This is a genomic window from Cronobacter malonaticus LMG 23826, from assembly GCF_001277215.2.
Lineage (GTDB): Bacteria > Pseudomonadota > Gammaproteobacteria > Enterobacterales > Enterobacteriaceae > Cronobacter > Cronobacter malonaticus.
Map to the genome: position 1 here is coordinate 1,372,999 of NZ_CP013940.1, position 57,671 is coordinate 1,430,669.

At 53.2% G+C, this 57,671-nt stretch carries 54 protein-coding genes, 1 tRNA gene, 2 pseudogenes and 1 other annotated feature (1 of these 58 running past the window's edge); of the genes and pseudogenes, 38 read left to right on the forward strand and 19 right to left on the reverse strand.

Annotated features, from left to right (window positions below; translation table 11 throughout):
* From wzc to wzzB, 29 genes are all read left to right on the forward strand, one after another.
* Positions 1 to 358: the 3' end of a tyrosine-protein kinase Wzc gene (wzc, locus tag AFK66_RS06370; protein WP_007776353.1), read on the forward strand. It extends 1,805 nt beyond the left edge of the window; only the last 358 of its 2,163 coding nucleotides appear in the window; the start codon falls outside the window, past its left edge; it ends in the stop codon at positions 356 to 358.
* 189 nt (positions 359 to 547) lie between these two features.
* A complete protein-coding gene (wcaA, locus tag AFK66_RS06375; protein WP_007776351.1) occupies positions 548 to 1,393 on the forward strand; it encodes a colanic acid biosynthesis glycosyltransferase WcaA in 846 nt (281 codons plus the stop codon).
* A 2-nt stretch (positions 1,394 to 1,395) separates the two neighbouring features.
* The gene (gene wcaB / locus AFK66_RS06380) at positions 1,396 to 1,884 is read left to right on the forward strand and encodes a colanic acid biosynthesis acetyltransferase WcaB (protein ID WP_029464221.1); all 489 of its coding nucleotides are present in this window, start codon (positions 1,396 to 1,398) and stop codon (positions 1,882 to 1,884) included.
* A complete protein-coding gene (wcaC, locus tag AFK66_RS06385; RefSeq protein WP_023898431.1) occupies positions 1,881 to 3,098 on the forward strand; it encodes a colanic acid biosynthesis glycosyltransferase WcaC in 1,218 nt (405 codons plus the stop codon). The genes wcaB and wcaC overlap by 4 nt, the downstream gene beginning before the upstream one ends.
* Positions 3,073 to 4,293, forward strand: coding sequence for a colanic acid polymerase WcaD (gene wcaD, locus AFK66_RS06390; RefSeq protein ID WP_007776346.1), 1,221 nt, complete (start codon positions 3,073 to 3,075; stop codon positions 4,291 to 4,293). The genes wcaC and wcaD overlap by 26 nt, the downstream gene beginning before the upstream one ends.
* A 14-nt stretch (positions 4,294 to 4,307) precedes the next feature.
* Positions 4,308 to 5,060, forward strand: a complete 753-nt coding sequence (gene wcaE / locus AFK66_RS06395; protein ID WP_007699457.1) for a colanic acid biosynthesis glycosyltransferase WcaE — start codon at positions 4,308 to 4,310, stop codon at positions 5,058 to 5,060.
* Between the two features lie 22 nt (positions 5,061 to 5,082).
* Positions 5,083 to 5,631 carry a colanic acid biosynthesis acetyltransferase WcaF gene (gene wcaF / locus AFK66_RS06400; RefSeq protein WP_007776345.1) on the forward strand — a complete coding sequence of 183 codons (549 nt, stop codon included), beginning with the start codon at positions 5,083 to 5,085 and terminating at the stop codon, positions 5,629 to 5,631.
* 133 nt (positions 5,632 to 5,764) lie between these two features.
* A complete protein-coding gene (gmd, locus tag AFK66_RS06405; protein ID WP_004386768.1) occupies positions 5,765 to 6,886 on the forward strand; it encodes a GDP-mannose 4,6-dehydratase in 1,122 nt (373 codons plus the stop codon).
* Between the two features lie 2 nt (positions 6,887 to 6,888).
* Entirely contained in the window at positions 6,889 to 7,854 is a 966-nt protein-coding gene (gene fcl, locus AFK66_RS06410; protein WP_004386769.1) for a GDP-L-fucose synthase, read from the forward strand.
* 2 nt (positions 7,855 to 7,856) lie between these two features.
* Positions 7,857 to 8,336 carry a GDP-mannose mannosyl hydrolase gene (locus tag AFK66_RS06415; protein WP_007699452.1) on the forward strand — a complete coding sequence of 160 codons (480 nt, stop codon included), beginning with the start codon at positions 7,857 to 7,859 and terminating at the stop codon, positions 8,334 to 8,336.
* On the forward strand, positions 8,333 to 9,556 hold the full coding sequence (gene wcaI / locus AFK66_RS06420; protein ID WP_023898433.1) for a colanic acid biosynthesis fucosyltransferase WcaI: 1,224 nt from the start codon (positions 8,333 to 8,335) through the stop codon (positions 9,554 to 9,556). Before AFK66_RS06415 ends, wcaI begins: the two co-directional genes overlap by 4 nt.
* Before the next feature lie 3 nt (positions 9,557 to 9,559).
* Positions 9,560 to 11,002 carry a mannose-1-phosphate guanyltransferase gene (gene cpsB / locus AFK66_RS06425; protein WP_007776323.1) on the forward strand — a complete coding sequence of 481 codons (1,443 nt, stop codon included), beginning with the start codon at positions 9,560 to 9,562 and terminating at the stop codon, positions 11,000 to 11,002.
* A gap of 55 nt (positions 11,003 to 11,057) precedes the next feature.
* On the forward strand, positions 11,058 to 12,428 hold the full coding sequence (cpsG, locus tag AFK66_RS06430) for a colanic acid biosynthesis phosphomannomutase CpsG (RefSeq protein ID WP_023898435.1): 1,371 nt from the start codon (positions 11,058 to 11,060) through the stop codon (positions 12,426 to 12,428).
* Between the two features lie 114 nt (positions 12,429 to 12,542).
* The gene (gene wcaJ / locus AFK66_RS06435) at positions 12,543 to 13,937 is read left to right on the forward strand and encodes an undecaprenyl-phosphate glucose phosphotransferase (protein WP_007776308.1); all 1,395 of its coding nucleotides are present in this window, start codon (positions 12,543 to 12,545) and stop codon (positions 13,935 to 13,937) included.
* Positions 13,938 to 13,949: 12 nt separating this feature from the next.
* Complete coding sequence (locus tag AFK66_RS06440; RefSeq protein WP_023898437.1) at positions 13,950 to 15,428, forward strand: MOP flippase family protein; 1,479 nt, start codon at positions 13,950 to 13,952, stop codon at positions 15,426 to 15,428.
* 79 nt (positions 15,429 to 15,507) lie between these two features.
* The gene (wcaK, locus tag AFK66_RS06445; protein WP_007776303.1) at positions 15,508 to 16,788 is read left to right on the forward strand and encodes a colanic acid biosynthesis pyruvyl transferase WcaK; all 1,281 of its coding nucleotides are present in this window, start codon (positions 15,508 to 15,510) and stop codon (positions 16,786 to 16,788) included.
* Positions 16,785 to 18,005 (forward strand): colanic acid biosynthesis glycosyltransferase WcaL, encoded by a 1,221-nt coding sequence (wcaL, locus tag AFK66_RS06450; RefSeq protein ID WP_007776300.1) that lies wholly within the window; start codon positions 16,785 to 16,787, stop codon positions 18,003 to 18,005. Before wcaK ends, wcaL begins: the two co-directional genes overlap by 4 nt.
* 11 nt (positions 18,006 to 18,016) lie before the next feature.
* Positions 18,017 to 19,432 (forward strand): colanic acid biosynthesis protein WcaM, encoded by a 1,416-nt coding sequence (gene wcaM / locus AFK66_RS06455; protein WP_023898438.1) that lies wholly within the window; start codon positions 18,017 to 18,019, stop codon positions 19,430 to 19,432.
* A 212-nt stretch (positions 19,433 to 19,644) separates the two neighbouring features.
* Positions 19,645 to 20,640, forward strand: coding sequence for an NAD-dependent epimerase/dehydratase family protein (locus AFK66_RS06460; RefSeq protein ID WP_007776295.1), 996 nt, complete (start codon positions 19,645 to 19,647; stop codon positions 20,638 to 20,640).
* A 232-nt stretch (positions 20,641 to 20,872) separates the two neighbouring features.
* Positions 20,873 to 21,763 carry a UTP--glucose-1-phosphate uridylyltransferase GalF gene (galF, locus tag AFK66_RS06465; RefSeq protein WP_007776293.1) on the forward strand — a complete coding sequence of 297 codons (891 nt, stop codon included), beginning with the start codon at positions 20,873 to 20,875 and terminating at the stop codon, positions 21,761 to 21,763.
* Between the two features lie 325 nt (positions 21,764 to 22,088).
* Positions 22,089 to 22,871, forward strand: a complete 783-nt coding sequence (locus AFK66_RS06470; protein WP_023898439.1) for a glycosyltransferase family 2 protein — start codon at positions 22,089 to 22,091, stop codon at positions 22,869 to 22,871.
* 43 nt (positions 22,872 to 22,914) lie between these two features.
* On the forward strand, positions 22,915 to 24,114 hold the full coding sequence (locus tag AFK66_RS06475; protein ID WP_023898440.1) for a capsular polysaccharide export protein, LipB/KpsS family: 1,200 nt from the start codon (positions 22,915 to 22,917) through the stop codon (positions 24,112 to 24,114).
* Positions 24,115 to 24,127: 13 nt separating this feature from the next.
* On the forward strand, positions 24,128 to 25,312 hold the full coding sequence (locus tag AFK66_RS06480; RefSeq protein WP_007776283.1) for an oligosaccharide flippase family protein: 1,185 nt from the start codon (positions 24,128 to 24,130) through the stop codon (positions 25,310 to 25,312).
* Positions 25,302 to 26,528, forward strand: coding sequence for an EpsG family protein (locus AFK66_RS06485; RefSeq protein WP_023898442.1), 1,227 nt, complete (start codon positions 25,302 to 25,304; stop codon positions 26,526 to 26,528). The genes AFK66_RS06480 and AFK66_RS06485 overlap by 11 nt, the downstream gene beginning before the upstream one ends.
* 1 nt (position 26,529) lies before the next feature.
* Positions 26,530 to 27,369: a beta-1,6-N-acetylglucosaminyltransferase gene (locus AFK66_RS06490; RefSeq protein ID WP_038882366.1), complete on the forward strand. Its 840-nt coding sequence runs from the start codon at positions 26,530 to 26,532 to the stop codon at positions 27,367 to 27,369.
* Complete coding sequence (locus tag AFK66_RS06495) at positions 27,366 to 28,202, forward strand: glycosyltransferase (protein ID WP_023898445.1); 837 nt, start codon at positions 27,366 to 27,368, stop codon at positions 28,200 to 28,202. Before AFK66_RS06490 ends, AFK66_RS06495 begins: the two co-directional genes overlap by 4 nt.
* A gap of 24 nt (positions 28,203 to 28,226) precedes the next feature.
* On the forward strand, positions 28,227 to 28,904 hold the full coding sequence (locus AFK66_RS21230; RefSeq protein WP_071603016.1) for an acyltransferase family protein: 678 nt from the start codon (positions 28,227 to 28,229) through the stop codon (positions 28,902 to 28,904).
* A 487-nt stretch (positions 28,905 to 29,391) separates the two neighbouring features.
* Positions 29,392 to 30,798: an NADP-dependent phosphogluconate dehydrogenase gene (gene gndA / locus AFK66_RS06500; RefSeq protein WP_007776277.1), complete on the forward strand. Its 1,407-nt coding sequence runs from the start codon at positions 29,392 to 29,394 to the stop codon at positions 30,796 to 30,798.
* A gap of 220 nt (positions 30,799 to 31,018) precedes the next feature.
* Positions 31,019 to 32,011, forward strand: coding sequence for an LPS O-antigen chain length determinant protein WzzB (gene wzzB / locus AFK66_RS06505; protein WP_007776274.1), 993 nt, complete (start codon positions 31,019 to 31,021; stop codon positions 32,009 to 32,011).
* 57 nt (positions 32,012 to 32,068) lie between these two features.
* On the opposite strand, the gene hisIE is transcribed toward wzzB, so the two are convergent.
* The 9 genes from hisIE to hisL form a co-directional block, all read right to left on the reverse strand.
* The gene (gene hisIE, locus AFK66_RS06510) at positions 32,069 to 32,680 is read right to left on the reverse strand and encodes a bifunctional phosphoribosyl-AMP cyclohydrolase/phosphoribosyl-ATP diphosphatase HisIE (RefSeq protein ID WP_007776270.1); all 612 of its coding nucleotides are present in this window, start codon (positions 32,678 to 32,680) and stop codon (positions 32,069 to 32,071) included.
* Complete coding sequence (gene hisF, locus AFK66_RS06515; protein ID WP_038882367.1) at positions 32,674 to 33,450, reverse strand: imidazole glycerol phosphate synthase subunit HisF; 777 nt, start codon at positions 33,448 to 33,450, stop codon at positions 32,674 to 32,676. The genes hisIE and hisF overlap by 7 nt, the downstream gene beginning before the upstream one ends.
* A complete protein-coding gene (hisA, locus tag AFK66_RS06520) occupies positions 33,432 to 34,169 on the reverse strand; it encodes a 1-(5-phosphoribosyl)-5-[(5-phosphoribosylamino)methylideneamino]imidazole-4-carboxamide isomerase (protein WP_007776264.1) in 738 nt (245 codons plus the stop codon). The genes hisF and hisA overlap by 19 nt, the downstream gene beginning before the upstream one ends.
* Entirely contained in the window at positions 34,170 to 34,760 is a 591-nt protein-coding gene (gene hisH / locus AFK66_RS06525) for an imidazole glycerol phosphate synthase subunit HisH (RefSeq protein ID WP_007776257.1), read from the reverse strand.
* The gene (gene hisB, locus AFK66_RS06530; RefSeq protein ID WP_007776255.1) at positions 34,760 to 35,827 is read right to left on the reverse strand and encodes a bifunctional histidinol-phosphatase/imidazoleglycerol-phosphate dehydratase HisB; all 1,068 of its coding nucleotides are present in this window, start codon (positions 35,825 to 35,827) and stop codon (positions 34,760 to 34,762) included. Before hisB ends, hisH begins: the two co-directional genes overlap by 1 nt.
* Positions 35,824 to 36,906: a histidinol-phosphate transaminase gene (hisC, locus tag AFK66_RS06535; protein WP_007776253.1), complete on the reverse strand. Its 1,083-nt coding sequence runs from the start codon at positions 36,904 to 36,906 to the stop codon at positions 35,824 to 35,826. The genes hisB and hisC overlap by 4 nt, the downstream gene beginning before the upstream one ends.
* A complete protein-coding gene (gene hisD, locus AFK66_RS06540) occupies positions 36,903 to 38,207 on the reverse strand; it encodes a histidinol dehydrogenase (RefSeq protein ID WP_007776250.1) in 1,305 nt (434 codons plus the stop codon). Before hisD ends, hisC begins: the two co-directional genes overlap by 4 nt.
* A gap of 5 nt (positions 38,208 to 38,212) precedes the next feature.
* Positions 38,213 to 39,112: an ATP phosphoribosyltransferase gene (hisG, locus tag AFK66_RS06545; protein ID WP_004385872.1), complete on the reverse strand. Its 900-nt coding sequence runs from the start codon at positions 39,110 to 39,112 to the stop codon at positions 38,213 to 38,215.
* A 47-nt stretch (positions 39,113 to 39,159) separates the two neighbouring features.
* Positions 39,160 to 39,282, reverse strand: a sequence feature (His leader region).
* A complete protein-coding gene (gene hisL, locus AFK66_RS22260; RefSeq protein WP_071601073.1) occupies positions 39,258 to 39,308 on the reverse strand; it encodes a his operon leader peptide in 51 nt (16 codons plus the stop codon). Its footprint overlaps the feature before it by 25 nt.
* A 180-nt stretch (positions 39,309 to 39,488) precedes the next feature.
* Here hisL and AFK66_RS06550 point away from each other — a divergent pair, with 180 nt between their 5' ends.
* Entirely contained in the window at positions 39,489 to 40,313 is an 825-nt protein-coding gene (locus AFK66_RS06550; protein WP_007776238.1) for an SDR family oxidoreductase, read from the forward strand.
* On the opposite strand, the gene AFK66_RS06555 is transcribed toward AFK66_RS06550, so the two are convergent.
* Positions 40,297 to 41,076: a gamma-glutamyl-gamma-aminobutyrate hydrolase family protein gene (locus AFK66_RS06555; protein ID WP_007776235.1), complete on the reverse strand. Its 780-nt coding sequence runs from the start codon at positions 41,074 to 41,076 to the stop codon at positions 40,297 to 40,299. The genes AFK66_RS06550 and AFK66_RS06555 overlap by 17 nt on opposite strands.
* A 266-nt stretch (positions 41,077 to 41,342) precedes the next feature.
* Between AFK66_RS06555 and gabT the strand changes: the two genes are divergently transcribed.
* Positions 41,343 to 42,638: a 4-aminobutyrate--2-oxoglutarate transaminase gene (gene gabT, locus AFK66_RS06560; protein ID WP_007776232.1), complete on the forward strand. Its 1,296-nt coding sequence runs from the start codon at positions 41,343 to 41,345 to the stop codon at positions 42,636 to 42,638.
* A 188-nt stretch (positions 42,639 to 42,826) separates the two neighbouring features.
* Positions 42,827 to 44,188 carry an APC family permease gene (locus tag AFK66_RS06565; RefSeq protein WP_007776227.1) on the forward strand — a complete coding sequence of 454 codons (1,362 nt, stop codon included), beginning with the start codon at positions 42,827 to 42,829 and terminating at the stop codon, positions 44,186 to 44,188.
* A gap of 290 nt (positions 44,189 to 44,478) precedes the next feature.
* Here the strand turns inward: AFK66_RS06565 and sbcB are convergent, their stop codons facing one another.
* Both sbcB and AFK66_RS06575 read right to left on the reverse strand, forming a co-directional pair.
* Entirely contained in the window at positions 44,479 to 45,906 is a 1,428-nt protein-coding gene (gene sbcB / locus AFK66_RS06570) for an exodeoxyribonuclease I (protein ID WP_023898453.1), read from the reverse strand.
* 77 nt (positions 45,907 to 45,983) lie between these two features.
* Positions 45,984 to 47,135, reverse strand: a complete 1,152-nt coding sequence (locus AFK66_RS06575) for an acyltransferase family protein (protein ID WP_007776222.1) — start codon at positions 47,133 to 47,135, stop codon at positions 45,984 to 45,986.
* A gap of 243 nt (positions 47,136 to 47,378) precedes the next feature.
* Here AFK66_RS06575 and dacD point away from each other — a divergent pair, with 243 nt between their 5' ends.
* The 4 genes from dacD (at position 47,379) to AFK66_RS06595 (ending at position 50,872) form a co-directional block, all read left to right on the forward strand.
* Positions 47,379 to 48,545 (forward strand): serine-type D-Ala-D-Ala carboxypeptidase DacD, encoded by a 1,167-nt coding sequence (gene dacD / locus AFK66_RS06580; protein WP_230582552.1) that lies wholly within the window; start codon positions 47,379 to 47,381, stop codon positions 48,543 to 48,545.
* An 87-nt stretch (positions 48,546 to 48,632) separates the two neighbouring features.
* Positions 48,633 to 49,106, forward strand: coding sequence for a DNA gyrase inhibitor SbmC (gene sbmC, locus AFK66_RS06585; protein ID WP_007776216.1), 474 nt, complete (start codon positions 48,633 to 48,635; stop codon positions 49,104 to 49,106).
* A gap of 200 nt (positions 49,107 to 49,306) precedes the next feature.
* Complete coding sequence (locus tag AFK66_RS06590) at positions 49,307 to 50,365, forward strand: FUSC family protein (protein WP_007776214.1); 1,059 nt, start codon at positions 49,307 to 49,309, stop codon at positions 50,363 to 50,365.
* Between the two features lie 168 nt (positions 50,366 to 50,533).
* Positions 50,534 to 50,872, forward strand: a complete 339-nt coding sequence (locus AFK66_RS06595) for a DUF496 family protein (protein WP_004385327.1) — start codon at positions 50,534 to 50,536, stop codon at positions 50,870 to 50,872.
* A gap of 180 nt (positions 50,873 to 51,052) precedes the next feature.
* On the opposite strand, the pseudogene AFK66_RS06600 reads toward AFK66_RS06595, so the two are convergent.
* From AFK66_RS06600 to AFK66_RS06620, 7 genes and pseudogenes are all read right to left on the reverse strand, one after another.
* A pseudogene (locus AFK66_RS06600) lies at positions 51,053 to 52,845 on the reverse strand (DUF2235 domain-containing protein).
* 16 nt (positions 52,846 to 52,861) lie between these two features.
* Positions 52,862 to 53,371: a DUF3304 domain-containing protein gene (locus AFK66_RS06605; RefSeq protein ID WP_023898457.1), complete on the reverse strand. Its 510-nt coding sequence runs from the start codon at positions 53,369 to 53,371 to the stop codon at positions 52,862 to 52,864.
* A gap of 58 nt (positions 53,372 to 53,429) precedes the next feature.
* Positions 53,430 to 53,576, reverse strand: coding sequence for a hypothetical protein (locus AFK66_RS22670; RefSeq protein WP_162139246.1), 147 nt, complete (start codon positions 53,574 to 53,576; stop codon positions 53,430 to 53,432).
* A gap of 14 nt (positions 53,577 to 53,590) precedes the next feature.
* Positions 53,591 to 54,124 (reverse strand): DUF3304 domain-containing protein, encoded by a 534-nt coding sequence (locus AFK66_RS06610; protein WP_032982993.1) that lies wholly within the window; start codon positions 54,122 to 54,124, stop codon positions 53,591 to 53,593.
* 51 nt (positions 54,125 to 54,175) lie between these two features.
* Positions 54,176 to 54,346, reverse strand: a complete 171-nt coding sequence (locus tag AFK66_RS22675) for a hypothetical protein (RefSeq protein ID WP_162139247.1) — start codon at positions 54,344 to 54,346, stop codon at positions 54,176 to 54,178.
* Entirely contained in the window at positions 54,346 to 54,870 is a 525-nt protein-coding gene (locus tag AFK66_RS06615; protein WP_032982992.1) for a DUF3304 domain-containing protein, read from the reverse strand. The genes AFK66_RS22675 and AFK66_RS06615 overlap by 1 nt, the downstream gene beginning before the upstream one ends.
* Positions 54,871 to 55,246: 376 nt before the next feature.
* Positions 55,247 to 55,322, reverse strand: a tRNA-Asn gene (locus tag AFK66_RS06620).
* A 190-nt stretch (positions 55,323 to 55,512) separates the two neighbouring features.
* Between AFK66_RS06620 and AFK66_RS06625 the strand changes: the two genes are divergently transcribed.
* Together AFK66_RS06625 and AFK66_RS23230 are read left to right on the forward strand one after the other, a co-directional pair.
* Positions 55,513 to 56,985 carry an EmmdR/YeeO family multidrug/toxin efflux MATE transporter gene (locus tag AFK66_RS06625; protein WP_007776197.1) on the forward strand — a complete coding sequence of 491 codons (1,473 nt, stop codon included), beginning with the start codon at positions 55,513 to 55,515 and terminating at the stop codon, positions 56,983 to 56,985.
* A 400-nt stretch (positions 56,986 to 57,385) separates the two neighbouring features.
* Positions 57,386 to 57,634, forward strand: a pseudogene (locus tag AFK66_RS23230) (type VI secretion system Vgr family protein); the annotation flags it as partial.
* Positions 57,635 to 57,671 lie beyond the last annotated feature (37 nt).

A 57,671-nucleotide genomic window follows, 5' to 3' on the forward strand; every position in this document is an offset into this window, starting at 1 on the left:
GGGCTTCGACCTCGTGCCGCGCGGCCAGGTACCGCCGAACCCGTCGGAACTGCTGATGAGCGAACGTTTCGGGGAGCTGGTGAAATGGGCGAGCGCTAACTACGACATGGTGCTTATCGATACGCCGCCGATTCTGGCCGTGACCGATGCCGCCGTTGTTGGCCGCCACGCCGGTACGACGCTGATGGTCGCGCGTTATGCGGTCAACACCCTGAAAGAAGTGCAGACCAGCCTGAGCCGCTTCGAGCAGAACGGCATCCAGGTGAAGGGCGTTATCCTCAACTCCATCTTCCGTCGCGCTTCCGGCTATCAGGACTACGGCTACTACGAGTACGAGTACAAATCGGACCACAAGTAGCTGCGTCCCTCCTCACCCCACCCTCCCGCTTCCTGCGGGAGGGTAAGCAACCCCAAACGGCAGGCTTATTTTCTTCCTCTTTAAAGCGGAGGAGGGCGGGGGTGAGGGCAACGAACACGGCGCAGCCTGATGCGGCTACGCCCTTGCGGCAACGTGCATAACATCCATTAAGCATTCGGAGAAACCACAATGACCAGCACCGCGCGCCCCTTAGTCTCTGTTTACATGCCGACGTGGAATCGCCAGCAACTGGCTATCCGGGCGATCAATTCCGTGCTGCGCCAGGACTACGACAACTGGGAACTTATCATTGTCGATGACTGCTCCAGCAACTGGGAACAGCTGCAAAACTTCGTTCTGGCGCTTAACGATCCGCGCGTCAGCTACACGCGTAACGACTTTAACTCCGGCGCGTGCGCGGTGCGCAACCAGGCCATTCTGCAGGCGAAGGGCGAATTCATCACCGGCATCGACGACGATGACGAGTGGATGCCGAACCGTCTGTCGGTTTTCCTGGCGCATAAAGAAAAGCTCAATCAGCATGCGTTTCTCTACGCCAACGACTATCTGTGCGAAGGCCAGGTCTACTCGCAGCCGACCAGCCTGCCGCTCTACCCGAAATCGCCGTGGTCGCTGAAGCTGTTCTTTAAGCGCAACATCGTCGGCAACCAGGTGTTTACCTGGGCGTGGCGTTTCAAAGAGTCGCTGTTTGATAACGAACTCGCCGCCGCGCAGGACTACGACATGTTCCTGCGTATGGTCGTGACCTACGGCGAGCCGTGGAAAGTGGAAGAGGCGACGCAAATTCTGCATATCAACCACGGCGAAATGCAGATAACCAAATCGGCGAAAAAGTTTGCCGGGTATTTCCACTTCTACCGCAAACATAAAGATAAATTCGACCGCGCCAGCAAAAAGTATCAGCTCTTTACGCTCTATCAGATCCGTAATAAGCGCATGAACTGGCGCACGCTGCTGACGCTTTTGTCGGTGCGTAATACCAAACGTCTGGCTGACAGCCTGCGGGGGAAATAATGCTGCTTGAGGATCTGCGCGCAAATTCATGGAACCTGCGCCCCTGCTGCATGGTGGTCGCCTATCGCATCGCGCACTTCTGCTCGGTGTGGCGCAAAAAAAACGTGCTTAACAACCTGTGGGCAGCACCGGTGCTGCTGCTTTACCGCTTTTTTACCGAATGTCTCTTTGGGTATGAAATTCAGGCCGCCGCCACCATTGGCCGCCGCTTCACCATTCACCACGGCTACGCCGTCGTTATCAATAAAAACGTGGTGGCGGGCGATGATTTCACCATTCGCCATGGCGTCACCATCGGCAACCGCGGCGCGGACAATCTCGCCTGCCCGGTAATTGGTAACGGCGTGGAGCTTGGGGCGAACGTGGTGATCATTGGCGATATCACCATCGGCAATAACGTTACGGTAGGCGCAGGCAGCGTGGTGCTGGACAGCGTGCCGGACAATGCGCTGGTGGTGGGCGAAAAAGCGCGGGTGAAGGTAATTAAATGAACATATTACAATTTAATGTCCGCCTCGCAGAAGGCGGCGCGGCAGGCGTGGCGCTGGATCTTCACCAGCGCGCCCTGCAAAAAGGGATGCGCTCCCGTTTTATTTACGGCTACGGCAAGGGCGGCAAAAAGAGCGTCAGTCACGACAACTTCCCGGAAGTGGAAAAACATACGCCGCGCCTGACGTCCATTGCCAATATCGCGCTGTTCCGTTTCGTAAACCAGGATCTCTTTGGCTCGCTCGACAGCCTTTATCGCCGCATCACCCGCACCGACGGGCCGGTGGTGCTGCACTTTCACGTATTACACAGCTACTGGCTGAATCTCGATAAAGTGGTGGCGTTCTGCCAGAAGCTGAAAGCGCATAAGCGTGATGTCACTTTCGTCTGGACGCTGCACGATCACTGGAGCGTTACCGGGCGCTGCGCGTTTCTCGACGGCTGCGAAGGCTGGAAAACCGGCTGCCAGAAGTGCCCGACGCTTGATAACTATCCGCCGGTGAAAATCGACCGCGCACACAGCCTGGTCGATAACAAACGCCAGCGTTTTCGCGACATGCTGGCGCTCGGCTGCCACTTTATTTCGCCAAGCCAGCACGTGGCGGATGCCTTTAACAGCCTCTACGGGGCAGGGCGCTGCAAAATTATCAACAACGGCATTGATGTGGCGACGGAAGCGATTCTCGCCGAACTGCCGCTGATGCCGCCCGGCACCGGCGCGCCGAAAATCGCGGTGGTGGCGCACGATTTGCGTTACGACGGCAAAACCAATCAGCGCCTGGTGCGCGATCTGGTGGCGCTTGGCGATAAAGTGGAAGTGCATACCTTCGGCAAGTTCTCGCCGTTTGAAGGTGCCAACGTGGTTAACCACGGCTTTCTGACCGACAAACGCAAGCTGATGAACGAGCTGAATCAGATGGACGCGCTGCTCTTTACCTCTCGCGTCGATAACTACCCGCTGATTTTGTGTGAAGCGCTCTCCATCGGCGTGCCGGTCATCGCCACGCACAGCGAGGCGGCGCAGGAAGTGCTCAATAAGTCGGGCGGTAAAACGGTCGATGAGAGTGAAGCGTTGCTGCTGGCGCAGCGCGGCAAGGCGCAGATCGCCGAAGCGGTTTTCGGCACGACGCTTGAGGCCTTCCGGGCGCGCAGCCGGGAAGCGTACAGTGGCCAACAGATGCTGGAGGAGTATGTCTCGTTCTATCAGAATCTGTAGCTATCTGCTGCTGCCGTTCATCTACCTTGTAGTGAACGTCAAACTGGCGCAGCTCGGCGAGAGTTTCCCGATTACGATTGTGACGTTTTTGCCGGTGTTGCTGCTGCTGTTCGTCGACAAAATCAACCTGAAGAAGCTGATGATCGCGCTCGGGATCGGCGCTGGCCTGACACTCTTTAACTACGTGTTTGGTAAGTCGCTCGACGCCAGTAAATATGTCACCTCGACAATGCTGTTTCTCTACATCGTTATCATCATCGGGATGACATGGAGCATTCGCTTTAAGACCATCTCGCCGCGTAACTACCGCAAAATTCTGCGGCTGTTCTACCTGGTGGTGGGCTTTATCGTCACGCTGGCGGCGCTGGAGATGGCGCAGATTATCCTGACCGGCGGCAGCAGTCTGATGGAGAACATCTCGAAGTTCCTCATCTACAGCAACAGCTATGTACTCAATTTCATTAAGTTTGGCGGCAAACGCACCACGGCGATGTATTTCGAGCCGGCGTTCTTCGCTCTGGCATTAATCTCAATTTGGCTCAGCATCAAACAGTTTGGTATCAAAACCCCAAAAACCGATGGTATGATTCTTTTAGGGATAGTCTTATCGGGTTCGTTTTCGGGCGTGATGACATTTATCCTGTTTTATTTGCTTGAGTGGGCGTTTCAGTATCTTAATAAAAACGCGATTCGTAAAAAGTTGCCGCTGGCAATTGTTTCCCTGGCTGTCTTTATCGTGGGCGTGGTGTTCGCCTTCCCGTATATCGCGGAGCGTATCGGTGATTTAGGCACAGAGGGTTCGTCATCCTATTATCGCATCATCGGCCCGCTGGTGATGGTGGGATATTCGCTGACGAATATCGATGGTGTAGTGCGTTTTGGTTCGCTTTACGAATATGTCGCATCATTCGGAATTTTTAACGGTGCGGACGTCGGAAAAACAATAGACAATGGGCTCTACCTGCTAATCATTTATTTTTCATGGTTCGCAGTGTTACTCACCGGCTGGTATATGTTCAGGGTCGGGAAAATGATGATTAACGCATTTGGTAATAATCAGAATTTTCGTGTGCAGCTGTGGTTATTTACACCTGTATCCCTGTTTTTTACCGGTTCGATTTTTAGCCCGGAATATGCGTTCTTAATTGTTTGTCCGTTTATTCTGCGTAAAGCGTTAAACATTACAGATTCCTGATGAGGTAGGCCCGGATGCTTTTAAGTGTAATTACTGTCGCCTGGCGCAATTACGAAGGGGTGGTGAAGACCTGGCAGTCCCTGGCCCACCTGGCGCAGGCTCCTGAGATCGAGTTCGAATGGATTGTGGTGGACGGCGGCTCCAACGACGGCACCGCGCAGTTCCTGGAAGATCTCAACGGTCAGTACAACCTGCGCTTCGTCAGCGAAAAAGACAACGGCATTTATGATGCAATGAATAAAGGCATTGAAATGGCCAACGGTCGCTTTGCGATTTTTCTGAATTCCGGCGACGTATTTCACCCGTCCGTCGCTGACGTGGCGCGCCAGCTGGCTGCCGCACCGGCAAATGACAATGCGATGTATATTGGCGACGCGCTGCTTGATTTTGGCGACGGCAATAAAATTCGCCGCAGCGCGAAAAGCGGCTGGTATATTTACCACAGCCTGCCGGCCAGCCATCAGGCCATTTTCTTCCCGGTTTCCGGGCTTAAAAAGTACCCCTACGATCTGCAATATAAAGTCTCATCCGATTACGCGTTAACCGCCAAAATGTATAAATCCGGCTACGGCTTTAAAAAGCTGAAAGGGCTGGTGTCAGAATTCTCAATGGGCGGCGTGTCAACCTCGAATAATCTGGAATTATGTCAGGACGCTAAAAAAGTTCAGCGCAACATATTACGGGTTCCTGGAATATTAACAGAACTTTCTTATTTATTACGCATGCGTACGACCGGAAAAGCTAAGGCGCTGTATAACAAAGCATAAAGCCTTGCCATAAGGAAAGCATATGCAGGATTTAAGCGGATTCTCGGTGCCGAAAGGCTTCCGGGGTGGGCACCCTATTAAGGTTCAACTGTGGTGGGCGGTTCAGGCGACGCTGTTTGCCTGGTCTCCGCAAATATTATATCGCTGGCGCGCTTTTTTATTACGGTTATTTGGCGCGCGAATTGGCAAAGGCGTGGTAATTCGCCCTTCGGTGCAAATTACCTACCCGTGGAAATTAACCATTGGCGATTACGCCTGGGTCGGGGATGACGCGGTGCTGTACACGCTCGGGGATATCACCATCGGTGCCAACGCCGTGGTGTCGCAGAAATGCTACCTGTGCACCGGCAGCCACGACTACATGAGCAAGCATTTTGATATTACCGCCGAGCCGATTGTGATTGGCGAGAAGGCCTGGCTTGCGACGGATGTGTTTGTCGCACCGGGCGTCACCATCGGCGCAGGTACGGTGGTCGGCGCGCGAAGCAGCGTATTTAAGACGCTGCCAGCCAACAAGATTTGTCGTGGCAATCCGGCGCAGATCGTTCGCGACCGGGTGGAAGGGGAGTAACCCTTCACGCCACACCGATTTCCCCTCTCAAGCCGAGAGGGTTTGGGAAAGGGGAGCAGGACACTGATCCCTGAATTAACAAACGGCCTGGTGAGCCAGGCAAAGTCCGATTTAAACAGAGGAAAAACAAATTATGAGTAAAGTTGCTCTCATTACCGGCGTAACCGGACAAGATGGCTCCTATCTGGCTGAGTTTCTGCTTGAGAAAGGTTATGAAGTCCACGGTATCAAACGCCGCGCGTCTTCTTTCAATACCGAGCGTGTTGACCATATCTACCAGGATCCGCACAGCAGCAACCCGAAATTCCACCTGCACTATGGCGACCTGACCGATACCTCCAACCTGACCCGTATCCTGCAGGAAGTGCAGCCGGACGAAGTGTACAACCTGGGCGCGATGAGCCACGTAGCGGTCTCCTTCGAATCCCCGGAATACACCGCAGACGTGGACGCCATGGGCACCCTGCGCCTGCTGGAAGCCATCCGCTTCCTGGGTCTGGAGAAGAAAACCCGTTTCTATCAGGCATCCACCTCTGAGCTGTATGGTCTGGTGCAGGAAATCCCGCAGAAAGAAACCACCCCGTTCTACCCGCGCTCTCCGTATGCAGTCGCGAAACTGTACGCTTACTGGATCACCGTAAACTATCGTGAATCCTACGGCATGTACGCGTGCAACGGCATTCTGTTCAACCACGAATCCCCGCGCCGCGGCGAAACCTTCGTGACCCGCAAAATCACCCGCGCTATCGCCAACATCGCACAGGGCCTGGAATCCTGCCTGCATCTGGGCAACATGGACTCCCTGCGTGACTGGGGCCATGCCAAAGACTACGTGAAAATGCAGTGGATGATGCTGCAGCAGGAACAGCCGGAAGATTTCGTTATCGCAACCGGTGTGCAGTACTCCGTGCGTCAGTTCGTCGAAATGGCGGCCGCACAGCTGGGTATCAAACTGCGCTTTGAAGGCAAAGGCGTGGAAGAGAAAGGCATCGTGGTTTCCGTGACCGGCCATGACGCACCGGGCGTGAAACCGGGCGACGTGATCGTTCAGGTTGACCCGCGTTACTTCCGTCCTGCTGAAGTGGAAACCCTGCTGGGCGACCCGACCAAAGCACACGAAAAACTGGGCTGGAAACCGGAAATCACCCTGCAGGAAATGGTCTCTGAAATGGTCGCGAAAGATCTCGAAGCTGCGAAGAAACACTCGCTGCTGAAATCTCACGGCTACGAGGTTGCCATCGCGCTGGAGTCCTGAGCATGAAAAAGCAACGTATTTTTGTGGCCGGCCACCGCGGGATGGTGGGGTCGGCCATCGTTCGCCAGCTTGAGCAGCGCGACGACGTCGAGCTGGTGCTCAAAGGGCGTGACGAGCTGAACCTGCTGGACAGCGCGGCGGTGAACGCGTTCTTCGCGGACGCCGCGCTGGATCAGGTTTACCTGGCGGCGGCGAAGGTGGGCGGTATTGTCGCCAACAACACCTACCCGGCGGACTTCATCTACGAAAATATGATGATTGAGAGCAACATCATTCACGCGGCTCATTTGAACAACGTGAACAAGCTGTTGTTCCTCGGATCGTCGTGCATCTATCCGAAGCTGGCGAACCAGCCGATTGCGGAAAGCGAGCTGTTACAGGGCACGCTGGAGCCCACCAACGAGCCGTACGCCATCGCCAAAATCGCGGGCATCAAGCTGTGCGAGTCTTACAACCGCCAGCATAACCGCGACTACCGCTCGGTGATGCCGACCAACCTGTACGGGCCGAACGACAACTTCCACCCGAGCAACTCGCACGTGATCCCGGCGCTGCTGCGTCGCTTCCACGAAGCGACCCAGGAAAACGCCGCGGACGTGGTGGTATGGGGCAGCGGTACGCCGATGCGTGAATTCCTGCATGTGGATGACATGGCCGCTGCCAGCATTCACGTGATGGAGCTGGATCGCGAGGTGTGGCAGGAGAACACCGAGCCGATGCTGTCGCACATCAACGTCGGCACCGGCGTGGATTGCACCATCCGCGAGCTGGCGCAGACCATCGCCAAAGTGGTGGGCTACAAAGGCCGCGTGGTGTTTGACGCCTCTAAACCGGACGGTACGCCGCGCAAGCTGCTCGACGTCACCCGTCTGCACTCACTGGGCTGGTATCACGAGATTTCACTGGAGGCGGGCCTTGCCAGCACTTACCAGTGGTTCCTTGAAAACCAGCATCGTTTCCGGGGGTAAGGATGTTTTTAAGTCAGGAAGATTTTGCCACCGTGGTGCGCTCCACGCCGCTTATCTCCATCGATCTGATTGTCGAGAACGAGCAGGGGGAGTTCCTGCTCGGTCATCGCACCAACCGTCCGGCGCAGGGCTTCTGGTTCGTGCCAGGCGGTCGGGTTCAGAAAGATGAGCCGCTGGCGCAGGCGTTTGAACGCCTGACGCAGGCGGAGCTTGGCAAACGCTTTTCGATGCCGGAGGGAGAGTTTTACGGCGTCTGGCAGCACTTCTATGACGACAACTTCTCCGGGACCGACTTCACCACCCACTACATCGTGCTGGGGTTCCGCCTGCGCGTAAACGCGGATGAGCTCAACCTGCCCAAAGAGCAGCACGAAGCTTACCGCTGGCAGTCGCCCGCCTCGATTGTGGCCAGTGAAGATGTGCACGATAACAGCCGCGCCTATTTCATGGCTGAACGTTTTGCCGGAGTGCCGGGCTTATGAAAATCCTGGTTTACGGCATTAACTACTCGCCGGAGCTGACCGGTATTGGTAAGTACACCGGCGAGATGGTGGAATGGATGGCCCGTCAGGGTCATGAGGTGCGGGTGATTACCGCACCGCCTTACTACCCGGCCTGGAAAGTGGGGGAGAACTACTCCTCCTGGCGCTGGCGCAAAGAGCAGGGCGCCGCCACGGTGTGGCGCTGCCCGCTTTATGTCCCGAAACAGCCTTCTACGTTAAAACGCCTGATCCATCTCGGCAGCTTTGCAGCGAGTTCGCTTTTCCCGTTGCTGGCCCAGCGTCGCTGGAAGCCGGATCGCATCATCGGTGTTGTGCCAACCCTGTTTTGCACGCCGGGCATGCGCCTGCTGGCGAAGCTCTCCGGCGCCAAAACCGTGTTGCACATACAGGATTACGAAGTGGACGCCATGCTCGGTCTTGGCATGGCGGGCCGCGGCAAGGGGGGCAAAATTGCCCGTCTCGCCAGCCGCTTTGAACGCAGCGGTCTGCATAACGTCGATAACGTCTCGACCATTTCGCGCTCGATGATGAACAAAGCCAAAGAAAAAGGGGTTCCCCCTGAGCGCGTGATCTTTTTCCCGAACTGGTCCGAAGTGGCGCGGTTCCGGGAGGTGAAAGCCGAAGAGGTTGAGGCGCTACGCAGCCAGCTTGGCCTGCCGGCGGATAAAAAAATCATCCTCTACTCCGGCAACATCGGGGAGAAACAGGGGCTGGAGAACGCCATCGACGTGGCGGCGCGGTTCACCAACGAGCCGTGGATTTTCGCGATTGTCGGTCAGGGCGGTGGCAAAGCGCGCCTTGAGAAGATGGTCGCAGAGCGGGGGCTGACGAACGTGAAGTTCTTCCCGCTGCAACCTTATGAAGCGCTCCCGGCGCTGCTGAAGATGGCGGATTGCCATCTGGTGATCCAGAAGCGCGGCGCGGCCGACGCGGTCCTGCCGTCGAAGCTCACCAATATCCTGGCGGTGGGCGGCAATGCGGTGATCACCGCCGAGGCCGACACCGAGCTTGGCCAGCTCTGCCTTGAAGAGCCGGGCATCGCCGTCTGCGTAGAGCCAGAGTCGGTGGATGCGCTGGCAGAAGGCATCGTCAGCGCGCTGGCGCTGCCCAAAGACAACACGGTGGCACGTGAATATGCCGAACGCACGCTCGAAAAAGAGAACGTGTTAAGCCAATTTATCGCTGATATTCGGGGTTAAGCCATGAGTCAGTCAAAACTCTTTCCGGTAATTATGGCAGGCGGCTCCGGCAGCCGTCTGTGGCCGCTTTCCCGCGTGCTTTACCCAAAACAGTTCCTCTGCCTGAAAGGGGATCTGACAATGCTCCAGACCACCGTCTGCCGCTTAAACGGCGTGCAGTGCGAAAGCCCGGTGGTTATCTGTAACGAACAGCATCGCTTTATCGTCGCCGAGCAGCTGCGCCAGCTCAACAAGCTGACCGAAAACATTATTCTGGAGCCTGCCGGTCGCAACACCGCGCCGGCTATCGCGCTGGCGGCGCTGGCGGCGAAACGCAACAGCCCGGAGACCGATCCGCTGATGCTGGTGCTGGCGGCTGACCATGTGATTCAGGACGAAGACGCGTTTCGCAACGCCGTGCGCGCCGCGATGCCGTTTGCCGAAAGCGGCAAGCTGGTTACTTTCGGCATCGTGCCGAACCTGCCGGAAACCGGCTACGGCTACATTCGCCGTGGCGAAGTCTCTAACCCGGACGTGGCGGTGGACGCCGTTGCTTTCAGCGTCGCCCAGTTCGTCGAAAAGCCGGATCTGGAGACCGCGCAGTCCTACGTCAACAGCGGCGAATACTACTGGAACAGCGGCATGTTCCTGTTCCGCGCCGGTCGCTATCTGGAAGAACTCGCGAAATTCCGCCCGGATATCCTGGACGCCTGCGAAAAAGCCATGAGCACCGTTGACCCGGATCTCGATTTTATCCGCGTTGATGAAGAAGCCTTCCTGGCCTGCCCGGAAGAGTCTATCGACTACGCGGTGATGGAAAAAACCGCCGACGCGGTGGTGGTGCCGATGGACGCAGGCTGGAGCGATGTCGGCTCCTGGTCTTCGCTCTGGGAGATCTCCAACCATTCGCCGGAAGGCAACGTGCATCACGGCGACGTGATTTCGCACAACACCGAAAACAGCTACGTCTATGCCGAGTCTGGCCTTGTGACTACCGTCGGCGTGAAAGATCTCGTGGTAGTGCAGACCAAAGACGCCGTGCTGATTGCCGACCGTAACCACGTCCAGGACGTGAAAAAAGTGGTCGAGAAAATCAAAGCCGACGGCCGCCATGAGCATCACATTCACCGCGAAGTGTACCGTCCGTGGGGCAAATATGACTCCATCGATCAGGGCGAACGCTACCAGGTGAAGCGCATCACCGTGAAGCCGGGCGAAGGGCTGTCGTTGCAGATGCATCACCACCGCGCCGAGCACTGGATTGTGGTGGCGGGCACCGCGAAGGTGACCATTAACGACGAGGTGAAACTGGTGGGCGAGAACGAATCGGTTTACATCCCGCTCGGCGCCACACACTGCCTGGAGAACCCCGGCAAGATCCCGCTCGACCTGATTGAAGTGCGCTCCGGCACCTATCTGGAAGAGGACGATGTGATCCGCTTCGCCGACCGTTACGGCCGGGTGTGAGGCGCAGGCATCCTGCGCATTTTCCGACAAAAAAAGAGAACCCAAGAGATAACAAATGGAAAAGTTAACCTGTTTTAAAGCTTACGACATTCGTGGGCGTCTGGGCGAAGAGTTAAATGAAGATATCGCGTGGCGCATCGGCCGCGCGTATGGCGAGTTCCTGAAACCGAAAACCATCGTGCTCGGCGGCGATGTGCGCCTGACCAGCGAAGCGCTGAAGCTGGCGCTGGCGAAAGGCCTGCAGGACGCGGGCGTTGATGTGCTGGATATCGGGCTTTCCGGCACCGAAGAGATTTACTTCGCGACGTTCCACCTGGGCGTGGACGGCGGCATCGAAGTGACCGCGAGCCACAACCCGATGGACTACAACGGCATGAAGCTGGTTCGCGAAGGCGCGCGCCCGATTAGCGGCGATACCGGTCTGCGTGACGTGCAGCGTCTTGCTGAAGCGAACGACTTCCCGCCGGTGAATGAAGCCGCCCGTGGCAGCTACAAAAAAATCGACCTGCGTGATGCCTATATCGATCACCTGCTCGGTTACATCGATGTGAAAAACCTCACGCCGCTGAAGCTGGTGATTAACTCCGGCAACGGCGCAGCTGGCCCGGTGGTGGACGCCATCGAAGCGCGCTTCAAAGCGCTGAACGTGCCGGTGCAGTTCATCAAGGTTCACAACAACCCGGACGGCAATTTCCCGAACGGTATTCCTAACCCGCTGCTGCCGGAGTGCCGCGACGACACCCGCAACGCGGTTATCGAACATGGCGCGGATATGGGTATCGCGTTTGACGGCGATTTCGACCGCTGCTTCCTGTTCGACGAAACCGGGCAGTTTATCGAGGGCTACTACATTGTCGGTCTCCTGGCCGAAGCGTTCCTCGAAAAACACCCCGGCGCGAAGATCATTCACGATCCGCGTCTGTCCTGGAACACCGTTGACGTGGTCGAGGGTGCGGGCGGCACGCCGGTCATGTCGAAAACCGGTCATGCGTTTATTAAAGAGCGTATGCGCCAGGAAGACGCCATTTACGGCGGCGAGATGAGCGCGCATCACTACTTCCGCGATTTCGCCTACTGCGACAGCGGCATGATCCCGTGGCTGCTGGTGACTGAGCTGCTGTGCCTGAAAGGCCAGTCGCTTGGCGAGCTGGTGCGCGACCGCATGGCGGCGTTCCCGGCGAGCGGCGAAATCAACAGCAAACTGGCGCAGCCGGCTGTCGCCATTAAGCGTGTGGAAGACCATTTCGCGCCGCAGGCGAAAGGGATCGACCGCACCGACGGTATCAGCATGGATTTCGGCGAGTGGCGCTTTAACCTGCGCTCGTCCAACACCGAGCCGGTGGTGCGCCTGAATGTGGAGTCGCGGGCGGATACGGAACTGATGCAGGCGAAAACCCAGGAAATCCTTGCGCTGCTGAATCAGTAAAACGGCGCGGCCGCCCGGCGTCGCCGCACACCGCGACGCTTACGCCCCGCAGGCTTCGGCCTGCCGGGCAGGGCAGCCGCTTAACTGCGCCTTACGGCGCCTGAAGGTACGACGATGACAAATCTAAAAAAGCGCGAACGAGCCAAAACGAATGCATCGTTAATCTCTCTGGTGCAACGATTCTCCGACATAACCATTATGTTCGTCGGACTGTGGGTGGTGTGCAGGATCAATGAGCTGCCGTTTTTCTACATGCATCTGCTGATGGCCCTGACCACCCTCGTTGTGTTCCAGATGATTGGCGGGATCACCGATTTTTACCGCTCCTGGCGCGGCGTAAAAATCTCCACCGAACTGCTGCTGCTGTTGCAGAACTGGACCATGAGCCTGGTGTTCAGCGCCGGTCTGATGGCCTTTAACCCCGATTTTGAAAGTCCGTTCCGCGTCTTCTTCGCCTGGTATCTGCTGACGGGCGCAGGCATGGTGATTTGCCGTTCGGCGATTCGCTTCGGCGCGGGCTGGCTGCGTAACCGTGGTTACAACACCCGTCGCGTGGCGATTGCAGGCGCGCAGCCGGTAGGCCAGCAGCTTGCCGAGAGCTTTCGTAACGAACCCTGGCTTGGGTTTGAGGTCGTCGGCATTTACCACGATCCGGAACCGGGCGGCGTGCCGACCGGCTGGGCAGGCAACCTTGAGCAGCTGGTGGAAGACGCCCGCATGGGCAAAATCCATAACGTCTATATCGCCATGTCCATGAGCGAAGAGGCGCAGATGAAGAAACTGGTGCGCCAGCTTTCTGATACCACCTGCTCTGTGATGCTGATCCCGGACGTGTTCACGTTCAACATCCTCCATTCGCGCCTCGACGACGTGAACGGCGTGCCGGTGGTGCCGCTGTACGATACGCCGCTCTCCGGCATCAACCGCGTGCTGAAACGCCTGGAAGATATCGTGCTGGCGTCCATGATCCTGCTGCTGATTTCGCCCGTGCTGTGCTGTATCGCGGTTGCCGTGAAGCTCAGCTCGCCAGGCCCGATTATCTTCCGCCAGACCCGCTACGGCATGGACGGCAAGCCGATTATGGTGTGGAAATTCCGCTCCATGCGCGTGATGGAAAACGACAAGGTGGTGAAGCAGGCGACCCAGAACGATCCGCGCGTCACCAAAGTGGGCAACTTCCTGCGCCGCACTTCGCTTGATGAACTGCCGCAGTTTATCAACGTGCTGACCGGCGAGATGTCGATTGTGGGCCCGCGTCCGCACGCGGTGGCGCATAACGAGCAGTATCGCGCGCTGATTCAGGGCTACATGCTGCGCCATAAAGTGAAACCGGGCATTACCGGCTGGGCGCAGATCAACGGCTGGCGCGGCGAGACCGATACTCTGGAGAAGATGGAAAAACGCATCGAGTTCGATCTGGAGTACATCCGCGAATGGAGCGTATGGCTCGATATCAAAATCGTCTTCCTGACCGTGTTCAAAGGCTTTGTTAACAAAGCGGCTTATTAAGGGTAGTGGGTCATGAGCCTTCGCGACAAAACCATTAGCGGTGCCAAGTGGTCCGCCATTTCGACGGTGATTATCATCAGCCTTGGGCTGGTGCAGATGACCATCCTGGCGCGGCTGATGGATGGCCATCAGTTCGGCCTGCTGACCATTAGCCTGGTGATTATCGCGCTGGCCGATACGCTTTCCGACTTCGGAATTGCGAACTCGATTATTCAGCGCAAATCCATCAGCAATCTGGAGCTCACCACGCTCTACTGGCTGAACGTGGGGCTGGGGATTGTGGTCTGCGCCGTGGTGTTTCTGTTAAGCGATCTGATCGCGGGCGTGCTGCATAACCCGGATCTGGCACCGCTTATCAGAACGCTGGCGTTCGCCTTCGTCGTTATCCCGCACGGCCAGCAGTTCCGCGCGCTGATGCAAAAGGAGCTTGAGTTTAACAAGATTGGCGCCATCGAAACCTTCTCGGTGCTGGCGGGCTTCACCTTTACGGTGGTGTCCGCCCAGTACTGGCCGGTGGCGATGACTGCGATCCTCGGTTATCTGGTTAACACGGCGGTGCGCACCGCGCTGTTCGGGTTCTTCGGGCGCAAGATTTATCGTCCTGGCCTGCATTTCTCGCTCTCGTCGGTCTCCTCGAACCTGAAGTTTGGCGCGTGGCTAACGGCCGACAGCCTGGTGAACTACGTCAACACCAATCTCTCGACGCTGGTGCTGGCGCGTATCCTCGGCGCAGCGGTCGCGGGCGGCTATAACCTCGCGTACAACGTGGCGGTGGTGCCGCCGATGAAGCTCAACCCGATCATCACTCGCGTGCTGTTCCCGGCGTTCGCCAAAATCCAGGATGACATCGACAAGCTGCGCGTGAATTTCTACAAGCTGCTCTCGGTGGTCGGGATCATTAACTTCCCGGCGCTGCTCGGCCTGATGGTGGTATCGAATAACTTCGTGCCGCTGGTCTTTGGCGAGAAGTGGGTGAGCATTGTGCCGATTCTGCAACTGCTGTGCATCGTCGGTCTCCTGCGCTCTATCGGCAACCCGATCGGCTCGCTGCTGATGGCGAAAGCGCGTGTGGATATCAGCTTTAAATTCAACGTGTTTAAAACCTTCCTGTTTATTCCGGCGATTGTCGCGGGCGGGCATCTTGGCGGCGCGCTCGGCGTGACGCTCGGCTTCCTGCTGGTGCAGATAATCAATACCGTGCTGAGCTATTTCATCATGATTAAACCGGTGCTTGGCTCCAGCTACCGCGAGTATATCCAGAGCATTCTGCTGCCATTCTGGCTCTCGCTGCCTACGCTTGTGGTCAGCTACGCGCTCGGCGTGGCGCTGAAAGCGCATCTGGCGCTCGCGCCGCTACTGGCGGTGCAGATTGCCGCGGGCGTACTGGCTTTCGCCGTGACGATTGTGCTGTCGCGCAATGCGCTGGTGGTGGAGCTGAAACGCCAGTTTTGCCGCAACGATAAAATGAAAATGCTGCTCCGTGCAGGCTGATCCCGTTAAAAATTATTGATGCGCGAGCCCCGCTGTCAGCGTGCGGCGAAAAGGGCGAGCGTATATTTCAGAGGTCAACATGAAGTTACTCATTCTTGGCAACCACACCTGCGGAAACCGTGGCGACAGCGCCATCCTGCGCGGTCTTATCGATGCGATAGCGCTTCAGGATCCTTCAGCGGAAGTGGACGTGATGAGCCGCTACCCGGTGAGCTCCGCCTGGCTGCTGGACAGAGAGGTCATGCCTGACCCGCTCTACAAACAGATGAAGCAGTTTAACAACGCGGCGGGCGTGATGGGCCGCGTGAAGAAAGTGCTGCGCCGCCGCTACCTGCACCAGGTGCTACTCGCCAAAGTGACCGGCAACGGCAAACTGCGCAATATCTCCCTGCCGCAGGGCTTTACCGATTTTGTCGGCCTGCTTGGCAACTATGACGCGATTATCCAGGTCGGCGGCTCGTTCTTCGTCGATCTCTACGGCACCCCGCAGTTCGAACACGCGCTGTGCGCCTTTATGGCGAAAAAACCGCTGTTTATGGTGGGCCACAGCGTCGGCCCGTTCCAGGAGCCGCAGTTTAATCAGCTCGCCAACTATGTGTTCGGCCATTGCGACGCGCTGATCCTGCGCGAAACCGTGAGTCTGGATCTCATGAAAAAAGGCCAGATTGACACCTCGAAAGTGGAACTGGGCGTCGATACCGCCTGGCTGGTTGAGCATCACAATGACGATTTCGTCGCGAGCTACGCGGTGCAGCACTGGCTGGACGTGGCGGCGCGTGATAAGACCGTGGCGATTACGCTGCGCGAACTGGCGCCGTTCGACAAACGTCTCGGCACCACCCAGCAGGCCTATGAACAGGCTTTTGCAAATGTGGTGAACCGCATTATCGACGAAGGCTATCAGGTGCTGGCGCTCTCCACCTGTACCGGCATCGACAGCTACAACAAAGATGACCGCATGGTGGCGCTGAATCTCAGCAAGCTGGTGAAAGATCCGTCGCGCTTCCATGTGGTGATGGATGAACTGAACGATCTTGAAATGGGCAAAATCCTCGGCGCGTGCGAACTGACCGTCGGCACCCGTCTGCACTCGGCGATTATCTCAATGAACTTCGGGACGCCGGCGATTGCCATTAACTACGAACACAAATCTGCAGGCATCATGCAGCAGCTCGGTATGCCAGAGATGGCGATTGAGATCCGCCACCTGCTGGACGGCTCGTTGCAGGCGATGGTGGGCGACACGCTCGGCCAGCTGCCGGCGATTAACGAACGCCTCGCCACGGCAGTCGCCGCCGAGCGCGAGAAAGGCCATCAGATGGTGAAATCGGTGCTGATGCGCGCGGGAGGAGCCCGATGAAAGTCAGCTTCTTTCTGCTGAAATTCCCGGTCGCTTCCGAAACGTTCGTCCTGAACCAGATCGTCGGCTTTATCAACATGGGGTATGAGGTGGAGATCGTCTCGCTGCAGAAGGGCGATCTGAAAAATACCCATGCCGCATACACCGAATACAACCTGGCACAGAAAACCCGTTTTCTGCTGGAAGAGCCGGAAGGCAAAGCCGCGAAGCTTAAATATCGCGCCAGCCATACCGCCCGCGGGCTGTTTAACGCCCGCACCTGGCGTGCGCTCAACATGGCGCGCTACGGCGACGAGGCGCGCAACCTGATCCTCTCTGCCATTTGCGGACGCGTGCCCGGCACGCTGAAGGCCGATGTGTTTATCGCGCACTTTGGCCCGGCGGGCGTGACCGCCGCCAAGCTTCGCGAGCTGGGCGTGCTGGACGGCAAAATCGCGACCGTGTTCCACGGCATCGATGTGTCGCACCGTGAAGTGCTGACGCGCTATACGCCAGAGTATCAGCAGCTTTTCCGCCGCGGCGATTTGATGCTGCCGATTAGCGAACTGTGGGCCGAACGCCTGAAGGCGATGGGCTGCCCGCAGGAGAAAATCGCCGTCTCGCGCATGGGCGTGGACATGGAGAAATTCTCGCTGCGTCCGCTCAAGCAGCCAGGCACGCCGCTGGAGATTATCTCCGTTGCGCGTCTGACCGAGAAAAAGGGGCTGCATGTAGCGATCGAGGCCTGCCGTCTTCTGAAAGGCCGTGGCGTGGACTTTCGTTACAACATCCTGGGCACCGGGCCGTGGGAGCGCCGCCTGCATACGCTGATTGAGCAGTATGGCCTTGAAGACTGCGTCTTTATGCCAGGCTTCAAGCCGAGCCACGAAGTGAAAGCGATGCTCGACGAGGCCGATCTGTTCCTGCTGCCTTCCGTCACCGGCGTGGATGGCGATATGGAAGGTATTCCGGTCGCGCTGATGGAGGCGATGGCCGTGGGCATTCCGGTTATCTCCACGCTGCACAGCGGCATTCCGGAGCTTATCGATGCCGAAAAATCGGGCTGGCTGGTGCCGGAAAACGACGCGCACGCGCTGGCGGACAAGCTTCAGGCCTTTGCGCAAATCGACGAGCAGACGCTGCGCCCGATGCTATCCCGCGCCCGTGAAAAAGTGGAAACCGAGTTTAACCAGCAGCGCATCTACCGCGAACTCGCGGGCCTGCTGCAAACCCTGTAACCCGAGGTTTTATGCGTAAAATCATGACGTCCGGGCGTCTTTCTCGCCGGACTTTCGTGCAGGCCAGCGCCGCTGCGGCGCTGATGCCGCTGCTGCACAGCCGCGCCGCCCAGGCCGTCACGGGCGGCAAAACCGTCAATGTTGCTGATTTCTACAAGGACAACTGGCCGCAGGCGTTTAAGCTGGCTTTTAATGAAGCGCAGACTGTGGAAGTGCCCGAAAGCCTCACCTGCGACAACATTAACAGCCCGGTGTTTATGCCGGCCGGAAAAACCCTGCGGGTGCTCGGTGCGCTTAAGGGCAACGGCAAAGGGCGTTTTATTTTGCAGGACGGCTGCCAGATTGTGGGTGAGAAAAAAGGGCGTTTGCATAACATCATCCTCGACGTGCGCGGCTCGCAGGTAGCGATTAAAGGCATCGAGATGAGCGGTTTCGGCCCGGTCATGCAGATTTACATCGGCGGCAAAAAGCCGCAAAAGATGCAGGATCTCGTGATCGACGATATCTATATTCACGACGCCAACTACGGCATTCTTCGCCAGGGTTTTCATAACGAACTGCGCAATGTGCGGATCACTAACGGGCGATTTGAGCGCCTGCAGGGCGACGCCATCGAATGGAACGTGGCGATTAATGATTCAGAGCTTCTCATCTCCGACCACGTCCTCGACCAGATCAACTGCACCAACGGCAAAATCAACTGGGGCATCGGCATTGGTCTTGCGGGCAGCACCTACGATAACGCCTACCCGGAAAGCCAGGCGGTGAAGAACTTCGTGGTGGCGAATATCACCGGCAGTAACTGCCGCCAGCTGGTGCATGTGGAGAACGGCAAGCATTTCGTTATCCGTAATGTGAAAGCGAAAAACATCACGCCGGACTTCAGTAAAACCGCAGGCATCGATAACGCGACGGTCGCGATTTACGGTTGCGATAACTTCCTTATTGATGACATCAATATGGTGAACAGCGCCGGGATGCTGATTGGTTACGGCGTTATTAAAGGGAATTACCTGTCGATTCCGCAGAACTTTAAGCTCAACAACATCCATATGGATAACCGTAACCTGCCTTATAAGCTGCGCGGCATTCAGATCTCATCCGGCAACGCGACGTCGTTTGTCGCTATCACGAACGTCGATATGAAGCGCGCGACGCTGGAGCTGCATAACAAGCCGCAGCATCTGTTTGTGCGTAACGTGAAAGTGATGCAGGAGTCGTCCGTCGGCCCGGCGCTGAAGATGCGCTTTGATCTGCGCAAAGATGTGCGCGGCCGCTTTATGGCCAAAGACGATACGCTGCTGTCGCTTGCCAACATTCAGGCGGTGAACGAGAAAGGGCAGAGTTCGGTCGACATTGACCGCGTGGATCATCAGCACGTGAACACGGAAATGCTGAATTTTGCGCTGCCGCAAAGGACACGCTAAACAACATGCCGGATTTAATAAAGTGCTGATCGTACGATACCAGATGCGTGTTTTCTGTGCAAAGTCACGCGATTTGATACTGGCGATCCGGCTGTAAAAGCTTATACTTCCTCAAATTAATAAGGGAACTCATTAACTGAAAGACGCTTCCTGATAATAGGATGGCGCTTTCAGTTTTTTATTGAAGCAGTCACTAACACATCGGGCAGGATATGAAAGAGAAGGTGATTTTTATCGGCGCGTCTGGGTTTGTCGGCACCAGACTCATTGAGAGGGCACTGTCTGACTTCGATATCACGAATTTTGACAAGCAAAACAGCCATTTCTATCCCGATATCACGGTAGCGGGCGATGTGCGTGATAAAGCCTCGCTTGAGAAACAGCTTAGCGAATGTTCGACCGTTGTGTTACTGGCCGCAGAGCATCGTGATGATGTTAGCCCTACCTCGCTTTACTATGACGTTAACGTTCAGGGCACCCGTAACGTGCTTGAAGCAATGGATAAGCACAACATCAAGAATATCATTTTCACCAGTTCTGTAGCGGTGTATGGCCTCAATAAAAAGAACCCAGATGAAAACCACCCGGTCGACCCTTTCAATCATTATGGCAAAAGCAAATGGCAGGCTGAAGAAGTGTTGCGTGAATGGTTTAACCGCGCGCCTGAGAGTCGTTCGTTAACCATTGTGCGCCCGACTGTCATTTTCGGAGAGCGCAACCGCGGAAACGTCTATAATTTACTCAAGCAAATCGCCAGCGGCCGTTTTGCTATGGTGGGGAAAGGTAATAACTACAAATCAATGGCTTATGTAGGCAATATCGTTGAGTTTATTACCTGGAAGCTGAAAAACGTTACACCTGGATATCAGGTCTACAATTACGTGGATAAGCCGGATCTGAACATGAACCAGCTTGTCGCGGAAGTAGAGAAGAGTCTCGACAAAAAGATCCCTTCGGTCCATTTGCCTTATCCAGTCGGTATGCTCGGTGGCTACTGTTTCGATGTGCTGAGCAAAGTGACGGGTAAGAAGTATGCTGTCAGCGCCGTGCGTGTGAAAAAATTCTGCGCAACGACGCAGTTTGATGCCACCAAAGTCCATCAGTCTGGCTTTGTCGCGCCGTACTCGCTTTCAGAAGGGCTCGATCGCACGCTTCAATATGAATTTGTCGCCGTAAAACACGACGACATTACTTTCGTTTCTGAGTAAGCGCTCTGACATTAAAGGAAAACGCGCAGGTTCTTTTCTGCGCGGAAAGGATGCTCTGGAAATCGTATTTGGCTGTTTTCCGAATTCTCTGAGCCCAATCAAGAGTTAAGTCAGTTCTTATGTTATCAGGTATCTGAAAATCGCAGAATGACAGCCGTTGAGAGACTCAAATAGCTTAACCTGGCTGTGATTGACCAAATTCAAGATAACAAACATTTAGAGGTGGATAGAGATGGTTAATTTGAAAGCAGTTATTCCCGTCGCAGGGCTAGGCATGCACATGCTGCCTGCCACCAAAGCGATTCCAAAGGAGATGCTGCCGATCGTCGATAAGCCAATGATTCAGTATATTGTCGACGAAATCGTAGCGGCGGGAATCAAGGAAATTGTGCTGGTTACCCACTCCTCCAAGAACGCGGTTGAGAACCACTTCGACACCTCTTACGAACTCGAAGCGCTGCTCGAACAGCGTGTGAAGCGCCAGCTTCTGGCGGAAGTGCAGTCTATCTGCCCGCCGGGCGTGACCATTATGAACGTGCGCCAGGCGCAACCGCTGGGCCTCGGCCATTCTATTCTGTGCGCGCGTCCGATTATCGGCGATAACCCATTTGTGGTCGTGCTGCCGGATGTTATTATTGATGCCGCTTCTGCTGACCCACTGCGTTATAACCTGGCCGCTATGATTGCGCGCTTCCAGGAAAATGGCCGCAGTCAGGTACTGGCGAAGCGTATGGCGGGCGATCTCTCTGAATACTCCGTGATAACCACCCAGGATCCGCTGGACACCGAAGGTAAAATCAGCCGTATCGTTGATTTCATCGAGAAGCCGGATCAGCCGCAGACGCTGAATTCCGATCTGATGGCAGTCGGGCGCTATGTGCTCTCTGCCGATGTCTGGGAAGAGCTCGTGAAAACCGAGCCGGGCGCCTGGGGACGTATTCAGCTGACTGACGCCATCGCGCGCCTTAACGAGAATCAGCCCGTTGAAGCGATGCTGATGACCGGCGATAGCTACGATTGCGGCAAAAAAATGGGTTACATGAAGGCGTTCGTCAACTACGGCCTGCGTAACCTGAAAGAAGGGCAGAAGTTCCGCGAAAGCATCAAGAAGCTGCTGGCGTAAGCCAGCCGCGTTGCGCAGAACGCTATACAGGCAGGATAGCCTTTGATAAAACGGCAGTTGAGCATTCGGGTTGATAAGCATTTATACTCGACGGACTCGCTGCCGTTTTGTTTTTTTGGTGCAGTAAAGCAGTAAAGCAGTAAAGCAGTAAAGCAGTAAAGCAGTAAAGCAGTAAAGCAGTAAAGCAGTAAAAGGTAAGTAAAGGTGCAACTGTGCCCTTGTTCCAATACCCTGTTAGATAAGCTCATCGCCTGTTCCAAAAATTGCTGCATTCTCAGTACACTGGTAGCTGTTGAGCCAGGGGCGGTAGCATTGTTGAGGTTATATGATATCTATAGTAACTCCTACTTTTAACTCTGAGCACCATATAAAAAGACAATATGATAGATTTCGTGAGTTCCTCTCTAAGGATATTCAGTGGGTTATCGTTGACGATGCTAGTTCAGACAATACAGAACATACCGTTAAGAGTTTCGATAACCAGTTTATTATTTATCATAAGCTTGAAGAAAACTCTGGGCCATCAATTGCGAGACATAAAGGTGTAGAACTTGCTAAAACTGATTTGGTTTATTTTCTAGATGCCGATGACATTCTATTGAAAAAAAATTTCCAATTATTCTTGCGATTTATTAATGAAAAAAAATGTGCAGAATTTGATTTTTTTTATGCGCCATCATTTACGTCTGATAATGAAATTGATATAGACAAAGCAAGACAACAGCCTGGGAAAAAAGAGCGTATAATAAAGAAGGCGACCGATTATATTAGATATGGGATGCCAAATTTCAGTAGCTTAGCAATCCGCAAGAAATTTTTCCTTGATAATGTTCCTTTTAACTCTCTTCCTTGGGGCGAAGATATTGCAACTTATCTATATCTGGTTAATAAGGGAGATGGGATTAAATGGAAATTGCCTGTAAGTTGCTATATTATCACAGGAGATGGTAGAGGGAGTTATCTTTCATTTAAAAATCGAATTAAATTATTCTATTTTCTATTAAGATATTCTTTCAGTAAACCTATAAAAATTGAAAATTTTGTATTCTCAACTTATATGATTTTGAGAAGCATATCTAGCTATATATATAAGAAAATAAGAGGATGAGATGATTTTTTTGTTTATAATTCATGATGGACTCCGTAGAGAAATGTTCAAGAGTCTCTATGAAAAAGCTCAAGCTAATGGTATCAAAAGCTATATAATTTGCTTTAGTATACGCGAATATTTTTGGTTTCTTACCAAAGGTTTTGACAGTAAAACGATATCATTGATTCAGTATAGCGATTCTGATGACATTATTGATGATTTGGAAAGCACAATTGATGTTGCAGCGGGATTCATTAATATTAAAAGCGCCTCTAAGATTTATCATTCAACTTATAAATCGCTTAATAAATATGAGACGGAGAGTGATAATATATACATATTTGGTGGTAACGGATTACATTCTTTTGATAAAGCAATATTAAAGTTTAAAAATGAAAACAAACATGTTTATTCGGTGTTTACAGAGTTATCAAACATTGATGGTAAATTATTTTTTGATAGCTTGGGTTCAAATGCTAGTTCATTCTTTTATAGCCTACTCAAGAACAATGAAATTAATTTCAAAAAATGTAATGGCGCTAACATTAATGAATGGAAAAATAATTATTGCAAGAGTAAACTAAATAATCATAACGTTAAGCAAGCAACACAGAAAAGGTCACTTAAAAATTTCGTACATAGGCTATCTGGAATTATTGAGTTCATAACAAGACTACCATCGTATCAGCGTTTTAAAATCGATGAAGCGTTATATACTAAAAAAAAGGTCATGAAAAAGCTATATATGGATGAGTGGAATCCGTATAAAGATAATATTGATGGGATTGGAGAGTTTATTCTATTTCCATTACAAGTATTTGGCGACTCACAAATAAAACTACACTCTAAAATTGATAATGAAAAAGCACTTTATATAGCCTGTAAAGAAGCCCTAAAATTGAAACTGCCCTTAGTAGTAAAACCGCACCCTGCAGAGCCGGATGCCAGTGTACTGAAAAAAATTTTAGAAATGAAAAAAAGCAATAAGTTTTTCATTTCCACTGATAATACATTTTCACTCATAAAAAAATCAAAAAAAGTAATAGTGATAAATTCAACCGTAGGGTTGGAAGCTATCTTTTGCAATAAAGAGGTAATTTTCTTAGGCGATAGTTTTTACAAATATTTCGTTAATGATGACGTTCTAAGTTATTATATAAATGAATGGCTTGTTGATATTGATATATTTGAACCAAGCGTCATAACAGATACGGAGTTTCGCAAAATTATTAATATAGCAAAAAACAAACATCATGCTTAAATCTATTTTATCAATGGTGCTAGTACGTGGCTTAACACTATTTTTTCCCTTGTTATTAATTCCCCTACAAATAAAGTTATTAGGGATCGATCAATATGGTTATTATAATGTCTTATTAGCTTATGGTTCTATTGCATCTGTTTTTTTAAATTTTGGCTTTGACTACACAGTGAGTCGAAATATATCACGGGTATATGATAATATAAAAATGGTTTCACACTATTATAGTGTGGCCCTTGTTAGCAAGACGTTTCTCTTTATTGGAGTTTCAATAGTCATAGCATTAATATTCTTTTACAAAGGTCAAATAAAACATTCTATCGGGATAATTATATTTTGTGTGAGCCAGGTCGTGATGCCTGTATATCTTTTTCAGGGTCTAAGACGAATGGGATACTTGGTCTACAATACTCTTTTTTGTAACTTCGCTTTCTGTTTTTTCTTGTTCTTCTTGGTTTTTATACATGGAAACGCAACAAGTATGTATCTTTATACCGTGTACTCCATAATTAATCTTATATCTTCATTTCTAATGATATACATAATTCACAAGAAGTTAGATATAAAATTGGTTAAAGTTGGTTTTAAAGATGTTTATTTACAGATGAAGGACGGCATGTGGATATTCTTTTCACGGATAATGAGTATGGGGCTTTCTCAGCTATCTATTATTTTACTTTCTGGTTTGCTCAATCCAACATTATTAGGAGTCTATAGTCTTGCTGACAAATTAGTCAGGGCAGCTAATTCAATATTTTACGCTTTTCAGCAAGCCACCTATCCTTATTTCTGCAGTAATGCACCGAGAAAAAACTTTATAGGACTAACTATTGCCTTGGTTATAATGGCATTATTAGGAGTTGTTGTACTTTATTTTTCTGAAAATATTTTAATTCACTTTTTCCCAGAGTTAAAATCCAGTTTTATGATAGTTATTCTTATGTTTACCGCTTTGATACCAATGGCATTAAGTGGAATGATTGGAGTTAATTTCTTATTAGCACAGGATCATAACCGGTCATTCACAATCTGTTTATGTATAGGTGCATTATGGAATATTATCATGCTTAAATTTTACGTAACACGCAATTCAATTTTAGACGCAGCATTTGCATTAGTTTCTACAGAAATTGTGGTCGTAGTGGCTATGTTGGCATCAGTATTATTTATTACGAGAATAATAAAAGATGCCAAGTGAATTCAATAACATTTATGAAAATAAAATCATGCCGGTTTTATATTTAATAGCACTTTCTGTATTTGTGGTATATCCAAATACAGGGGGGGTTATTTTAATCTTACTTGTTCTCATAACCGGTATAAAAATAAAAATTAATCTTAATGCTTATATATTATTTGTAATTACGCTGTTTTCAGGCATATTGGCCACAAAGGCATTGCATGGTGAAGGGAACGACTATGTCACCTATTATTATAATGTGCTGGAAGGAAGTTATCCAACATGGGCTGAAAGTAAAACAGATTTCTTTTTTTGGGAATGTATATCGGCAATAATGAAATTAACGCCACAAAAAGACCCTTTTGTTTTTTTTTGGATTGTCAATTTTATATCATTCTTCCCTTACATGATTTACTATAATTATCTATGCAAAGTATATGGCATTGTCGACTCATCTAAAATTGCAAGTATTTTTTTTATTTTACTCTTATCATCTTTTTCGTTCTGGAATTTATATGGGAATTATATTCGTCAGGCTTGGGTAATTACATACTTTATCGGTGTAGTCATATTACTTATTGAAAAGAGAAAGATACCAGCTCTCGCTTTTTCTATGGTGGTTGCTATGTCTCATAGCACGGGGATAATATTATTAATAATAATCCCGTTATATAGATTGGTTCATAAAGTTAATTTACAAAAAATTGCCGCGGTTTCGATCGTGTTTCTAAGTATAACTTTTTTTGTACCTGTGTCATCTTTGCTAGATTCATTATTGCCTGGATATATTTCTTCTAAATTGAATTTTTATGCATCATGGGATGGATCAGATTTTGGCAAAGTTGCTATCATAAGAGTTCTGATGATCTCATTTATGGTATATCTTCTGGATTTTTTAATATTTAGATGTGCTGTTATGCGTAGTGAGCTTTATAAGTTTATGGTCTTTACTCTAATCTCGCTAACTATTATGGTTGCATTAGTATCAAATATATCGAAAGTGGTTGAAAGGCTATATTATTTTGTGGTTCTTATTTTTTACATTATTATAAGTCTACAATATAATCACTTCAAGAAAGTACTTACTACTGAATCAAACATTGTCGCAACCATATTTCTGATTTATGGCGCAGGTGGATTTCTGATTTATAACCTCTATTCTTCATTGTCTTACAATCCTGCATATTATGATGCAAATATTATAAGTTTCTTTGTTTCAAAGTTTAGGTTTTAAAATGGCTTATTCAAAAACGGCAGTTGCTATTTTAGCTCATAAGAACATCGATTATATAATCGAATTAGCTCGAATATATCCTGATACACTATTTGTCGTCCATTTTGACCTCAAAGCTAAATTTGATGAAAGCAAAAAAAAGGGCATGCCTCACAATTTACATTTTATCGAAAAAAGGATTTCTGTATATTGGGCTGGTTATAGTCAGGTTGAAGCAGCGATAAAACTTTTTACCTATATTATAAAGTTCGAGCATATTAATTATATTCACTTGATGAGCGCAGAATGTTTTCCACTTATACCTTTTTCAGAAATGGAACGTGAATGGGAAAAAGTTCCACATATAAATTATATAGAAAGTCACTACAGAGCCGATAATGAATGGCGGGTAAGAACATGGATGCCTCATGCAAATACGAAACACATGCGCACCATCCCTGGAAAGGTACTAAAGAGAATACTCAGATTTATCTCGGGTTTTGTTAATACATCTGGAATAAAAGATATCGCTTATTATGGATCATTATGGTTTTCAATTAACAAGAAATTTGCTGAAAGAATTGTAAAAGAAAATGAAAATGGTTCATATTTTAAAAAATATAAAAGAATAACCTGTGCGGATGAACATGTTTTTGCTTCTTTTATCAGGACTCAAACTGATTGTATAGCAGCAGATAATAACAAGCGATATATTGATTTTCCCTCGGGAGCAGCAAATCCATACTATCTGGACCTCGACGACATTATGAAAATGAATGATACACTGGAGCAGAAAAATTGGTTCAGTAGAAAGTTTTATGAAACTCAGATGTTAAATAAACTCAAAGAATTTAAAAAATGATTAATTTTAGTTCACCTGTTGCTGAATTTTCAGTACTGATGTCTGTATATTGTAAAGAAAACCCTGTATTTTTAAAAGAAAGCTTATCAAGCGTTTATTCAAACTCTCTCAAGCCTGCAGAAGTTGTTTTGGTTGAGGATGGTCCTTTAACGGACTCCCTTTACGAAGTTATTGATTATTACAAAAGTACACATGGGTTGATTACCGTTAAGCTTGATAGTAACCGTGGACTCGGTGTAGCACTTAATAAAGGTATTGAAGCATGCACTTATGAGATTATTGCTAGAATGGATACAGATGATATATGTGATCATAAGCGTTTTGAAAAGCAATGGTCATTTATGATAAGTCATCCGAACTCTGCGTTATTAGGGGGAACTATTGTTGAATACACTAATGATTGGTCGAAGGAAACTGGATTGCGAAAAGTTCCTTTAAAAAAAGAAGACATAGTCAAAATGGCTGTGAGTCGCAATCCTTTTAACCATATGTCAGTAATGTTTAAAAAGAGTGCTGTGATAAAATGTGGTGGATATCAGCATCACTTGTTTATGGAAGATTATAATTTATGGCTACGTCTTATTGCTTCTGGATATGAAGTTGCAAATTTACCAGATGTACTAGTTAAGGTTAGAGCTGGTAATGAAATGATAAGTCGCAGACGAGGACTGCTATATATAAAAAGTGAGTATACCCTGATGAAGCTTAAAAATAAACTCGGCATCGGGAATACATTTACAACATTTTCTGTTTTTTTTATAAGAGCCTTAACAAGATATATGCCAGCGAAAATACTCAAGGCAATGTATTCTGCTTTAAGAACAAGAAAATAAAATTTCAGGTGCTATATACATCAGATGAAATATGAAAATATCCAGATTGGCCGAGGTGTCGCAGCGTTAGTGGTGGCATTTCATCACCTATTATTGCCACAGTTACAAATGGTCTTTCCACATAGTATTTTGTTTCAAGTACTGCATTTTAACTATATGGGGGATTTTGCTGTTTATTTTTTCTTCTGTATAAGTGGCTTTGTGATGATCCTCTCCTGTACAGAACGTCCAAAATCAGCAAAAGATTTCATTTTTGATAGAATTATCAGAATTTATCCATTATACATAACTTTTACATTAATTTCTTTGATAACATTTCGCTACACTAGAGGTGATTGGTCTTGGTTGATAAATTTAAATTATTACCCCAAGGATATAGGCGAAATAATTAGCTCGTTAACTTTATTCCCACCTTTAACTAACTCAGAACGTTTTGCAATGCCTTTGGCCTCAGCATGGAGTCTGGTATATGAAATGTTTTTCTATATATTATTTGCATTTTTATTATTTTTTTTCAAAATAAAATATTTACCGCATGTATTATTAATTATTTTCATTTCTTTATTTTTGATTATTAATCTTGCTTTTGAGCCTGTTCGTGGTCGATGGGTCCACTGGCCATATGTTATCTCTGATTTAATAAATTTATGCTTTGCTATTGGGGGGGTTATTATACTTTGCTCCCAAGTGGATTCCAAATAAAAAATGGGTTCCCGGTATTCTCATTACGGTAATGCTTCTAGTGTTAATGTTATTACCCGAGTTTTATCACTCAAAAATAACATTGATGGTATTTGCTATTTTGGTTTTTTATTTGGTTCTCTCCCTAACATATACGGATAATTCATTGGGAAGGATTCTCTGTTATCTTGGAAATGCTTCATACAGTATTTATTTGACACATATTGTTTTCAACTCATTAAGTTGGTATGCAATAAAAATAAGTTGGATAGCCGGTTTAAGCCTTTTTCTTGCCGCCATTATATTTGGATGTTTAGTATATCATTTTGTTGAAAGGCCGATAGCTCGATTTTTTAAGAAAAAGATGGCTTCACGGCAGAGTTAGTTAAGCAACCTTTATCTGTTTTTGTCATTAAAACTTCTATTCTTAAAGTATAATCGGTTAACATCTAAGATACATTTCAAGCCGCGCACAAATCGCGGTGACCACACCTGACAGGAGTATGTAATGTCCAAGCAACAGATCGGCGTCGTCGGTATGGCAGTCATGGGGCGCAACCTGGCGCTCAACATTGAAAGCCGTGGTTATACCGTCTCCGTATTCAACCGCTCTCGTGACAAAACTGAAGAAGTGATTGCCGAAAATCCGGGCAAAAAACTGGTTCCTTATTATACCGTTCAGGAGTTTGTCGAGTCGCTGGAAACCCCGCGTCGTATCCTGCTGATGGTTAAAGCAGGCGCGGGTACTGATGCGGCCATTGACTCCCTGAAACCGTATCTGGAAAAAGGCGACATCATCATTGATGGCGGCAACACGTTCTTCCAGGACACTATCCGTCGCAACCGCGAGCTTTCCGAAGAAGGCTTCAACTTTATCGGCACCGGCGTTTCCGGCGGCGAAGAGGGCGCTCTGAAAGGCCCGTCCATCATGCCTGGCGGCCAGAAAGAAGCTTACGAACTGGTTGCGCCGATCCTTAAAGAGATTGCGGCCGTTGCGGAAGGCGAACCGTGCGTCACCTATATCGGTGCGGATGGCGCTGGTCACTACGTGAAAATGGTGCATAACGGCATCGAATACGGCGATATGCAGCTGATTGCTGAAGCGTACTCATTGCTGAAGCACGGTCTGAACCTGTCTAACGAAGATCTGGCGAAAACCTTCGCCGAGTGGAACGAAGGCGAGCTCAGCAGCTACCTGATCGATATCACCAAAGACATCTTCACCAAAAAAGATGAAGACGGTAACTACCTGGTTGACGTTATTCTGGACGAAGCGGCGAACAAAGGTACCGGTAAATGGACCAGCCAAAGCTCGCTGGATCTTGGCGAACCGCTGTCTCTCATCACTGAATCCGTATTCGCACGTTATATCTCTTCCCTGAAAGAGCAGCGTGTTGCGGCATCTAAAGTGCTGAGCGGCCCGCAGGCTAAACCGTTCGCAGGCGATAAAGGCGAATTCATTGAGAAAGTCCGCCGCGCGCTGTACCTCGGTAAAATCGTCTCTTACGCGCAGGGCTTCTCTCAGCTGCGTGCCGCGTCTGAAGAGTACAACTGGGATCTGAACTACGGCGAAATCGCGAAAATTTTCCGCGCGGGCTGCATCATTCGTGCACAGTTCCTGCAGAAAATCACTGACGCGTACGCTGAAAATCCGTCCATCGCGAACCTGCTCCTGGCGCCATACTTCAAGAAAGCGGCAGATGATTACCAGCAGGCGCTGCGTGATGTTGTGGCGTATGCCGTACAGAACGGTATCCCGACTCCGACTTTCTCCGCTGCCATCGCTTACTACGACAGCTACCGTTCTGCGGTACTGCCAGCGAACCTAATTCAGGCACAGCGTGACTACTTCGGCGCGCACACCTACAAGCGCACCGATAAAGAAGGCGTATTCCACACCGAGTGGATGGATTAACTGCTTTTTTGCTGATGACAAGCCCGGTTCTCCGGGCTTTTTTTACATCTGATGCCAGCGCCCGAAGCCGCCAACAGCCTTAAACGTAGCCAGTAAGCGCGCTATTTTCAGTATTTTCCCAGCTTTCATTTGCGGCTGGGTATGCAATCATTCCGGCTTGCATCTACACTCATGGCTGGTGTGGCTTGATCATAATAATTAGTTGAGAAATAAGGATTGTATGAGCAAAGAATTTCAGGGCGGCGCTTTACCGCACAGCAATGGCAGCCCGGAACAAATCGATCTTATTGACCTTCTGGTGCAACTCTGGAAGGGAAAAATCACTATCATTGCGACGATTATCGTGATGATTTTGCTGGCTGTACTTTACCTCTTCGTCGCGAAAGAAAAATGGACGTCAACGGCTATCGTGACGATGCCGGACGCCGGTCAGATTGCCAGTTATAACAACGCCATGAATATCCTGTATGGCAACGCAGCGCCGAACGTTACAGACGTGCAGCAGCGCGTGGTAGGGCGCTTTAGCTCTGCGTTTTCCGCGCTCTCTGAAACGCTGCAAAACCAGCAAGAGCCGGAACAACTGACCATCGATATGGCGGTTAAAGGCCAGCCGCTGCCGCTGAAAGTCACTTATCAGGGAGAAACCGCACAATCAGCGCAGAAAAAGCTGGCGGAATACATCCAGCAGGTGGATGAGGAGATCGCCAAAGAGCTGAACAAAGACCTCACCGATAATGCGACGGCCCGTCAGAAAGAGCTTCAGGAGTCGCTTGCGACGCAGGAGAAAGTGGCGCAAGAGCAGAAAGATTTGCGCATCAAACAAATCGCCGAAGCGCTAAAATTCGCGCAGGAATCGAACGTTACCTCCCCTCAGATGCCGCAGGCGCAGGAGGTCACGCAGGACACACTGTTTTTGTTAGGCAGCGAGGCGCTCTCGTCGATGATCAAAAACGAATCGACGCGTCCGCTGGTCTTTAGCGATGCGTATTATCAGACCAAACAGAACCTGCTGGATATTTCGAAACTTAAAGTCGACGAATCTTCCCTGCATGCCTATCGCTATGTGATGAAGCCAACCGAGCCACTGCGCCGCGACAGCCCGAAACGCGCGCTGGTGTTGGTTCTCGCCGTATTACTGGGCGGCCTGATTGGCTCTGCGATTGTGCTGTGTCGCAACGCGATCCGCGAGCACGCCTCGCGCCAGTTACGTTAATCTGTCATAAAGAAAAGGCCGCATTGTGCGGCCTTTTTTACTTTTATTTTCAGTGGATTATTTATGCCGACCGCGCAGGTTTTCAATCACCGCGCTGAGATCCAGTTCCTGATCCTGCAACAGCACCAGCAGGTGATACATCAGGTCGGAGGCTTCGTTCACCAGCTCGTCGCGGTCGTGAACCGTGGCGGCCAGCGCCGTCTCCACGCCTTCTTCACCCACTTTTTGCGCGATACGCTTGGTGCCGCTGGCGTAAAGCTTCGCGGTGTAAGAGCTATCCGGCGATGCGGTTTTACGCGCGGCCAGCAGCTCTTCGAGCTGGTAGAGGAAATGCCACTGGTGATGCGCTTCGCCAAAGCAGCTGGAGGTGCCGAGGTGACAGGTTGGGCCAATGGGGTTAGCCAGCACCAGCAGCGTGTCGTTATCGCAGTCCGGCGTAATGCTCACCACATTCAGAAAGTGACCCGACGTCTCGCCTTTGGTCCACAGTCGCCCTTTGGTGCGCGAGAAAAACGTGACCTTGCCGCTCTGCTCGGTTTCGCGCAGCGCCTCCTGATTCATGTAACCCAGCATCAGCACCTCGCCGGAAACCGCATGCTGCACCACGACCGGCAGCAGCCCGTCGGTTTTTGCCCAGTCCAGTTGGGCCCGCTGTTGTTCTGTTAACACACCCGTATCTCCACGCCTTGCTGAGCCAGAAACGCTTTCAGCTCGCCAATATTAATAATCTGTTTGTGGAACGCTGACGCGGCCAGCGCGCCGTCAACGTTCGCCTCGCGAAAGGCGTCCAGAAAGTGATCCATCGTCCCGGCGCCGCCGGAGGCGATAAGCGGCACGCGGCACGCCTCACGTACTTTTTTCAGCTGCACCAGATCATAGCCGTTACGCACGCCGTCCTGGTTCATCATATTCAGCACAATTTCACCCGCGCCGCGCTGCTGCACTTCCCGCACCCAGTCCAGCGTTTCCCACTGCGTCACGCGGGTGCGGCTTTCGTCGCCGGTGTACTGGTTAACATGATATTTGCCGGTTTGCTCATCAAACCAGGTATCGATGCCCACCACGATGCACTGTACGCCGAAGCGATCCGCAAGGCGGGTGATCAGCGTCGGGTCCGCCAGCGCCGGGGAGTTCACGGAAATTTTGTCCGCGCCGAAAGAGAGAATTTGCGCCGCGTCTTCCAGGGTTTTGATCCCGCCCGCCACGCAGAAAGGGATATCGATGACTTCCGCCACGCGTGTGACCCAGCTCTTATCTACCACGCGGCCATCGCTTGAGGCGGTGATATCGTAAAAGACCAGCTCATCGGCGCCTTCTTCGGCGTAGCGTTTCGCGAGCGGCACGATGTCGCCGATGATTTCATGGTTGCGAAACTGCACACCTTTGACGACTTGCCCGTCGCGTACGTCAAGGCAGGGGATTATCCGTTTTGCCAGCATTGGATCGCCTCCGTTACGTTAAATTTGCCTTCCAGCAGCGCGCGGCCGACGATCACGCCGCCCACACCGCTGCCGCGCAGCGCGCGAATATCCGAAAGTTCGCCGATGCCGCCGGAGGACTGGAACGCCACCTGCGGATAGCGCACGCAGATTTCTTCATACAGCGCCACGTTCGAGCCAGACAGCGTCCCGTCGCGCGAGATATCCGTGCACAGCACATGTTTAAGCCCTGCGGGCAGGTAGCTTTCCACCAGCGTTTCCAGCGTCACGCCGGAATTTTCCTGCCAGCCGCTCACGGCGACCTGCTTATTACCCGCGTCGTCGATACGCACGTCGAGCGCCAGCACCAGCGCGTCGGCACCGAAGCGCTTAAACCAGCGCTGCACGTCCTGCGGCGCTTTTACCGCCGTCGAGCCGACCACCACGCGCGCCACGCCTGCGTCCAGCAGTGCCGCCACGTCATCTTCGCTGCGCACGCCGCCGCCGACCTGCACCGGCACGTTGACGCCCGCCACCAGTTTTTGAATCAGCGAAATCTGACGCTTCGCCGGATCTTTCGCGCCGGTTAAATCCACCAGATGCAGCAGCTGCGCGCCCTGCGCTTCGTAATCCTGCAGGCGCGGCAGCGGGTCACGGCCATAATCGCGCTGCTGGCCATAATCGCCCTGATGCAGGCGCACCACCGTGCCGTCAATTAAATCCAGAGCCGGAATAATCATTTACATCTCCAGGAAGTTTTTCAGCAGCTGCGCGCCCGCGGCCCCTGAGCGTTCCGGGTGGAACTGCACCCCCCAGAAGTTATCTTTCTGCACCGCGGCGGTGAACGCCTCGCCATAGGTGCACTGTGCGATCGTGTTCGCGTTCACCGGCATCGCGTAGCTGTGCACGAAGTAAAACCAGGCACCATCTTCGATACCGCGAAACAGCCGGTCGCCCGCTTTGGCATAAACACGGTTCCAGCCCATGTGCGGCAGCGGCAGGCCGTGGTCGGTCATTTTCGGCACCGGCTGATCGATAATGCCCAGCAGATCCACACCATTATTCTCTTCGCTGCGGCTGCCGAGCAGCTGCATACCGAGACAGATCCCCAGCACCGGCTGGGTACAGGCTTTGATTAAATCGACCAGATCGCGCTCAATGATCTGCTGCATCGCCGCCTCGGCGGTGCCGACGCCGGGCAGAAAGAGTTTATCGGCGCGCAGCACCACATCCGGGTCGCGGCTCACGACCGGCTCATAGCCGTGGCGGCGTACCGCCGACTGTACCGAGTGCAGGTTGGCGCAGCCGGTATCCAGAATCACCACGTTCATCACAGCACTCCTTTTGAAGAGGGCAGGATTTCGCCTTCGACACGGATCGCCTGACGCAGCGTGCGGCCAAACGCTTTAAACAGGCTTTCAACACGGTGGTGATCGTTTTTGCCTTTAGTTTTCAGGTGCAGCGTGACGCCCATGGTGTAAGAGAGCGAGCGGAAGAAGTGTTCCACCATTTCGGTGCTGAGATCGCCCACGCGCTGATAATTGAACTCGGCTTTATATTCGAGGTGCGGACGCCCGGAGATATCGAGCGCGCAGCGCGCGAGGCACTCATCCATCGGCAGCACAAAGCCGAAGCGGCTAATGCCGCGCTTGTCGCCAAGCGCCAGCTTCAGGGCTTCGCCCAGCGCCAGACCGGTATCTTCCACGGTGTGGTGATCGTCGATATAGAGATCGCCTTTGACGCCGATCTCCATGCGAAAGCCGCCGTGGGTGGCGATCTGGTCCAGCATGTGGTCGAAGAAGCCGACGCCGGTGTTGATTTTGCTGCCGCCTTCGCGGTCCAGCCACACTTTGACGTCAATCTGGGTTTCGCGGGTGCTGCGCTCAACGTGCGCGTAGCGATCGCGCTTTGTCAGGTGCTCGCCAATGGCGGCCCAGTTCAGGTCGGCGCGGTTGTAGCGCAGGCCCGTAATCCCCATGTTTTCGGCAAGCTCCACGTCGGTCGCGCGATCGCCAATCACATAGCTGTTCGCCGCGTCCATCACGCCCGGTTCGAGATAACGCCCGACCAGTTTCGTTTTAGGCTTGCGGCAGTCGCAGTTGTCCGTCGGGAAGTGCGGACAGATCAGCACATCTTCAAACAGCACGCCCTGAGAGGTAAAAATCTGCATCATCAGGTTATGCGGGCCGTCGAAATCCGCCTGCGGCAGGCTGTCGGTGCCAAGCCCGTCCTGATTGGTGATCATCACCAGCTTAAAGCCCGCTTTTTGCAGTTGCAGCAGTACCGGGATTGCGTCCGGCTCGAAAGCCAGCTTGTCAAAACGATCGACCTGGAAATCTTCCGGCGGCTCGGCAATCAGGGTGCCGTCGCGGTCAATAAAGAGATACTTCTGGCTCATACTCGCTCCGTGGCCGCAAGGCCGGGTTGGTCACGCAGGGCGTCAATCACGCGCTGGCACTCTTCGCGGGTGCCGACGGTAATGCGCAGGCAGCCGCTGAGTGTCGGTTGTCTGTTCTGGTCTCTTAAGATAATGCCCTGATCCCACAGCGATTTAAATACCGCGCTGGAGGCCGTGATACGCGCCAGCACATAGTTGGTTTCACTGTCGAAAACCGCCTCGACGCACGGCGTCTCGCGCAGGCCCGCTACCAGAACATCGCGGTTAGCCAGCACCTGCGCCACGCGCTCGCGCATCGCGGTGATGCCTTGCGGGCTTAACGCTTGCGCAGCGATATCCGCCACCGGCGTTGAAAGCGGGTAGGGCGCAATAACCTTCAGCAGCAGGTTAATGACCTCTTCGTTCGCGAGCGTAAAGCCGCAGCGCAGCCCGGCGAGCGCAAAGGCTTTAGAGAGCGTGCGCAGCACGACGAGGTGCGGATACTCGCCAAGCCAGCCCGCGAGCGTCGCCTGCGGACAGAACTCAATATAGGCTTCATCCGCCACCACAATGGCTTTGCCGCGCGCCATCTCAAGCAACGTGCGCAGATCCTGCGGGTTAATCAGCTGGCCGGTCGGGTTATTGGGGCTGCAGACGAAAATGACCTTAACGCCGTCAAGCTGTTCGGCAATCGCCGGCAGATCAAGCTGCCAGCCGTCCGTTGCCTGCACGGTGCGACACTCCACGCCAATGGTTTCGGCGCTGACGCTGTACATGCCGTAGGTCGGCGGGCAGTAGAGTACGGCGTCGCGGCCCGGCTCGCAGAAGGCGCGGAGCAGCAGCTCAATGCCTTCATCCGCGCCGCGGCTGACCAGCACCTGCTCAGGTTTCACGCCCGCGTACTGCGCGTAACGCTCAATGACGAGTTTCGGCTGGCACTCCGGGTAGCGGTTGAGCGTCTGCGCGGTCAACTGAAATTCCACGGCTTGCGGGTATTCATTAGCGTTCAGCCAGACATCGCCATTGCCGCCGAGACGGCGCGCAGACTGATAGGGCGTCAGAGTGCGCACGTTCTCGCGCGCGAGTTCTTCAATGCTCATGCTTGCTCCTTCAGGGCTGCCACACGCAGCGTCACGGCGTTTTTGTGGGCGGTGAGCTGTTCGGCCGCCGCCAGGGTTTCGATGGTTTCAGCGAGCGCGGAAAAGCCCGCGGGCGTTAACTCCTGCACCGTCATGCGCTTCTGGAAATCCGCCAGGCCAAGGCTTGAGCTGGTGGCGGTGTAGCCGTATGTCGGCAGCACATGGTTGGTGCCGGAAGCGTAATCGCCTGCCGATTCCGGTGACCAGTCGCCTAAAAAGACCGAGCCTGCGCTGGTGATATCATCGACCAGATCGCGTGCGTTGCGGGTCTGGATGATTAAGTGCTCCGGGCCGTACTGGTTAGAGATAGCCACGCACTGCGCGAGATCGCGCGCCACGATGATGCGGCTTGCCGTGAGCGCCTGGCGGGCGGTTTCCGCGCGCGGCAGCGCCTCAAGCTGGCGGGCGGTGGCGTCGGCCACGGCCTGCGCCATTGCCGCATCCGGCGTGAGCAGAATGACCTGCGAGTCCGGGCCGTGCTCGGCCTGCGAGAGTAAATCGGAGGCGACGAAATCCGGCGTCGCGCCGCTGTCGGCAATCACCAGCACTTCAGACGGCCCGGCAGGCATATCGATTGCTGCGCCGTCGAGACGCTGGCTGACCTGGCGTTTGGCTTCGGTCACAAAGGCGTTACCCGGCCCGAAAATTTTATCCACTTTCGGCACGCTTTCCGTACCGAAGGCGAGCGCGGCAATCGCCTGCGCGCCGCCTGCCTGAAAGACTTCCTGCACGCCGCAGAGCTTCGCGGCATAGAGAATTTCATCGGCGATGGGCGGCGGAGAGCAGAGCACCACCCGTTTGCAGCCCGCGATGCGCGCGGGCGTCGCGAGCATCAGCACCGTCGAGAAGAGCGGCGCGGAGCCGCCCGGAATATAGAGCCCGACCGACGCCACCGGGCGCGTCACCTGCTGACAGCGCACGCCGGGCAGAGTTTCGATATCCACAGGCGCGAGCTGTTGCGCGCGGTGAAATTTCTCAATATTCGCGACCGCGACCGCCATCGCCTGTTTGACGTTATCGTCAAGGCGCGCGGCGGCGGCGTCAATTTCTTCCGGGGTGACGCTCAGCGCCGCGACCTCGGTTTTATCAAACTTCGCGCTGTACTCGCGCAGCGCCGCGTCGCCGCGGGCTTTGACGGTATCAAGAATTTCCGCCACGGTGCGGGTAATGCTTTCCGAGGCTGAGATAGCCGGGCGCATCAGCAGTTCACGCTGCTGCTGCGCGCTACAGGCATTCCAGTCAACGATCGTCGTAAAGGTCATGGCGGTCACTCCATCATCTTCTCAATCGGCAGCACCAGAATGGAGCTGGCGCCCAGCGCTTTCAGTTTTTCCATGGTTTCCCAGAACAGGGTTTCGCTACTCACCATGTGCATCGCCACGCGCTGCTGATCGCCTGCCAGCGGCAGAATGGTCGGACGCTCGGCGCCCGGCAGCAGGGCAATCACTTCATCGAGGCGCTCGGTCGGCGCGTGCAGCATGATGTATTTCGATTCGCGCGCCTGGATAACGCCCTGAATGCGGGTCAACAGTTTGTCGATAAGCTGCTGCTTCACGGCAGGCATCTCGCCGTCGCGCTGGATAAGACAGGCTTTGGAGCGGTAAATCACTTCCACTTCGCGCAGGCCGTTGGCCTCAAGGGTCGCGCCGGTGGAAACTAAATCGCAGATGGCGTCGGCAAGCCCGGCGCGTGGCGCGACTTCCACCGAGCCGTTCAGCAGGCAGGATTTAAACTGCACGCCTTTTTGATCGAGATAACGTTTAAGCAGGTGCGGGTAAGAGGTGGCGATACGTTTGTTATTCAGGCTTTCCGGGCCTTCCCAGACGTCGTCAACGGGCGTGGCGAGCGAGAGGCGGCAGCCGCCGAAATCAAGGCGACGCAGCGTGTAGTAGCGCGGGTCGTCGCCCTGGGCGCGGCGGGTCAGCAACTCTTCTTCCAGCACGTTTTCGCCGATGATGCCGAGATCGACCACGCCATCCATCACCAGGCCCGGAATATCGTCATCGCGCACGCGCAGGATGTCGATCGGCATATTCTCCGCCAGCGCGATCAGACGCTGGGTGTGCAGATTAATTTTTATGCCGCAGCGGGCCAGCAGTTCGCGCGAATCATCGCTTAAACGGCCGGATTTCTGAATAGCTATGCGTAAACGGTTGTTGTCTGTCATCTCGCCTTATCCTTGTTGATCTCGTTAAATTCGTCTGCCAACGCCCAATAAAAAAGCCCCCGGAAGATGATCTTCCGGGGGCTCTCTTAGCGTTCATGCACCACTGGAAGATCCGATCGTCTTCCAGCACACATCGCCTGAAAGACTAGTCAGGATGATGGTGATGGTGGTGGTTGTTAAACTGAACGCGTGTCATAAAATTCTCTTGTTGAATGCTTATTCAAAACCTGTCTTAACCGTAAACCATACCGGGCAGAGAAGGCAAGGGCTTTTTTTCATCATTAAAACCTTTCATATTCACTACACCAATTGTCAGCCCGCGGCGGCTGGCGTAGCCTGAAAAGACGCAGGCGCAAAGACGGAGCAGGAGAAAGCAATGAAAAAGGTCGCGATTGTCGGATTAGGGTGGTTGGGCATGCCGCTGGCGCTCGCGCTTAATGCCCGTGGCTGGCAGGTCGCTGGCAGCAAAACCACGGCCGACGGCGTGGAAGCCGCGCGCATGTGCGGTATCGAAAGCTATCAGCTGGAGCTGCTGCCGGAAATGGTGTGTGACAGCGAAGACCTTGAGGCGCTGTTTAACGCCGACGCGCTGGTGGTAACGCTGCCTGCGCGGCGTACCGGCGGCAACGGCGACTATTACTTACAGGCGGTGCAGCAGGTGGTGGACAGCGCGCTGGCGCACCAGATCCCGCGGATTATCTTTACCAGCTCCACCTCGGTCTATGGCGAGACGGAAGGCATCTGTAAAGAAACGACGCCCGCAAATCCGGTCACTGAAAGCGGGCGTGTGTTAAGAGAGCTTGAGCAGTGGCTGCACAATTTGCCAGGCACGTCTGTTGATATTCTGCGCCTCGCGGGGCTGGTAGGGCCAGGGCGTCATCCGGGCCGCTTTTTTGCCGGGAAAAGCGCGCCGAACGGCGGACATGGCGTCAATCTGGTGCATCTTGAGGACGTGATCGGTGCCATTACCCTCCTGTTGCAGTCGCCAAGAGGCGGGCATATTTATAACCTGTGCGCCCCACAGCACCCGACGCGTGCGGAGTTTTACCCGGTGATGGCGCGCCAGCTTGGCCTGGAGCCGCCGCGCTTTAGCGAAAGCCCGGCGGGCAGTAAAGGCAAGCTGATTGACGGCAACCGGATCTGCCATGAACTGGGGTTTGAGTATCTCTACCCGAACCCGCTGGTTATGCCAATGGAGTAAGCGCCTGATGGTCAGCCTGCCAGACGCGGCAGGCGGCCACAAAGGCATCGAAGATCTGTTTTGATAGCGGCTCGTCGTGCAGCGCGCCCCATTCCGGGTGCCACTGTACCCCGAAGGCGAACGGATGATCCGGGATACTGATAGCTTCAATCAGCCCGTCATCGGCGCGCGCTTCAATAAACACGCCGGGCCCCACTTCACGTATTCCTTGCTGATGCAGCGTATTCACCCGCACCGTTTCGCCGGGCGCGACCCAGCTGTCGAGCCAGCCGCCGGGCGTAATCTCAAGCCCGTGTACCGGCGCGAATTTCGCCTCCGGGCTGCCGTTCGGGTTAACTTCATGCTCGCGCAGCCCTTCAACATTATGCAGTTGCCGCCAGAGCTTGCCGCCGGTGGCGACCACCATCTCATGCACGCCGCGGCATGAACCAAGCAGCGGCAGGCCGGTATTGAGCGCGTGGCGCACCAGCATCAGCGCCAGTTTGTCGCGCCCCGGATCGTTACTGGCCTCCTGCGCCTCTTCGCCGTAGTGGTGCGGCTCAATGTTGCACGGGCTGCCGGGGAGAAAAATCCCGCTCAGCGATTTCAGCGCTGCCGCCAGGTAGAGCGGATCGTCCGCCAGATGGTGGGGCAGGGGAATGGCCACCGCGCCGAAGTGATAAAGCGGCGCCAGATAAAGATTTTCCACCGTTAAGATTAACTGTTCGTCCTGATTACTCTGACACATCAATACGCCGATGAGCGGCGGTGTGTTTACGGTCATGCTGGCTCGCCTGTTTCGCTGGGATACAGATCCTGTAGTTGAGCATTCGCAGCGGGTCAACTTTCCACGCGCCCGCTCTGGCGGAACTTTCGCCTTGAGCTATGTTTTGATCACGGGCGCTATTTGAGCGGTTTCGCCACCCTTTTTCGCGATGTAAAACTGCCGTACCGCTTCTTTCCGAACGTTAACGCCCCCCCGGTATACCAATGAGAATAATGTTGCCTCCGTCTGTTTGGGCGGAGGCTTTTTGCGTACAGGAGTCAATGATGCAAAGCAATCAGCAGTGGCAGGAGAGACGCGAGCAGGCGGTGCCGCAGGGCGTGGGTAACGCGCTGCCGGTATTTGTGGCGCGGGCTAAGAACGCGGAAATCTGGGATGTGGAGGGGCGGCGCTATATCGATTTCGCCTCCGGCATTGCGGTGCTCAATACCGGGCACAATCACCCGGCGGTTATCGCGGCGGTGAAGGCGCAGCTCGATAATTTTACGCATCCCTGTTTTCAGGTCACGCCTTACGGCAATTACATTGAGCTCGCGGAACGCCTGAACCGGCTGGCTCCCATCAGCGAACCCTGCCAGACGCTGTTTCTCTCAACCGGCGCCGAGGCCGTGGAAAACGCCATTAAAGTGGCGCGTATCGCCACGGGGCGCTCGGCGGTGATTGCGTTTCGCGGCGCGTTTCATGGCCGTACGCTGCTTGGCATGGCGCTCACCGGCAAAGTGCAGCCGTATAAAAAAGGCTATGGCCCGTTCCCGGCGGGGATTTACCACGCGCCTTACCCGGCGGCGTATCTGGGCGTGAGCGACACGCAGGCGCTGGCGTCGCTGGCGGGGATTTTCGCCGCAGATGTGGCACCCGAAGAGGTGGCGGCGATCATTATCGAGCCGGTGCAGGGCGAGGGCGGGTTTTACGCCGCCTCTGCCGAGTTTATGCAGCAGTTGCGTGCACTGTGCGATAAACATGGCATCGTGCTGATTGTCGATGAGATCCAGAGCGGCTTCTGCCGTACCGGAAAAACCTTCGCCATCGAACATTCAGGTGTTGAGCCGGATCTCATTACCATGGCCAAAAGCCTGGCGGGCGGGTTCCCACTCTCGGGGCTGGTGGGTAAAAAGGCGCTGTTTGATAAAGCCCTGCCGGGCGGGCTTGGCGGCACGTATGCCGGGTCGCCGGTGAGTATCGCCGCGGCGCTGGCGGTGACCGATCTCATCGAAGAGGAGCAATTAAACGCACGCGCCATCGCGCAGGGCGAGCTGCTGATGAGCCGCCTGCGCGAACTGGCGCAGGAGTATGACTTTATCGGCGATGTGCGCGGCGTCGGCGCGATGGTGGCGATGGAGCTGGTGCATGAGCGCGACAGCCATCGCCCGGACAAAGAATTGACCCAGCAACTGGTGCAGGAGGCAGGGCGTCAGGGGCTGATTTTACTGACCTGCGGCGTGCGTGCGAACGTCATCCGTTTCCTTATCCCGCTCACCGCTGAGAAAGAAATTGTGACAGAAGGTCTCAACATCTTGTCATCCTGCCTTAAAGTGGTGCAAAATACGCGCCCTGCAAAATAAGATATTAACCGACGTCAACGCGTCGGTTATTTTTTTGCAGTCAAGAGCATCGTAATTAAATTCAAGAGGCCGGGCTTCGTACCGGATAGATACTTACTTAAAATCCGACAGTTGTTGTCGCTGAGGAATACAGAAAATGGGGCAATTTTTCGCTTATGCGGCGATGTTCACCGTAAAGGAGAATAATTATGTCGCTTAATGCAACTCCAAAAACCTCTCGCGTGGAGTTACGTAAAACACTTACGTTGATTCCGGTTGTGATGATGGGCCTCGCCTATATGCAACCTATGACGCTGTTCGATACGTTCGGTATTGTATCTGGCCTGACGGACGGTCACGTACCGACCGCGTACGCCTTCGCGCTGGTCGCGATCCTCTTTACCGCGCTGAGCTACGGTAAACTGGTGAAACGCTTCCCGTCTGCGGGCTCGGCGTATACCTACGCGCAGAAAGCGATTAACCCGACCGTGGGCTTCATGGTGGGCTGGTCGTCGCTGCTCGATTACCTCTTCGCGCCGATGATCAACATTCTGCTCGCGAAAATTTACTTTGAAGCGCTGGTGCCGGAAATCCCGTCATGGATTTTCGTGGTGCTGCTGGTCGCGTTCATGACCGTTTTCAACATGCGTACCCTGAAAGGCGTGGCGAACTTCAACACCATTATCGTGGTGCTGCAGGTGGTGCTGATCGCCGTGATTCTGGGCATGGTGATTTACGGCGTGTCCCACGGCGAAGGCGCGGGTACGCTGGTAAGTTCACGTCCGTTCTGGTCTGAGAATGCGCACGTCATCCCGATGATTACCGGGGCGACCATTCTGTGCTTCTCGTTCACCGGCTTTGACGGCATCAGTAACCTGTCGGAAGAGACCAAAGACGCGGGGCGTGTGATCCCTCGCGCTATCTTCCTGACCGCGCTGATTGGCGGCCTGATCTTTATCTTCGCGACCTACTTTATCCAGCTTTACTTCCCGGATATCTCGCGCTTTAAAGATCCGGACGCGTCCCAGCCGGAAATCATGCTCTACGTGGCAGGCAAAGCCTTCCAGGTCGGCGCGCTGATTTTCTCCACCGTGACCGTACTGGCGTCCGGTATGGCGGCGCACGCAGGCGTTGCGCGTCTGATGTACGTGATGGGCCGTGACGGCGTGTTCCCGAACCGCTTTTTCGGTTACGTGCATCCGAAATGGCGTACCCCGGCGCTGAACGTGGTGCTGGTGGGCGCGATTGCGCTGATGGCGATTAACTTCGACCTGGTAATGGCGACCGCGCTGATTAACTTTGGTGCGCTGGTGGCGTTTACCTTCGTGAACCTGTCTGTGATTTCGCAGTTCTGGATCCGCGAAGGCCGCAACAAGACGCTGAAAGACCACTTCACCTACCTGCTGCTGCCGGTGTGCGGCGCGCTGACCGTAGGTGCCCTGTGGCTGAACCTGGAAGAAAGCTCCATGGTGCTGGGCCTGATCTGGGCCGGTATCGGTGTGGTTTACCTGGCTTGCGTGACCCGCAGCTTCCGTAACCCGGTACCGCAGTACCGTGAAGATATCGCGTAATTACCGCGATACGCACAGAAAAAAGGCTCCCGTCGGGAGCCTTTTTTGTTGGCGGTGGTTTTGGGGCGGCGGGTTGGGATGTCGATGGGTCGGGGCAGTGGATTGGGATGTCGATGGGGCGGCGGGTGCGCGTGGCTTACCCGCCCTACGATTGAGCTTTTCGGTTGGCAATATGTAGGGCGGGTAAGCGCAGCGCACCCGCCATTGTTAAAACCAATACCATTTCCCGAAGGTAGGGCGGGTAAGTGCAGCGCACCCGCCACATCCCATCACACCGGTATCACCCGCGCTTATCCGACAATCTCCTGCGCATACTGATACAACGCTTTCAGCAGCGCCGTCTTCTCTTTGTCGCTCTCGTACTGGTTATAAAGCATCTCTAACTCCTGGGCATAGGCCTGCAGGAATTCCGGCGTAAACACGTCGCGGCGATGCGTCAGCCAGCGCTCCTGTTCCTGCTCGCTGAGCGTGCCGGGGAAATTACGCGCCCGGTAGTTAAACAGCAGCTTCTCAATACGCTTATCCACGAACGTAATATCGAGCGCCGGCAGGTTCTGCGGCGGCGTCTCCAGCACGATACGCATCGCGGCGCGATCGGCGTCGCTGAAAAAGCCGTCGTAGAGCTGCGCATCCACGTTATCGGTAGGCGGGAAGGGCGGGGCGTCGGCAAACAGCGCCACCAGTTTTTCGCGCACCTGCGGCGAATCGCGAAGCACCTTGAGATTATTCAGACAGTGCTGGCGGTCGATGCCAAGACGCTCGGCATCTTCCGGGCGCAACGTATTGGCCTGCGCCAGTACCGGGCACTTATTGAGATGCACCAGCTTCACCGGCACCGCGCTCGCCTCGCCGAGTGCCGCTTTCGGCGTATAGAGCCGCTCGCGCAGGTCGTCAGCGTTCAGCTCCAGCAGCGGGCTGATATCGCCTGCCAGATCCACCACAATTACCGCGTTACGGTTTTCCGGGTGCCAGGCGATGGGCGCTATCCAGCTCGTATTGCCGCGCCATGCGCCAAACATGCCGGAAACGTGCACCAGCGGCTTCATCTGAACGGTATCAATCAGCGTCGCCAGTTTCTGCTTACTGCGGTAGGTGTAGAGATAATCGAACATCCGCGGCTGGCGGGTTTTCACCAGCTGCGCCATGGCGATGGTGGCGTACACATCCGCCATCGCGTCGTGCGCGTTGGCGTGTTCAATCCCGTTGGCGACGGTTAAATGCTCAAGGCGAAAGCTTGGCAGCCCGTCGCTGTTCTCCGGCCAGACGATACCTTCCGGGCGCAGCGCGTAACAGGCACGCATCACATCCAGCAGATCCCAGCGCGAGTTATCGTTCTGCCAGCTCCAGGCGTAGGGATCGTAGAAGTTGCGATAGAAAATATTGCGCGTCACTTCGTCATCGAAGCGCACGTTGTTATAACCGACGACGCAGGTTTTCGGCACGGTGAACAGCGCGTGAATGCGTCTTGCGAAGTCGGCTTCGTTTTCGCCGCGCGCACGCGCCACCTGCGGCGTAATGCCGGTTATCAGCACCGCTTCTGGTTGAGGAAGATAATCGTCGGCGGGCTTGCAGTAAAAGACGTCCGGCTCGCCGATAACCGTGAAATTCTCATCGGTGCGCAGGGCGGCGAACTGCGCCGGGCGGTCCAGCGAGGGGCTTTTGCCGAAGGTTTCGTAATCGTGGAACAGAAAAGTCGGTTGCGCGGCAGAATCAGACACCAGGTCACCATCCAGAGTAAGTAAAAAAACAGGGCTATGGTAAACCATAGCCCTCTCCGGAAGAAGTGGCAGCGGTCTTAAGGCATGACCTGTTCCGGCTGCACCGGTTTACGGGTAATCAGCCGTTTGCCGAGCGCAATGCCCGGTTTCTCCACACGATGGAAGAGAACTGTCGCCAGCGTGTACGTCACCGGCAGGCTGATGGCCGCGGCGATGAGCAGGCGCACCGGCGAGGCGTGTTGCTCAAACGCGCTGTGCTCTACCAGCAGGCCGATGACCGGAATCACAATCATCAGATGCAGCAGATAGACCGAATAGGAGACATCGCCAAGGAATTGGCTGATACGGCGCGTCAACAGCCAGCGCGGCAGACGCATCGCCTGATGCAGCAGCGAGCCTGCCTGCGCCTGCCACAGCAGCGCGCCGAGGCCGGCAATCATCACGCACTGGGCGATGAGGCGAACCGGCGTCACCGCGATATGCATCTGCCAGGCGAGCACCGGTGCCAGGAACGCCAGCAGCAGCAACAGGCGGCGGCTCTCGCGCACGGCGGCGGCAATCAGCATACCCGCGACAAACAGCGGCAGCTTAATCAGGATCATCGAGGGCATCGGGAACGCCTCGAAATAGCCCGGCAACGCCCAGCGCGCTGCAAAGTAGGCCACCATAACCGCGAAAGCGGCGGCGAAAAAGCCCCAGCGCATCACCAGCAGCATAATGAACGGGAACAGCACGTAGAACTGCATTTCCAGCCCGATGCTCCAGTCCGGCAATACCGTACGGAACGAATAATAAGGAATAGCGCCGAAGACAAACGAAATATGCGCGAGAATATTGCCGGCGGACGTATCGGCATAGCGCTGGCTTTCGGTCTGCGTTGACGGCCAGGCCTGGGCTATCACATCGCGCCATTCGCCGAACGCCGCGCCGAAAATAAGCGCTAACAGCAGCAGGAAATAATAGAGCGGCGCGATCCGGAAAAAGCGGCGCAGCCAGAAATTACGCATAGTATGGCCACTGGTCCACGGCTCAATATCCCGACGCTCCATATAATTCTTCGCCATCAGAAAACCCGACAGCAAAATAAACAGATCGACGCCCATGCCCGGATCGTATAACAGGGGAATGCGGCACTGCACCAGCAGACAAATATGCCCCAGCAGCACCCACAGCGACGCGAGACCGCGTAACCCCTCCAGCTCCGGCGACCAGCTTTTACCCTGCGCCATACCCTTCTCCTCAGCCTTTTAAAAGTCACCAGGCTAAAAAGAGTCGGCCTTTATAACAATCGGAACAGTACGTGAAATGTTTATTATCAGATTTTCCGCAGCATGTTATCAGCAGGTAAACGAAACGGTGACAATTTTAGTTAAGACGCATCTTATTCATATTTCCTTGCAATTTACCGGAGCAAGGAAATAAAAACTGCCGTAAAAAAGGCGCCCCATCGAGAAGTTACAGAGGATATGCTGTTGAAATTTAGACCAATGATTGCCGTTTCCTGCATCATGCTGGCCGGTATTACCGCGCAGGCGAACGCTGCCGCGCTTTCCATGCCGCAACCGCCGGCCATTATGGCGGGCAGCTATGTGTTGATGGATTACACGACCGGACAAATACTGGCGGCGAATAACGAGCATCAACAGCGTAACCCGGCGAGCCTGACCAAATTAATGACCGGCTATGTGGTGGACCGCGCCATCGACAGCCATCGCATCACGCCGGATGACGTGGTGACGGTCGGGAAGGACGCCTGGGCGAAAGATAACCCGGTGTTTGAAGGCTCGTCGCTGATGTTCCTGAAGGCGGGCGATCGCGTCACGGTGCGCGACCTCAGCCGCGGCCTGATTGTCGATTCCGGCAATGACGCCTGCGTGGCGCTGGCCGATTACGTAGCGGGCGGCCAGCCGCAGTTCGTCGCGATGATGAATGACTACGTGCAAAAGCTCGGCCTGAAAGACACCCATTTTGAAACCGTACACGGCCTGGACGCGCCGGGGCAGCACAGCTCTGCTTACGATCTGGCGGTACTGTCACGCGCCATCATCCACGGCGAGCCGGCGTTTTACCATATGTACAGCGAAAAGAGCCTGACCTGGAACGGCATCACCCAGCAGAACCGCAACGGCCTGCTGTGGGATAAGACGCTCAATGTCGACGGGCTGAAAACCGGCCATACCTCCGGCGCGGGCTTTAACCTAATAGCGTCAAGCGTCGACGGCAAGCGCCGCCTGATCGCGGTGATTATGGGCGCTGACAGCCCGAAAGGGCGCGAAGACCAGGCGCGTAAACTGCTGCACTGGGGCCAGCAGACTTTCGATACCGTGGAGATCCTGCAAAAAGGCAAGAAAGTGGGCACCGAGCGCGTCTGGTACGGTAAAAACGAACAGGTGGCGGTCGGCACCGATCGCGATTTCTGGCTGACGCTGCCGAAGGCGCAGCTTGCGAACGTGAAGGCGAAATATCTGCTCGATCGCGAGCGCCTTGACGCGCCGCTGGACGCCAATGAAAGAGTGGGCGAGATAGAGCTCTATAACGGCGATACGATTATTGCGCGTATGCCGCTGGTGACGCTTGAGAAGGTGAAAAAGGGCGGTGTCTTCTCGCGCTTTGGCGACTGGCTGCATCTGACCCTGTAAGCGTTTTTTGCGAACGCGAAGGCGCTCACAGACGCCCGGATGAGCGCCGCACACTATACTCGCTATTTTGAACAGCGAGGAGTGAACATGGATTACACCATCGAGCATGTCTTAACGCGTAAAATCGCCGGTTTTCATCTGGTCGGCCCGTGGGAGAAAACGGTGCCGCAGGGGTTTGAACAGCTCTCTTTGTGGGTGGATAACTTCCATATCCAGCCGCAGGCCTGGCTTGCGGTTTATTACGATAATCCGCAGCAGGTCGCCCCGGAGAAGCTGCGCGCCGATACCGTCGTTGAAGTGCCGGCGGATTTCACTCTGCCGGAGAACAGCGTCGGCGTGATCCTGACTGACCTGCCGGGCGGCCAGTACGCGGTGGCGCGCGCTCGCGTTGAGGACAACGATTTCGGCACGCCGTGGCTCGCGTTCTTTACGCGTCTGCATCAGGACGTGCGTTACCAGATGGCTGCGCGCCCGTGTTTTGAAATTTACCTCAACGATGGCAAGCGCGAGGGCTACTGGGAAATCGACATGTATATCCCGGTTCAGACCTCCGGCGAATAATACCCCTGCGCCCCCGCGATGGCGGCGGGCGCGCTTTTTGTTAAGCAAATGGCAAAATAACGTTAATTCCTCGATAATTCGTACACCTTCTCCGAAAAGTTACAGCTTTTCCCCTATTTTTGTCAGAAAATAGCGCCCCTCATTTTCAGGCGTTTCGCCTGAAGCGACGTTTCATCAAGGCTGTTAACGGGAAAGTAAGCGTGCGTGCCGATAAATCGCTCTCCTCTTTTGAAATCCGTCTCTACCAGCATTACCGCATCGTGCACGGCGTGCGCATTGCGCTGGCGTTTATCCTGACATTTTTACTGGTGCGGATGCTGAACGTGCCGGAAGGCACCTGGCCGCTCATCACGCTGGTGGTGGTGATGGGGCCAATCTCATTCTGGGGGAACGTGGTTCCGCGCGCGTTTGAGCGCATTGGCGGCACTATTCTCGGCGCGGCGCTGGGGCTCGTGGCGTTGCAGCTCGAAGGCTGGTCGCTGCCATTGATGCTGTTGTGGTGCGCGCTGGCGATGTTTCTGTGCGGCTTTCTGGCGCTCGGCAAGCGGCCTTATCAGGCGCTGCTGATTGGCATTACGCTGTCGGTGGTGGTCGGCTCGCCGCAGGGCGACATGCTGGTCGCGCTCTGGCGCGGCGGTGATGTGATTTTCGGCTCGCTGTTGGCGATGCTCTTTACAAGCCTCTGGCCGCAGCGGGCGTTTATCCACTGGCGTATCCAGATGGCAAATTTCGTCGGCGATTTCGCGAAGATTTATCACGCCGGGCTGTCGCCAAACCTGGTGGAGCGCCCGCGGCTCGATAAGCCGTTACAGAATATCCTCGGCAGCGTGGTGAAGCTGCGCGCGTATATCACGCCCGCCAGCAAGGAGACGCACATTCAGCGGGCGATTTTCGAGGCTATCCAGACCACCAGCCGCAATATGGTCTGTACGCTTGAGATGCAGATCAATGCCTGGTGGGCTTCGCGCGAAAGCCACTTCCTGATGATTAACGCCCGAACCCTGCGCGATTCGCAGCAGATGACGGAGAACACGCTGGCGGCGATTGCACAGGCGCTGCGCGAAGGGAACCCGTCGCCGGTGATGGCCAACCGCGAGAAGCTTGCAGAAATCGCCCAGGAGCTGCGCGCGCTGATGAGCGAAGGGCAGCAGGGGGCGCTGGTGGAAACGCCGATTCACGGCTATGTATGGTTGAGCATGGAGCTGGCGCAGCAGCTGGAGCGCCTTTCTCAGCTTATTTGCCGGGCGCTGCGCAAATAATCCGCAGACGACCGGCGCTTGTTTCGATTCAGCATCGTTTCAGGCTATGATAACCACAGGCATCCTGAACGGGATAAAACCATTGTCATCAACCGCCGCTGACAGTAAGGTTTACGCCATGCGGTTGTTTAAACGAATCCGAGTCTTAAATTCAGCAGGGGTGTAAAAATGGAAAACAGCAAACCTTCATTCCAGGACGTTCTAGAGTTCGTGCGTCTGTTCCGCCGTAAGAACAAGCTGCAGCGTGAAATTCAGGACGTCGAGAAGAAAATTCGTGACAACCAGAAGCGCGTGCTGCTGCTCGACAACCTGAGCGATTACATCAAGCCAGGCATGAGCGTGGAAGCCATTCAGGGCATTATCGCCAGCATGAAGAGCGACTACGAAGACCGCGTGGATGACTACATCATCAAAAACGCCGAGATCTCCAAAGAGCGCCGCGAGATTTCCAAAAAGCTCAAAGCGATGGGCGAACTGAAAGTGCACGAGCCGAAAGGCGAAGAATAAGTAAAAAAAACCGCTTCGGCGGTTTTTTTATATCTGCGGTGTGGCGCACGTCTTTCCTGGCGCGCGAACATCCAAAAGCAAAAAGCCCGCTAAAAAGCGGGCTTTTTAATATCTGTTATTAACAGGCACACTTTCGCTATGAACAGCCTGATAAGCTAAACGCCGTATTGCCTTTTCCGCTTATTCAGCCTGGGGAATTTCCGATGCGCGTACCACCAGAAAATCCCGCGAAATGCGCGCCCCTCTGTCAACCGTGATGAGGTCATGGACAAAATAAGCGAATATTTCCGGCGTGGCAGTAAACCAGGGCTGCGGTGGCGCATCTCCGAGATAAGCGTTAATCCTGCACTTGTGAAACCACTTCGCCCGCTGATAGGCAGGCTCGTAAACATCCGGGAAAAGCCGCATCTGTGTATCATGCGGGCCGGGGTGTTCAATAGTATTAATCAATGCGAAGGCGACATCATTTATTTCATTTAACCAGCCCAGTGGCAGTCCAGGACTTCTATTTTATCCTGGATATTCATCGCCTGCTCCTTGCCCTGCGGAGTTATTCCCAGCAGCCCGGCGCTGTTGCCCGCCGCCAGCGTGATTTCTGCCTGATGCTTCTCCAGCTGCTGGCGCTCACAGCGATACTGATAATATTGCAGCCCCAGCCACTCAAAATAGCTGTCGAGATGCAGGTTTTGCGAGGAGGGAGTGACGGCTTTGGACCGCACAGCTTTTTGATAACGCTGCACCCACTGCTCTACGGACGCGTTTTTAACGTTATCCTGCATGATGAAATAGCTGGCGACATCAGTATCTGTTTTATCAAGAGTACGGAAATCAGGAAACGGCACGCCAGCCATGGTCGCTTCCCGGTACATACGCTGCAGCGCGACCCGGCATAACTCTGCACTGGGTTTTTGTTCGCCGGGTTTCAGCCCACCGCCGATATCTTCGCTACAGCCCGGCATTAGCTCTTCCCGATGTTTAGGATGGTTACTGCCAAGCCGGTACAGGCACCGCCATACCCGCCGCTCATGCGCCGCTACCAGGTGCAGAGCGTTATTCACCGCCTGCGGCAACACCGAAAAGTGGTCGATATATTTTCTGCCAAACATCACGCTGAGCGAGCGTAATGGCCCACCAGCGGCGCTGATAACGTAGTCCAGACCATTATTGCTGCTGGCGGCAGTATCCCGCGAACAGTCAAACAGCCCGGTAAAGATAATATCTACCGGAATACCCTGCCAGGTGTAGCTGTCGCCTTGCTTCTGGCACATCTCGCTCAGAAATTCATCAATAAATTTCCGCACCAGTGTGGCGCCAAGATCGAAACCAAACAGGGAGACGGAGATAAGTTTGATGGGAACTTCGCTACTGGCTTTGGCTCTTTCAAAATATTCTTTAAAACGCACTTTGGCAGATGTTATCCGTGTATCTACTCCCGTAACCAGAATATCAGCAACCAGCGGGTTATCACGTATACAGGGCGTCGCCTCAATACCGACTTTTTTTACGATATCAGTAACAATACCCGTCACCAGATTGCGCCATTCGGTAGGGTTAAGCAGTTTCTTACCGCTCTCTTTTAAAACCTCATACCAGTTATTGCCCTTCAGTATCTCTTTGCCGGCGTCTTTTGCCATCTCTTTGGGTTGATCTTTTAAATCATCCAGCGCAGTGTCTTGCGCGCTATCCATAAGGGTGTGAAGTTTTGTGGTTAGATCTTCATGGAAGGGGGTGCCGAGACCTGAAAAATACAACTTGGAATAGGTACTAAAAGAAGAGTTCTGTTTCTCATCAGGGTATGCCCGAAATAAACTTGCAATATTACTCAAACGACGATTCTGCGCATCCTGCTCGAGATTACGGCCTACGCCATCAAAAAAGAAATCGATATGCCAGATACGTGAACAAGTTCCTAGGTTATACTCACTGTCCTGCTGGGCGCGGCTTGCAGCAGCTATCAGACTTTCTATATCCATATTCATTATTTTCCCTTTAACTTTTCGGTTGTTTAATGTTATCCGGGCGCTTCTCATAGGGTGACCAGGCATTCTTACTCCAGCCCAGCAATACTTTATCGCCCGGTAAGAAATGAACATGTAAGTTGTCTTCTCCCCATTCACGCTTTGGGAGTGGCATAACGACACGGCGAGTTTCTTTACGCATTCCGGCATCATACTGAGCGCGAGTGGTACTCAACGTCCAGATAACCTCTGCTGTCTTACCTTCAATGCTGCCGCAACATGTAGCACCACCACCGCCATGGGCTGATGCATTGGAACCCGCCACACCATTAACACTAAAGCCCAGAACCGGACGATCCAGTTCGCTATGAATTATCAGCGTTACCGCCCCGGTTGGCGGTCCCCAGATACTTGCCCACACCAGCCAGGCGGCGTAAATCATCACCGGGAGTGATAACCCAAACCAGATCCATTTGCCCCAGCGGGTATATCCCCGGTTAACTGCCGCATCTATTTTTTCGAGCCGACGATAAAATCCCATTTTTATTCCTTGTCAGTGTGACGTTTATTTTTAAGGCGGTTTACATAATTATTAAATATTAATCAGCCGCCGCTTCCCGCTCAATATTGCGACCCATGCCATCAAAAAAGAAACCGATATGCCAGATACGTGAACAAGTTCCAGGCTTATGCTCACTGTCTTGTTGGGCGCGGCTTGCCGCCGCTATCAGACTTTCTATATCCATATCCATTTTTTCCTTTAACTCTTCGGTTGTTTGATATTATCCGGGCGCTTCTCATAGGGTGACCAGGCATCCATACTCCAGCCCAACAGCACTTTATCGCCCGGTAAGAAGTGGACATGTAAGTTGTCTTCTCCCCATTCTCGCTTCGGAAGTGACATAACGACACGGCGAGTTTCTTTACGCATTCCGGAGTCATATTGTGTACGGGTGGTACTGAGTGTCCAGATAACCTCCGCCGTATCGCCTTTTATAATCCCACAACAAGTCAACTTTCCACCATCGGAGGCATAAACATTATTCTTGTCCCGAACAAAAGCATTTCCTCCCGCCACACCATTAACACTAAATTCCAGAATAGGGCGATCCAGATCACTATGTATGATCAGTGCTACCGCCCCGGTTGGCGGTCCCCAGATGCTTGCCCACACCAGCCAGATGGCGTAGACCATCACCGGCGTTGATAACCCAAACCAAATCCATTTGCCCCAGCGGGCATATCCCCGATTAACTGCCGCATCTATTTTTTCGAGCCGACTATAAAATCCCATTTTTATTCCTTGTCAGTGTGACGTTTATTTTTAAGGCGGTTTACATAATTATTAAATATTAATCAGCCGCCGCTTCCCGCTCAATATTGCGACCCATGCCATCAAAAAAGAAACCGATATGCCAGATACATGAATATGCCAGATACATGAACAAGTTCCAAGCTTATGCTCACTGTCTTGTTGGGCGCGGCTTGCCGCTGCAATTAAAGTTTCAATATCCATTATTGCAATTCCTGACTATTAATCTGTTTTTTGTTTTTATAAATAGAAACTATATTGGGATGTGCAAATCCGGATCCCCACCATAAATAAATATTATCCTTTGCAAGGAAATAAACATGCAAATAGTTTTCTCCCCATTCACGCTTTGGGAGTGGTATAACGACACGGCGAGTTTCTAAACGCATGCCGTTCAAATATTGCTCGTGTGTTATATCTAACGTCCAGATAACCTCTGCTGTCTTACCTTCAATGCTGCCGCAACATGTAGCACCACCACCGCCATGGGCTGATGCATTGGAACCCGCCACACCATTAACACTAAAGCCCAGAACCGGACGATCCAGTTCGCTATGAATTATCAGCGTTACCGCCCCGGTTGGCGGTCCCCAGATACTTGCCCACACCAGCCAGGCGGCGTAAATCATTACCGGGAGTGATAACCCAAACCAGATCCATTTGCCCCAGCGGGCATATCCCCGGTTAACTGCCGCATCTATTTTTTCGAGCCGACGATAAAACCCCATTTTTATTCCCTGCCTGCCTGGCTTTCGTTTGGGGATATTAAACTTTAAAAAATAATGGAATATTGATCAGACAATGCTCCGGTGTGTGCCGTTGAATCTTACGGCCGATGTCATTGGCTTGGGCACATCTCTGCGGTGTCGGAGTGATGCTGGCGTTATCAAACCGCGAGTTGTACCCGATGCAACGCAGATAGTTACTGACATCGCAGAGATTTATTTTTAAGTGTTTTTTATGACATGTGGGTTTACGTCATAAAAAATGCATCATACGCGGAATCTATGGAGCAGTGAGGTCACAATATAGAGGGAGGAGGTTTGACGACAGTACGCTAAAGAAAAAGCAAAAAGCCCGCTAAAAAGCGGGCTTTTTTGAATCTGGCTCCTCTGACTGGACTCGAACCAGTGACATACGGATTAACAGTCCGCCGTTCTACCGACTGAACTACAGAGGAATCGTGTGGAGGCTAATCATAGCGGCCCCGCGCCAATTGTCAAATGCCATTTGCCTTCGGCCTGCGTGTTCGGACATTCTCTGAACATTACGCGCTATTTTCCGACAATATCCGTGGAAAGCCTTTGCAGGAATGCGGGTTCTAACCCATTATTTGAAATGAGGTTTCAACTTTCACGCGCAGGTTCATTTTGAGTGTAACCACCACCGTTCGCCAGGCTATCGCTCGCACGCCCTGGTACAAGAAAAGAAAAAGCTATCGGGTTCTGTTATGGCGGGAAATCACGCCGCTGGCGGTGCCTATTCTGCTGGAAAACACCTGCGTACTGCTGATGGGCGTGCTGAGCACATTCCTCGTAAGCTGGCTCGGTAAAGAAGCGATGGCGGGCGTGGGCCTCGCCGACAGTTTCAATATGGTGGTGCTCTCCTTTTTCGCCGCGGTCGATTTAGGGACGACCGTTTTGGTGGCGTTCAGCCTCGGCAAGCGCGATCGCAAGCGGGCGAGGGCGGCGGCCAGGCAGTCGCTGGTGCTGATGACTATCGTCTCGATTCTGCTGGCGGCGCTGGTGCATGTGACCGGCGAATACATCATCGACGTAGTGGCGGGCGAGGCGACGCCACAGGTGAAAGAACTGGCGCTCATTTACCTGCAACTGACCGCCTGGAGTTATCCGGCGGCGGCCATCGCGCTTATCGGCAGCGGCGCGCTGCGCGGGGCGGGCAATACCAAAATCCCGCTGCTGATTAACGGCGGGATGAATATCCTGAATATCGTGATCAGCGGCTTTCTGATTTACGGGCTGTTTTCCTGGCACGGCCTCGGTTTTGTCGGTGCCGGGCTGGGGCTGACTATTTCGCGCTATATCGGCGCTATCGCTATTCTTTATGTGCTGATGATCGGCTTTAACCCGGCGCTACGCATCTCGCTTAAAAGCTATTTCTCGCCGCTTAAGCTCAATATTCTTTGGGAAGTGCTCGGCATCGGGCTGCCTGCGAGCATTGAATCGGTGCTGTTTAACGGTGGAAAACTGCTGACGCAGATGTTTGTAGCGGGCATGGGCACCAACGTGATTGCCGGTAACTTTATCGCCTTCTCGGTCGCCGCGCTTATTAACCTTCCGGGGAACGCGCTCGGCTCTGCTTCCACTATCATCACCGGTAAACGTCTCGGCAAAGGGCAGATTGGCCAGGCGGAACGCGAACTGCGCCACGTTTTCTGGCTTTCAACGATTATGCTGACCGCTATCGCCTGGGTGAGTGCGCCGTTCGCCGGGCTGTTCGCCTCGTTTTATACTCATGAAGACGATGTGAAAGAGGTCGTAAAAATCCTGCTGTGGCTTAACGCGGCGTTTATGCCGATCTGGGCGGCCTCATGGGTGCTCCCGGCGGGGCTTAAAGGCGCGCGCGACGCACGCTTTGCGATGTGGGTATCGATGCTCGGCATGTGGGGCTGTCGCGTCGTGGCAGGCTATATGCTCGGGATTGTGCTCGGCATGGGCGTTGTGGGCGTGTGGCTCGGTATGTTCCTCGACTGGGCCGTGCGCGGCGTCTTCTTCTACTGGCGCATGGTGAGCGGCAAATGGCTGCAAAAATATCCGCGCCCGCCGAAGCGGCCCGTGGTGCTGGACACCCCCGCACCGCCGGGGCAACCGAAGGCGATGTAAGCCTGAAGCCAAAAAGCAAAAAGCCCGCTAAAAGCGGGTTTTTTTATACCCATTATGCGTCATCTGAAGGCTACTTATCAGCAAAACGGTATTTCTTACTCCCTGCAAAATATTCGTTTATAAATCTATTCATTTTTATTATTTATTTAATAAGTTGATTGATTTGTGTGGTAAATATAATTCGGTTTATATGCTGACAGGCGAGAAAATAAAATTCAGCGCATGGCTTTTCTGGCGTTATCGCTATGGCAGGCTTCGCATGGAAATAAGCCAGGCTAAAAATGATTTATTACCTTTTCCCCGATTGACCCGATTTTTTTGCGGCTTATCCTGTTTTTTCGTTATTAAAAAATGATCAACCGATTGCCGGAGGCGGCAATCTTTTTCAAAGGAATGAAGGATGGATATTTCCGATATAGGGTTTAGTGAGCCTTCACGTTATACGCTTGAAATTGCCCACAGCCGTGTACGACCCGACGTACTTAGTTTTCACGGGCGCGAAGCCCTTAGCGAGCCATATAGATGGCGCATTGAATTCACCGCACCGCAGAGCGACCTGGCACCTGATGACGTTCTTTTGAAATACGCCAGTCTGAGTATGCTTTCTGGTCGCGTGGTATATGGCGTCATAACCCGTTTTGAATGGCTGGGAACGTCAGCAGACCAGACGCACTACGCGGTGACGC

Bases quoted from the DNA above. Each gene is read 5' to 3' on its own strand.
- hisH (WP_007776257.1), bottom strand. From the start codon at position 34,760: ATGAACGTGGTGATTCTGGATACCGGCTGCGCCAACCTGCACTCGGTA.
- AFK66_RS06550 (WP_007776238.1), top strand. From the start codon at position 39,489: ATGAAAAAGGTCGCGATTGTCGGATTAGGGTGGTTGGGCATGCCGCTG.
- gabT (WP_007776232.1), top strand. From the start codon at position 41,343: ATGCAAAGCAATCAGCAGTGGCAGGAGAGACGCGAGCAGGCGGTGCCG.
- hisC (WP_007776253.1), bottom strand. From the start codon at position 36,906: ATGAGCATTGAAGAACTCGCGCGCGAGAACGTGCGCACTCTGACGCCC.
- AFK66_RS06480 (WP_007776283.1), top strand. From the start codon at position 24,128: ATGGTGCTAGTACGTGGCTTAACACTATTTTTTCCCTTGTTATTAATT.
- wzzB (WP_007776274.1), top strand. From the start codon at position 31,019: ATGAGCAAAGAATTTCAGGGCGGCGCTTTACCGCACAGCAATGGCAGC.
- AFK66_RS06555 (WP_007776235.1), bottom strand. From the start codon at position 41,076: ATGACCGTAAACACACCGCCGCTCATCGGCGTATTGATGTGTCAGAGT.
- fcl (WP_004386769.1), top strand. From the start codon at position 6,889: ATGAAAAAGCAACGTATTTTTGTGGCCGGCCACCGCGGGATGGTGGGG.
- wcaI (WP_023898433.1), top strand. From the start codon at position 8,333: ATGAAAATCCTGGTTTACGGCATTAACTACTCGCCGGAGCTGACCGGT.
- AFK66_RS06495 (WP_023898445.1), top strand. From the start codon at position 27,366: ATGATTAATTTTAGTTCACCTGTTGCTGAATTTTCAGTACTGATGTCT.
- wcaE (WP_007699457.1), top strand. From the start codon at position 4,308: ATGCTTTTAAGTGTAATTACTGTCGCCTGGCGCAATTACGAAGGGGTG.
- cpsB (WP_007776323.1), top strand. From the start codon at position 9,560: ATGAGTCAGTCAAAACTCTTTCCGGTAATTATGGCAGGCGGCTCCGGC.
- AFK66_RS06605 (WP_023898457.1), bottom strand. From the start codon at position 53,371: ATGGGATTTTATCGTCGGCTCGAAAAAATAGATGCGGCAGTTAACCGG.
- AFK66_RS22670 (WP_162139246.1), bottom strand. From the start codon at position 53,576: ATGGATATAGAAAGTCTGATAGCGGCGGCAAGCCGCGCCCAACAAGAC.
- hisA (WP_007776264.1), bottom strand. From the start codon at position 34,169: ATGATTATTCCGGCTCTGGATTTAATTGACGGCACGGTGGTGCGCCTG.
- wcaJ (WP_007776308.1), top strand. From the start codon at position 12,543: ATGACAAATCTAAAAAAGCGCGAACGAGCCAAAACGAATGCATCGTTA.
- cpsG (WP_023898435.1), top strand. From the start codon at position 11,058: ATGGAAAAGTTAACCTGTTTTAAAGCTTACGACATTCGTGGGCGTCTG.
- AFK66_RS06615 (WP_032982992.1), bottom strand. From the start codon at position 54,870: ATGGGGTTTTATCGTCGGCTCGAAAAAATAGATGCGGCAGTTAACCGG.
- AFK66_RS22675 (WP_162139247.1), bottom strand. From the start codon at position 54,346: ATGGATATTGAAACTTTAATTGCAGCGGCAAGCCGCGCCCAACAAGAC.
- wcaD (WP_007776346.1), top strand. From the start codon at position 3,073: ATGTCTCGTTCTATCAGAATCTGTAGCTATCTGCTGCTGCCGTTCATC.
- gmd (WP_004386768.1), top strand. From the start codon at position 5,765: ATGAGTAAAGTTGCTCTCATTACCGGCGTAACCGGACAAGATGGCTCC.
- AFK66_RS06595 (WP_004385327.1), top strand. From the start codon at position 50,534: ATGGAAAACAGCAAACCTTCATTCCAGGACGTTCTAGAGTTCGTGCGT.
- AFK66_RS06610 (WP_032982993.1), bottom strand. From the start codon at position 54,124: ATGGGATTTTATAGTCGGCTCGAAAAAATAGATGCGGCAGTTAATCGG.
- hisG (WP_004385872.1), bottom strand. From the start codon at position 39,112: ATGACAGACAACAACCGTTTACGCATAGCTATTCAGAAATCCGGCCGT.
- hisB (WP_007776255.1), bottom strand. From the start codon at position 35,827: ATGAGCCAGAAGTATCTCTTTATTGACCGCGACGGCACCCTGATTGCC.
- wcaL (WP_007776300.1), top strand. From the start codon at position 16,785: ATGAAAGTCAGCTTCTTTCTGCTGAAATTCCCGGTCGCTTCCGAAACG.
- AFK66_RS06475 (WP_023898440.1), top strand. From the start codon at position 22,915: ATGTTCAAGAGTCTCTATGAAAAAGCTCAAGCTAATGGTATCAAAAGC.
- AFK66_RS06470 (WP_023898439.1), top strand. From the start codon at position 22,089: ATGATATCTATAGTAACTCCTACTTTTAACTCTGAGCACCATATAAAA.
- AFK66_RS06440 (WP_023898437.1), top strand. From the start codon at position 13,950: ATGAGCCTTCGCGACAAAACCATTAGCGGTGCCAAGTGGTCCGCCATT.
- wcaA (WP_007776351.1), top strand. From the start codon at position 548: ATGACCAGCACCGCGCGCCCCTTAGTCTCTGTTTACATGCCGACGTGG.
- hisF (WP_038882367.1), bottom strand. From the start codon at position 33,450: ATGCTGGCAAAACGGATAATCCCCTGCCTTGACGTACGCGACGGGCAA.
- wcaF (WP_007776345.1), top strand. From the start codon at position 5,083: ATGCAGGATTTAAGCGGATTCTCGGTGCCGAAAGGCTTCCGGGGTGGG.
- AFK66_RS06575 (WP_007776222.1), bottom strand. From the start codon at position 47,135: ATGGCGCAGGGTAAAAGCTGGTCGCCGGAGCTGGAGGGGTTACGCGGT.
- galF (WP_007776293.1), top strand. From the start codon at position 20,873: ATGGTTAATTTGAAAGCAGTTATTCCCGTCGCAGGGCTAGGCATGCAC.
- AFK66_RS06415 (WP_007699452.1), top strand. From the start codon at position 7,857: ATGTTTTTAAGTCAGGAAGATTTTGCCACCGTGGTGCGCTCCACGCCG.
- wcaM (WP_023898438.1), top strand. From the start codon at position 18,017: ATGCGTAAAATCATGACGTCCGGGCGTCTTTCTCGCCGGACTTTCGTG.
- wcaK (WP_007776303.1), top strand. From the start codon at position 15,508: ATGAAGTTACTCATTCTTGGCAACCACACCTGCGGAAACCGTGGCGAC.
- wcaC (WP_023898431.1), top strand. From the start codon at position 1,881: ATGAACATATTACAATTTAATGTCCGCCTCGCAGAAGGCGGCGCGGCA.
- sbmC (WP_007776216.1), top strand. From the start codon at position 48,633: ATGGATTACACCATCGAGCATGTCTTAACGCGTAAAATCGCCGGTTTT.
- AFK66_RS06490 (WP_038882366.1), top strand. From the start codon at position 26,530: ATGGCTTATTCAAAAACGGCAGTTGCTATTTTAGCTCATAAGAACATC.
- AFK66_RS21230 (WP_071603016.1), top strand. From the start codon at position 28,227: ATGAAATATGAAAATATCCAGATTGGCCGAGGTGTCGCAGCGTTAGTG.
- AFK66_RS06460 (WP_007776295.1), top strand. From the start codon at position 19,645: ATGAAAGAGAAGGTGATTTTTATCGGCGCGTCTGGGTTTGTCGGCACC.
- gndA (WP_007776277.1), top strand. From the start codon at position 29,392: ATGTCCAAGCAACAGATCGGCGTCGTCGGTATGGCAGTCATGGGGCGC.
- AFK66_RS06565 (WP_007776227.1), top strand. From the start codon at position 42,827: ATGTCGCTTAATGCAACTCCAAAAACCTCTCGCGTGGAGTTACGTAAA.
- AFK66_RS06485 (WP_023898442.1), top strand. From the start codon at position 25,302: ATGCCAAGTGAATTCAATAACATTTATGAAAATAAAATCATGCCGGTT.
- hisD (WP_007776250.1), bottom strand. From the start codon at position 38,207: ATGACCTTTACGACGATCGTTGACTGGAATGCCTGTAGCGCGCAGCAG.